At 74.5% G+C, this 57671-nt stretch carries 45 protein-coding genes, 1 tRNA gene and 1 pseudogene; 32 read left to right on the top strand and 15 right to left on the bottom strand.

From position 1 onward, the window contains the following. Positions 1-106 precede the first annotated feature (106 nt). The 8 genes from topA to ACWEPF_RS24195 all read left to right on the top strand — a co-directional run bounded on the left by topA (position 107) and on the right by ACWEPF_RS24195 (position 12983). A complete protein-coding gene (topA, locus tag ACWEPF_RS24230; protein ID WP_452174129.1) occupies positions 107-2965 on the top strand; it encodes a type I DNA topoisomerase in 2859 nt (952 codons plus the stop codon). Between the two features lie 193 nt (positions 2966-3158). Further along, positions 3159-6431, top strand: a complete 3273-nt coding sequence (gene tmk, locus ACWEPF_RS24225; protein ID WP_452174128.1) for a dTMP kinase — start codon at positions 3159-3161, stop codon at positions 6429-6431. A 199-nt stretch (positions 6432-6630) separates the two neighbouring features. Continuing rightward, complete coding sequence (locus ACWEPF_RS24220; RefSeq protein WP_452174127.1) at positions 6631-7863, top strand: DNA polymerase III subunit delta'; 1233 nt, start codon at positions 6631-6633, stop codon at positions 7861-7863. 207 nt (positions 7864-8070) lie between these two features. Continuing rightward, positions 8071-9141: a hypothetical protein gene (locus ACWEPF_RS24215; RefSeq protein ID WP_452174126.1), complete on the top strand. Its 1071-nt coding sequence runs from the start codon at positions 8071-8073 to the stop codon at positions 9139-9141. 270 nt (positions 9142-9411) lie between these two features. Continuing rightward, positions 9412-11019 (top strand): alpha/beta hydrolase, encoded by a 1608-nt coding sequence (locus ACWEPF_RS24210; RefSeq protein ID WP_452174125.1) that lies wholly within the window; start codon positions 9412-9414, stop codon positions 11017-11019. Between the two features lie 88 nt (positions 11020-11107). Next, positions 11108-11764: a leucine efflux protein LeuE gene (gene leuE / locus ACWEPF_RS24205; protein WP_452174124.1), complete on the top strand. Its 657-nt coding sequence runs from the start codon at positions 11108-11110 to the stop codon at positions 11762-11764. Between the two features lie 110 nt (positions 11765-11874). Beyond that, a tRNA-Thr gene (locus tag ACWEPF_RS24200) sits at positions 11875-11948 on the top strand. A 171-nt stretch (positions 11949-12119) separates the two neighbouring features. Continuing rightward, positions 12120-12983: a hypothetical protein gene (locus ACWEPF_RS24195; protein ID WP_452174123.1), complete on the top strand. Its 864-nt coding sequence runs from the start codon at positions 12120-12122 to the stop codon at positions 12981-12983. Between the two features lie 77 nt (positions 12984-13060). Here ACWEPF_RS24195 and ACWEPF_RS24190 read toward each other — a convergent pair whose 3' ends face one another. Beyond that, a complete protein-coding gene (locus ACWEPF_RS24190) occupies positions 13061-13921 on the bottom strand; it encodes an ABC transporter permease (protein ID WP_452174122.1) in 861 nt (286 codons plus the stop codon). Then, a complete protein-coding gene (locus tag ACWEPF_RS24185; RefSeq protein WP_452174121.1) occupies positions 13918-14871 on the bottom strand; it encodes an ABC transporter ATP-binding protein in 954 nt (317 codons plus the stop codon). The genes ACWEPF_RS24190 and ACWEPF_RS24185 overlap by 4 nt, the downstream gene beginning before the upstream one ends. Positions 14872-15136: 265 nt before the next feature. Here ACWEPF_RS24185 and ACWEPF_RS24180 point away from each other — a divergent pair, with 265 nt between their 5' ends. The 8 genes from ACWEPF_RS24180 (at position 15137) to ACWEPF_RS24145 (ending at position 29482) form a co-directional block, all read left to right on the top strand. Beyond that, positions 15137-15301, top strand: a complete 165-nt coding sequence (locus ACWEPF_RS24180; protein ID WP_345291011.1) for a hypothetical protein — start codon at positions 15137-15139, stop codon at positions 15299-15301. Between the two features lie 127 nt (positions 15302-15428). Continuing rightward, the gene (locus ACWEPF_RS24175) at positions 15429-16757 is read left to right on the top strand and encodes a cytochrome P450 (protein WP_452174120.1); all 1329 of its coding nucleotides are present in this window, start codon (positions 15429-15431) and stop codon (positions 16755-16757) included. Next, positions 16754-17605 carry an acetyl-CoA carboxylase biotin carboxyl carrier protein subunit gene (locus ACWEPF_RS24170; protein WP_452174119.1) on the top strand — a complete coding sequence of 284 codons (852 nt, stop codon included), beginning with the start codon at positions 16754-16756 and terminating at the stop codon, positions 17603-17605. The genes ACWEPF_RS24175 and ACWEPF_RS24170 overlap by 4 nt, the downstream gene beginning before the upstream one ends. Beyond that, positions 17602-20040 (top strand): ATP-binding cassette domain-containing protein, encoded by a 2439-nt coding sequence (locus tag ACWEPF_RS24165; RefSeq protein ID WP_452174118.1) that lies wholly within the window; start codon positions 17602-17604, stop codon positions 20038-20040. Before ACWEPF_RS24170 ends, ACWEPF_RS24165 begins: the two co-directional genes overlap by 4 nt. Continuing rightward, on the top strand, positions 20037-22199 hold the full coding sequence (locus ACWEPF_RS24160; RefSeq protein WP_452174117.1) for an ATP-binding cassette domain-containing protein: 2163 nt from the start codon (positions 20037-20039) through the stop codon (positions 22197-22199). Before ACWEPF_RS24165 ends, ACWEPF_RS24160 begins: the two co-directional genes overlap by 4 nt. A gap of 1 nt (position 22200) precedes the next feature. Next, positions 22201-25536: a DUF4135 domain-containing protein gene (locus tag ACWEPF_RS24155; RefSeq protein ID WP_452174116.1), complete on the top strand. Its 3336-nt coding sequence runs from the start codon at positions 22201-22203 to the stop codon at positions 25534-25536. A 34-nt stretch (positions 25537-25570) separates the two neighbouring features. Next, positions 25571-27859 carry a TOMM precursor leader peptide-binding protein gene (locus tag ACWEPF_RS24150; RefSeq protein ID WP_452174115.1) on the top strand — a complete coding sequence of 763 codons (2289 nt, stop codon included), beginning with the start codon at positions 25571-25573 and terminating at the stop codon, positions 27857-27859. Between the two features lie 132 nt (positions 27860-27991). Beyond that, complete coding sequence (locus ACWEPF_RS24145) at positions 27992-29482, top strand: SagB family peptide dehydrogenase (RefSeq protein WP_345291003.1); 1491 nt, start codon at positions 27992-27994, stop codon at positions 29480-29482. 116 nt (positions 29483-29598) lie between these two features. Here the strand turns inward: ACWEPF_RS24145 and ACWEPF_RS24140 are convergent, their stop codons facing one another. From ACWEPF_RS24140 to ACWEPF_RS24130, 3 genes are all read right to left on the bottom strand, one after another. Next, on the bottom strand, positions 29599-30270 hold the full coding sequence (locus tag ACWEPF_RS24140; protein ID WP_345291002.1) for a response regulator transcription factor: 672 nt from the start codon (positions 30268-30270) through the stop codon (positions 29599-29601). Between the two features lie 140 nt (positions 30271-30410). After that, entirely contained in the window at positions 30411-30641 is a 231-nt protein-coding gene (locus ACWEPF_RS24135) for a hypothetical protein (protein ID WP_345291001.1), read from the bottom strand. A gap of 274 nt (positions 30642-30915) precedes the next feature. After that, entirely contained in the window at positions 30916-31236 is a 321-nt protein-coding gene (locus ACWEPF_RS24130; RefSeq protein WP_452174114.1) for a hypothetical protein, read from the bottom strand. A gap of 268 nt (positions 31237-31504) precedes the next feature. Here ACWEPF_RS24130 and ACWEPF_RS24125 point away from each other — a divergent pair, with 268 nt between their 5' ends. Then, positions 31505-32509, top strand: a complete 1005-nt coding sequence (locus tag ACWEPF_RS24125; protein WP_452174113.1) for a LuxR C-terminal-related transcriptional regulator — start codon at positions 31505-31507, stop codon at positions 32507-32509. 205 nt (positions 32510-32714) lie between these two features. Here ACWEPF_RS24125 and ACWEPF_RS24120 read toward each other — a convergent pair whose 3' ends face one another. Next, on the bottom strand, positions 32715-34211 hold the full coding sequence (locus ACWEPF_RS24120) for an MFS transporter (protein WP_452174112.1): 1497 nt from the start codon (positions 34209-34211) through the stop codon (positions 32715-32717). A 106-nt stretch (positions 34212-34317) separates the two neighbouring features. Between ACWEPF_RS24120 and ACWEPF_RS24115 the strand changes: the two genes are divergently transcribed. Continuing rightward, the gene (locus ACWEPF_RS24115) at positions 34318-35286 is read left to right on the top strand and encodes a helix-turn-helix transcriptional regulator (RefSeq protein ID WP_452174111.1); all 969 of its coding nucleotides are present in this window, start codon (positions 34318-34320) and stop codon (positions 35284-35286) included. Positions 35287-35298: 12 nt separating this feature from the next. Here ACWEPF_RS24115 and ACWEPF_RS24110 read toward each other — a convergent pair whose 3' ends face one another. Beyond that, positions 35299-35865 (bottom strand): GlcG/HbpS family heme-binding protein, encoded by a 567-nt coding sequence (locus ACWEPF_RS24110; RefSeq protein WP_452174110.1) that lies wholly within the window; start codon positions 35863-35865, stop codon positions 35299-35301. A 257-nt stretch (positions 35866-36122) separates the two neighbouring features. Here ACWEPF_RS24110 and ACWEPF_RS24105 point away from each other — a divergent pair, with 257 nt between their 5' ends. The 3 genes from ACWEPF_RS24105 to ACWEPF_RS24095 all read left to right on the top strand — a co-directional run bounded on the left by ACWEPF_RS24105 (position 36123) and on the right by ACWEPF_RS24095 (position 37405). After that, positions 36123-36356, top strand: a complete 234-nt coding sequence (locus ACWEPF_RS24105) for a hypothetical protein (RefSeq protein ID WP_452174109.1) — start codon at positions 36123-36125, stop codon at positions 36354-36356. Positions 36357-36508: 152 nt separating this feature from the next. Then, positions 36509-36787: a hypothetical protein gene (locus ACWEPF_RS24100; protein WP_449797887.1), complete on the top strand. Its 279-nt coding sequence runs from the start codon at positions 36509-36511 to the stop codon at positions 36785-36787. A gap of 129 nt (positions 36788-36916) precedes the next feature. Beyond that, the gene (locus ACWEPF_RS24095; RefSeq protein WP_452174108.1) at positions 36917-37405 is read left to right on the top strand and encodes an NUDIX domain-containing protein; all 489 of its coding nucleotides are present in this window, start codon (positions 36917-36919) and stop codon (positions 37403-37405) included. Positions 37406-37469: 64 nt separating this feature from the next. Here ACWEPF_RS24095 and ACWEPF_RS24090 read toward each other — a convergent pair whose 3' ends face one another. Then, positions 37470-38165, bottom strand: a complete 696-nt coding sequence (locus ACWEPF_RS24090) for a class I SAM-dependent DNA methyltransferase (RefSeq protein ID WP_452174107.1) — start codon at positions 38163-38165, stop codon at positions 37470-37472. Between the two features lie 61 nt (positions 38166-38226). Between ACWEPF_RS24090 and ACWEPF_RS24085 the strand changes: the two genes are divergently transcribed. Continuing rightward, the gene (locus tag ACWEPF_RS24085; RefSeq protein WP_452174106.1) at positions 38227-38790 is read left to right on the top strand and encodes a GNAT family N-acetyltransferase; all 564 of its coding nucleotides are present in this window, start codon (positions 38227-38229) and stop codon (positions 38788-38790) included. 22 nt (positions 38791-38812) lie between these two features. Here the strand turns inward: ACWEPF_RS24085 and ACWEPF_RS24080 are convergent, their stop codons facing one another. Continuing rightward, a complete protein-coding gene (locus ACWEPF_RS24080) occupies positions 38813-39505 on the bottom strand; it encodes a hypothetical protein (RefSeq protein WP_452174105.1) in 693 nt (230 codons plus the stop codon). Positions 39506-39753: 248 nt separating this feature from the next. Here ACWEPF_RS24080 and ACWEPF_RS24075 point away from each other — a divergent pair, with 248 nt between their 5' ends. From ACWEPF_RS24075 to ACWEPF_RS24055, 5 genes are all read left to right on the top strand, one after another. Next, positions 39754-40560: an RNA polymerase sigma factor gene (locus tag ACWEPF_RS24075; protein ID WP_452174104.1), complete on the top strand. Its 807-nt coding sequence runs from the start codon at positions 39754-39756 to the stop codon at positions 40558-40560. After that, positions 40557-41507, top strand: a complete 951-nt coding sequence (locus tag ACWEPF_RS24070; protein WP_452174103.1) for a hypothetical protein — start codon at positions 40557-40559, stop codon at positions 41505-41507. Before ACWEPF_RS24075 ends, ACWEPF_RS24070 begins: the two co-directional genes overlap by 4 nt. 82 nt (positions 41508-41589) lie before the next feature. Further along, positions 41590-42087: a hypothetical protein gene (locus ACWEPF_RS24065; RefSeq protein WP_452174102.1), complete on the top strand. Its 498-nt coding sequence runs from the start codon at positions 41590-41592 to the stop codon at positions 42085-42087. Next, positions 42084-44267, top strand: a complete 2184-nt coding sequence (locus ACWEPF_RS24060; RefSeq protein ID WP_452174101.1) for a bifunctional polysaccharide deacetylase/glycosyltransferase family 2 protein — start codon at positions 42084-42086, stop codon at positions 44265-44267. Before ACWEPF_RS24065 ends, ACWEPF_RS24060 begins: the two co-directional genes overlap by 4 nt. Positions 44268-44297: 30 nt before the next feature. Continuing rightward, entirely contained in the window at positions 44298-45890 is a 1593-nt protein-coding gene (locus ACWEPF_RS24055; protein WP_452174100.1) for a protein kinase domain-containing protein, read from the top strand. Between the two features lie 4 nt (positions 45891-45894). Here the strand turns inward: ACWEPF_RS24055 and ACWEPF_RS24050 are convergent, their stop codons facing one another. The 4 genes from ACWEPF_RS24050 to ACWEPF_RS24035 all read right to left on the bottom strand — a co-directional run bounded on the left by ACWEPF_RS24050 (position 45895) and on the right by ACWEPF_RS24035 (position 49933). Beyond that, entirely contained in the window at positions 45895-46473 is a 579-nt protein-coding gene (locus tag ACWEPF_RS24050; protein WP_452174099.1) for a potassium channel family protein, read from the bottom strand. Beyond that, entirely contained in the window at positions 46470-47756 is a 1287-nt protein-coding gene (locus ACWEPF_RS24045; protein WP_452174098.1) for a hypothetical protein, read from the bottom strand. The genes ACWEPF_RS24050 and ACWEPF_RS24045 overlap by 4 nt, the downstream gene beginning before the upstream one ends. A 157-nt stretch (positions 47757-47913) precedes the next feature. Further along, on the bottom strand, positions 47914-48207 hold the full coding sequence (gene tatA / locus ACWEPF_RS24040; protein ID WP_452174097.1) for a Sec-independent protein translocase subunit TatA: 294 nt from the start codon (positions 48205-48207) through the stop codon (positions 47914-47916). Positions 48208-48340: 133 nt separating this feature from the next. Then, on the bottom strand, positions 48341-49933 hold the full coding sequence (locus ACWEPF_RS24035) for an MFS transporter (protein WP_452174096.1): 1593 nt from the start codon (positions 49931-49933) through the stop codon (positions 48341-48343). 85 nt (positions 49934-50018) lie between these two features. Here ACWEPF_RS24035 and ACWEPF_RS24030 point away from each other — a divergent pair, with 85 nt between their 5' ends. Further along, the gene (locus tag ACWEPF_RS24030; protein ID WP_452174095.1) at positions 50019-50585 is read left to right on the top strand and encodes a TetR/AcrR family transcriptional regulator; all 567 of its coding nucleotides are present in this window, start codon (positions 50019-50021) and stop codon (positions 50583-50585) included. A 222-nt stretch (positions 50586-50807) separates the two neighbouring features. Then, complete coding sequence (locus ACWEPF_RS24025; protein WP_345290979.1) at positions 50808-51086, top strand: hypothetical protein; 279 nt, start codon at positions 50808-50810, stop codon at positions 51084-51086. Between the two features lie 105 nt (positions 51087-51191). Here ACWEPF_RS24025 and ACWEPF_RS24020 read toward each other — a convergent pair whose 3' ends face one another. Continuing rightward, positions 51192-52349 (bottom strand): acyl-CoA dehydrogenase family protein, encoded by a 1158-nt coding sequence (locus tag ACWEPF_RS24020; RefSeq protein ID WP_345290978.1) that lies wholly within the window; start codon positions 52347-52349, stop codon positions 51192-51194. Between the two features lie 196 nt (positions 52350-52545). Between ACWEPF_RS24020 and ACWEPF_RS24015 the strand changes: the two genes are divergently transcribed. Beyond that, positions 52546-53856, top strand: a complete 1311-nt coding sequence (locus ACWEPF_RS24015; protein WP_452174094.1) for a TetR/AcrR family transcriptional regulator — start codon at positions 52546-52548, stop codon at positions 53854-53856. Here the strand turns inward: ACWEPF_RS24015 and ACWEPF_RS24010 are convergent. Further along, positions 53835-54152: a hypothetical protein gene (locus tag ACWEPF_RS24010; RefSeq protein ID WP_345290976.1), complete on the bottom strand. Its 318-nt coding sequence runs from the start codon at positions 54150-54152 to the stop codon at positions 53835-53837. The two genes, ACWEPF_RS24015 and ACWEPF_RS24010, sit on opposite strands and share 22 nt — an antisense overlap. 317 nt (positions 54153-54469) lie before the next feature. Here ACWEPF_RS24010 and ACWEPF_RS24005 point away from each other — a divergent pair, with 317 nt between their 5' ends. Beyond that, the gene (locus ACWEPF_RS24005; protein ID WP_452174093.1) at positions 54470-56416 is read left to right on the top strand and encodes an ATP-binding protein; all 1947 of its coding nucleotides are present in this window, start codon (positions 54470-54472) and stop codon (positions 56414-56416) included. Beyond that, positions 56413-57671 (top strand): annotated as a pseudogene (locus ACWEPF_RS24000) (hypothetical protein); the annotation flags it as partial. The gene ACWEPF_RS24005 and the pseudogene ACWEPF_RS24000, both read left to right, overlap by 4 nt.

The raw sequence follows: 57671 nt of genomic DNA, 5'->3' as shown, positions 1-57671 counted from the left end.
CGCGGAGCGGCAGCTCCACACGGCGGGGAGGACGGGATTTTTCGCGCTCTTCCCGGCCGCCACGCGCCGCCCAGCAGACGTTAACGACCGGGAGAGAAGAGCGAAGGTGTCCCCGAGCAGCGAGACCGCGCACGGCAAGCGACTCGTCATCGTCGAGTCGCCGGCCAAGGCCAAGACGATCAAGGGCTACCTGGGCCCCGGCTACGTCGTCGAGGCCAGCGTGGGGCACATCCGCGACCTCCCTGGCACGGCCGCCGAGGTGCCGGACAAGTACACCGGCGAGGTGCGCCGCCTCGGCGTCGACGTGGACCACGACTTCGCTCCGATCTACGTGGTGAACGCGGACAAGAAGTCGCAGGTCACCAAGCTCAAGTCGCTGCTCGCGGAGTCCGACGAGCTCTTCCTCGCCACCGATGAGGACCGCGAGGGCGAGGCCATCGCGTGGCACCTCCAGCAGGTCCTGAAGCCCAAGGTGCCGGTGCACCGGATGGTCTTCCACGAGATCACCAAGGACGCCATCCAGGAGGCCGTGCGCAACCCGCGCGAGCTGAACCAGCGCCTGGTGGACGCCCAGGAGACCCGCCGCATCCTCGACCGCCTCTACGGCTACGAGGTCTCGCCGGTGCTCTGGAAGAAGGTCATGCCGAAGCTCTCGGCTGGCCGCGTGCAATCCGTCGCCACCCGGCTGGTGGTCGAGCGCGAGCGCGAGCGGATGGCCTTCCGCACCGCCTCGTACTGGGACCTGACCGGCACCTTCGGCACCGGCCGCACCGCGGTGGACGCCGCCAACCCGGAGTCCTTCGGTGCCCGGCTCTCCCAGGTGGACGGCAAGCGGATCGCCAGCGGTCGCGACTTCGGTTCGGACGGGCAGCTGAAGGCCGCGAGCACCAACACGCTGCACCTGGACGAGACGGCCGCCCGCGCGCTGGCCGCGGCCCTGGAGCAGACCGCGTTCTCGGTCCGCAGCGTCGAGTCCAAGCCGTACCGCCGCTCGCCGTACGCGCCGTTCCGCACCACCACGCTCCAGCAGGAGGCCAGCCGCAAGCTGGGCTTCGGCGCCAAGCGCACCATGCAGGTGGCCCAGAAGCTGTACGAGAACGGCTTCATCACCTACATGCGAACCGACTCGACCACGCTCTCGGACACCGCGATCGCGGCCGCCCGGGCCCAGGTCACCCAGCTCTACGGTGCCGACTACCTGCCGGACGCCCCGCGCACCTACGCCTCCAAGGTCAAGAACGCCCAGGAGGCGCACGAGGCGATCCGCCCCTCCGGCGACCGCTTCCGCACCCCGGCCGAGACCGGTCTGAGCAGCGACGAGTTCCGGCTCTACGAGCTGATCTGGATGCGCACCGTCGCCTCCCAGATGAAGGACGCCGTCGGCCAGTCGGTGACGGTCAAGGTCGGCGGCCGGGCCGCCACCGGGCAGGACGTGGAGTTCTCCGCCTCCGGCAAGATCATCACCTTCCACGGCTTCCTCAAGGCCTACGTCGAGGGCGCCGACGACCCGAACGCCGAGCTGGACGACCGCGAGCGCCGGCTGCCCCAGGTCACCGAGGGCGACCCGCTGGCCGCCGAGCAGCTCAACCCCGAGGGCCACTCGACCAAGCCGCCGGCCCGCTACACCGAGGCCTCGCTGGTCAAGGAGCTCGAGGACCGGGAGATCGGCCGCCCGTCGACCTACGCGTCGATCATCGACACGATCATCAACCGGAAGTACGTCTTCAAGAAGGGCACCGCACTGGTTCCCTCCTTCCTGTCGTTCGCCGTGGTGAACCTGCTGGAGAAGCACTTCGGCCGGCTGGTCGACTACGACTTCACCGCCAAGATGGAGGACGACCTCGACCGGATCGCGGCCGGTGAGGCCGAGTCCGTGCCGTGGCTCAAGCGCTTCTACTTCGGCGAGGGCGAGGGTGCCGCGATCGCGGGCGGCGCGGCCGACGCGGGCAACGGCGACGGCGACCACCTCGGCGGGCTCAAGGAACTGGTCACCGACCTCGGCGCGATCGACGCCCGGGAGATCAGCTCGTTCCCGCTGAACGAGGAGATCACCCTGCGGGTCGGCCGCTACGGCCCGTACGTGGAGAAGGCCTCGCCGGTCGAGGGCGAGCCCGGCCAGCGCGCCGACATCCCCGACGAGCTGCCGCCGGACGAGCTGACCATCGAGCTGGCCGAGGAGCTGCTGGCCAAGCCCAGCGGCGACTTCGAGCTGGGCAAGGACCCGGAGTCCGGCAACATGCTGGTCGCCAAGGACGGCCGCTACGGCCCGTACGTCACCGAGATCCTGCCCGAGGGCACCCCGAAGACCGGCAAGAACGCGGTCAAGCCGCGCACCGCCTCGCTGCTCAAGACGATGTCCCTGGACACCGTCACGCTGGCCGACGCGCTGATGCTGCTCTCGCTGCCCCGGGTGGTCGGCACCGACGCCGAGGGCGTGGAGATCACCGCGCAGAACGGCCGCTACGGCCCGTACCTCAAGAAGGGGACCGACTCGCGCTCGCTGACCAGCGAGGAGCAGATGTTCACGGTCACCCTCGAGGAGGCGCTGGCGATCTACGCCCAGCCGAAGCAGCGCGGCCGCGCCGCCGCCGCGCCGCCGCTCAAGGAGCTGGGCACCGACCCGGTCAGCGAGCGACCGGTGGTGGTCAAGGACGGCCGTTTCGGAGCGTACGTGACCGACGGGGAGACCAACGCGACGCTCCGCAAGGACGACTCGGTGGAGGGCATCACCCCGGAGCGCGGCTACGAGCTGCTGGCCGAGAAGCGGGCCCGCGGGCCGGTGAAGAAGGCGGCCAAGAAGGCTCCGGCAAAGAAGGCGGCGGCCAAGAAGACCACCGCCGCCAAGAAGACCACCACAGCGAAGAAGACCGCCGCCAAGAAGACCACGGCGGCCGGGACCACGGCGAAGAAGACCGCCGCCAAGAAGGTCGCGGCGAAGAAGGCGGCGGCTCCCGAGCAGGAGTGAGCAGGACCGGGCAGGACTGAGCAGGACGCTCCACGACGAGGGCCCGCACTCCGGTGCGGGCCCTCGTCGCGTGCGGGGCGGGCGGGCTCGCTGCGGTGCCGGGTGCGAGGGGAGTGTCACAACCCTGTGATGACGGCGTTCCGGAGGGACTCGCCCCTCTTATCCGCCGGGCGGTGACCGCTACGCTGACGGTATGACGAGCGAGGAGCAGCCCAGCCCCACCAGTGCCCCCGAGCCACCGGAGATCCGTCCCGCCGGGACGCCCGGCGAGCGGGCCAGGGCGCTGCTGCGGCTGCGCCCGTACCGGAGGCTGTGGACCGCGCAGCTGATCGGCGGGGCCGGTGACCGGCTCGGGCTGATGGTGCTGGTCGGCCTGGCCTGGGTGGCCGCGCTGATCGGGGGTCAGTTCGGGCACGGGTACCGGGCGGGGGCGCTGGCCGTCGCCGCGCTGCTGGCCTCGCGGCTGCTGGCCACCGTGCTGTTCGGCGCGGCGCTGCTCGGACCGGTGCACGGTCTGGTCGCTTCGAAGCTGGACCGGCGCTGGGTGCTGTTCGGATCGGACGCCTTCCGAGCGGTCCTGATCGGGATCGCACCCTGGTGGCTCACCTGGTCGTCCGGCTCGGCGCTCTGGCTGCTGCTCGGCACCGCCTTCCTGGCCGGTGCGGCCGAGCGGGTCTGGACGGTGGCCAAGGACGCGGCCGTCCCCGGCCTGCTGCCGGTCGCCGACCCGTACGCCGTCGAGTCGGAGCAGCGGCCCTCGGCCGCCTACCTGGAGACCGTCCGCTCGGTCGACCTGCGGACCGGCTGGGCCGTGGTGCCGCTGGCGGGTGCCCTGCTGGTCGCGCTGACCCTGCTGAACAACGTCTTCGCCGCCTTCGGCTCGGACTGGCTGAGGACGCACCAGTTCACCACCGCCGGGGTGGGCGCCGCGCTGCTGCTGGCCGCCGCCGCCGTGCTGGTCTTCCTCCAGCAGCTGCCCTCCGGCGCGGCCGGAGCCCCGCGCTCCCCGCTGCAGGGCCTGCGCGCCCCGACCGACGCCACCCCCGGCCCCGCGCTGAGCAAGGGCCGGACCGGCTCCGCCCCCTACTTCACCTTCGCGGTGGCCGCCGCCTACGCCTCGATGGCCGGCGTGGCCGCGCTCGGCCTGCTCACCTCGGTCGACCACCGGGGCGGCCCGATCGGCTACGGCCTGGTGGTGCTGGCCGCGGGCCTCGCCCCCGCCGTCGGCGTCCGGATCACCCGTCCGCTGCTGCCCTCGCTCTCCCGCCGCCGGCTGCTGGCGCTGGCCCTGATCACCGAGGGCCTGGCGCTGATCCTGGCCGGGCTGGTGCTGGACTTCGTCCTGGTCCTGCTGCTCACCGTGCTGGCCGGTCTGGCCGCCGGCGTGGTGATCGGCACCGGCCGGACGCTGCTCGCCCAGGAGGTCGAGGAGGCCCGGCTGCCCAAGGTCACCGAGCACCTCCACGCGGTGCTGCGGGTGGTGGTCGGCGCCGCACTGGTGCTGATGCCGCTGGCCGCGGCCGGGTACGGCGAGATCTCGCTCGGCGAGGTCGAGCCGGGCAGCTTCACCTTCATCCACGACGGCGCCGCGCTGGCCGTCGGCTCCGCCGGCCTGCTGGTGCTGGTGCTCGCCGCCGTGGTGCTGCTGAAGACCGACGACCAGCGGGGCACCGTGCCGTTCGGCCGCGAGCTGCTGCGCTCGGTCCGGGGCGCGGACGTGGTCCCGGCCCACCGGGTGAGCGGCACCGGCTACTTCATCGCCCTGGAGGGCGGGGACGGTGCCGGCAAGTCCACGCAGGCGAACGCGCTGGCCGAGTGGATCCGCAGCAAGGGCCACGAGGTCGTGGTCACCCGCGAGCCGGGCGGTTCGCCGATCGGCCAGCGGCTGCGCGCCCTGGTGCTGGACGTCGGCAACACCGGCCTCTCGCACCGGGCCGAGGCGCTGATCTACGCGGCCGACCGGGCCGAGCACGTCGAGAACGTCATCCGCCCCGCGCTGGAGCGCGGCGCCGTGGTGATCACCGACCGGTACATGGACTCGTCCATCGCCTACCAGGGCGCGGGCCGCGACCTGGCCGCCACCGAGGTGGCCCGGATCTCCCGCTGGGCCACCGGCGGCCTGGTGCCCGACCTGACCGTGGTGCTGGACGTCGCCCCCGAGGCGGCGCGCGAGCGCTTCACCGAGGCGCTCGACCGGCTGGAGTCCGAGCCCACCGAGTTCCACGCCCGCGTGCGCGCCGGGTTCCTCGCGCTGGCCGCGGCCGACCCCGCCCGCTACCTCGTGGTGGACGGCAGCCAGCAGCCCGCCTTCGTGACGACCGCGATCCGCCACCGGCTCGACCGCGAGCTGCCGCTCTCCGAGCAGGAGAAGGCCGCCAAGCTCGAGCAGGAGCGGCTGGCCCGCGAGGAGGCCGCGCGCCGCGCCGCCGAGGAGGCCCGCCTGAAGGCCGAGGCCGAGGAGGCCGAGCGCAAGCGGCTCGAACTGCTGGAGGAGCTCCGGAAGGAGCAGGAGGAGAAGGACCGGCTGGCCCGCGAGGAGGCCGAGCGGCTCGCGGCGGAGGCGGCGGCCAAGGCCGCCGAGGAGGCGCGCCTCAAGGCGGAGGCCGAGGCGGCCCGTCAGGCCGAGGAGGCTGCGGTCCGGGCGGCGGCGGAGGCCGAACGGCGCAAGGCCGAGGAGGCGGAGCGGCAGCGGCTGGCCGCCGAGGCGGCGGCGCAGGCGGAGCTGCAGCGCCAGCGCGAGGAGCAGCGGGCCGAACAGCGGCGGCGGGCCGAGGAGGCGCTGCAGCGGGCGGAGGCGGCGCGGGTCGCCGCGGCCGCGGCTGCCGCGACGACGGCTGCGGCTGCTGCGCCGACTGCGCCGACTGCGTCGGCTGCGTCGGCTGCCGAGGCGGAGGACTCGGGGGCGGCGTCCTCGAACGAGGCGACCACCACCATGGAGCTGGCCCACCCGGGCCGGGACCGGGACCAGACCACCACCGAGCTGCGGATGCCGGCCGACGAGACGGCCGTGCTGCCGCGCGTCCCGGCGGACGAGACCGCGGTGCTGCCGCGGGTGCCGGCGGCGGGTGAGACGGCGGTCCTGCCGCGGGTCCCCGCGGACGAGACGGCCGTGCTGCCGAAGGTGGAGGGTGCCCGGACCGCCGAGCTGCCCAAGCTGCCGGCCGAGCCCGTCCGGCCTGCCAGGCCGACCGCGCCCGCTGCTCCTGCTGCTCCCGCGGACCGGGTGCCGTCCGACCTGTGGCGGGACGAGCCGGCCGCTCCGGCGGAGTCCGAGGCCGAGTCGACCCGGGAGCTGCCGCTGCCGGTGGAGGAGCCGCGGCCGCGGCCGTCCTGGGCCGAGGAGACCCCGATGGACGACCTGCCCAGCCTGACCGACAGCCTGCTCGGCTCCCGCGAGGAGTGGGCGCGCTGGGACGAGAACGGCGAGGAGCAGGACCGCGACCGCAAGGGTCGCAAGCGCAAGTAGCCGTTGGATCGATCGGAGGGGCGGGCGCGGCCGGTGGCCGGGCCCGCCCCTTCCGCGTGCCGCCGCTTCCGCGTGGCGGGGGCGGGGCACGGCGTCGACCTCTCCTGCGGTCGGCGCGGCCGTGGCGGGTGCGTCTCGGCGGCGGGCCCGTGGGTGTCCGCCGTTGCGGTTAGGCTCGGGTGGGACGAGGGAGTGCGGCGTGAGTGTGTGGGACGACCTGGTCGGCCAGGATCGGGTGGTCGAGCAGCTGACGGCGGCGGCCGTGGCGGCGCGGGCGACGGTGGCCGCCGGGCGCGCGGGTGCTGACGGAGCGTCGGAGGGTGCCCCCGTCCCGGGTGGGAACGCCTCGCTGATGACGCACGCCTGGCTGTTCACCGGCCCGCCGGGCGCCGGGCAGACCACCGCCGCGCGGGCCTTCGCGGCGGCCCTCCAGTGCACCAGCCCGGACCTCGAGCTCGGCGGCGTTCCGGGCTGCGGTTTCTGCGACGGCTGCCACACGGTGCTGTCCGGAAGCCACGCCGACGTGAAGTACGTCCGCACCGACGGCCTGTCGATCGGTGTCGGCGACATGCGCGACCTGGTGCTGCGCGCCGCCAGCTACCCGACCGGCGGCCGCTGGTCGGTGATCCTGGTGGACGCCGCGCACCGGCTGACCGAGGCGGCGGCCAACGCGCTGCTGAAGGGCGTGGAGGAGCCCTCCCCGCGCACCGTGTGGCTGCTCTGCGCCCCCTCGGTGCAGGACGTGCTGCCCACCATCCGTTCGCGCTGCCGCCTGCTGGTGCTGCGCACCCCGGCCGCCGAGGCGGTGGCCGACATGCTGGTCCGCCGGGACGGGGTCGAGCCGGAGGCGGCGCGGCTGGCGGCGCTGGCCGGGCAGGGGGACATCGAGCGCTCCCGCCGCCTGGCCGTGGACGAGCAGGCCCGGGCCCGTCGCCTGGACGTGCTGAAGATCCCGCTGGAGGTCGCCGACATCGGAGGCTGCCTGGCCGCCGCCCAGCGGCTGGTGGACACCGCCAAGGCGGACGCCGAGGCGCTGGCGGAGACTCAGGACGCCAAGGAGACGGGCGATCTGAGGGCGGCTTACGGGGCGGTCGAGGGCAGCCGCGCGCCGCGCGGGATGGCGGGCGCCGTCAAGGAGCTGGAGAAGCGCCAGAAGAGCCGGGCCACCAGGACCCGGCGCGAGACGCTCGGCGTCGCCCTGCTGGACCTGCTCGGCTTCTACCGGGACGTGCTGGCGCTCCAGCTCGGCTCCACCGGCGCGCTGTCCAACGAGGACCAGCGCCAGGCGCTCGGCCGGGTCGCGGGCGCCGGGAGCGCGGAGAACACGCTGCGCCGGATCGAGGCCGTGCTGGCCTGCCGCCGCGCCCTGGACCGGAACGTCGACCCGCTGCTGGCGGTCGAGGCGATGACGGTCGCCCTCCGGGCGGGCTGAGCAGCACCGCTGCGCGACCCCGTGGAGCTGGAGCCGGGGCTGGGGCTCCGACTGGCAGCGGCGGTCGGTTGCCGCCGTACGGCGGTGAGTTGACGAAACATCACCTCCTCCCTTCGAGTGAATCGCGGACCCGCCCCGGGAGCCGTCCCGCCGCCCGCCGCTGCGCCCGGCACGCTGTGCACCGAGAACCGAGAGGTGGTGCGCCGCATGCCCAGACCGTTCCTCGTCGTACCGCTGGTGGTGGCCCTGGTCGCCGGGTTCCTGCTGGGCCGGGCCGCGCTGGTCCGCTGGCGCGACCTGAAGGCGGCCCAGACCTACGAACTGACCGCCGAGCAGCGGCCGTTGCTGGTCAGGGCCGGCGGCGCGGTACTGTGCGGGATGTGCGTGACCGCGCTCACCGTCGCGGTCGTCCTGGACGGCCGTGGCGTCCGTCCGGCGCAGGCCGTCGCGGTGGTCGCGGCCGAGCGGCCCGCCGCGCCGCCGGTGCAGCCGTCCCCCTCCGGGGCCGAACTCCCGCCCGTGGTGACGCGGTTCGAGCTGATCGGCAGGCCTGCGGGCGGTGAACTGATGGAGGGTGAGGTGGCCGGACCGGACGGCCGCCCCCGGACGGTCAGGGTCTGGCTGCCGGACCGCTACCGCGCCGAGCCGCAGGCCCGCTTCCCGGTCGTGGTGCTGCACGCGGGCACCACCGGCCGGACCGCCGACGCCGAACTCCCCGACGTCTTCGAGGGCGTCGCCTCCGCCGTGAAGCTGGGCCGCTCCCGCCCGTTCGTGCTGGTCGCCCCGGCGGCCCCAGCCGGCACCGGCCACCCGTGCGAACTGGTCGCCGCCGCCCCGCAGGCCATCGCCGACGACCAGGCGCTGCGGACGGCCGTCGGCGCCGCCTTCCGCACCCTGCCGCCCGGCCCCGGCGGCTGGGGCGTGCTGGGCGTCGAGGGCGGCGCGGCCTGCGCGGCCGCCGCCGGACTGGCCCGCCCCGACCTGTACGGGGCGGCCGCCGCCGTCTCCGGCCGGTACGACGGCGCCGCGCTGGCGGTCGCCGCGGCCGAGGCGCCGGAGGGGAGCGCGGCGAAGCTGTTGCTGGCCGCGGCCAAGGACGACGCGGAGGGGCTGGGCGCGGCGCGCGGGTTGCAGAAGGCACTGAAGGAGGGTCAGGGGCGGGCCGCCAAGGCCAACGTCCGGCTCTCCGACGCGGTCCGGGACTTCGCCCCCGACCGCGAGCGGCTCCGGCTGGTCCGGGTGGCGGTCCAGTACCTGGCCGAGAACCTGACGCGCTGACGGCCGCGGCACCCGCCGCACCCGCCACGCCCGCCGCACCTGTGCATCCAGCGGCCCCGACGGCCCCGGCCGCCGTACCGGCGACAGCAGAGCTGCGGGCCCCGGCGGTGGTGGCGACGGCGGCGGTGGCGGAGCGGAGCACTTGCACCGGCGGGCTCGAAAGCGAGTTCGGGGCGCGCGGCGACGCCCGTGCGCCGGAGCGCGGGCGTGCCGATCACCGGGCGCTAGGCTCGGGGCGTCCGACCCCCTCTGCCGAGAGAAGACGCCCCGATGCGCGCAGTCCGGCCCGTCCGCCTCGTGCCCGCCCTGCTCGCCGCCGCGCTGCTGGTGGGCGGTTGCACCTCGGGCCGGTCCGACAGCCCCACCTCGTCCACGCCGCCGTCCTCGGACGCCGCCTCGGGCGCCTCGGCCTCCCGGAGCGCCGGTGCCACCCCGCTCCAGCCGCTCCCGGAGGGCACCCCGGCCGCGCTGGCCCCGTACTACGCCCAGAAGCTCTCCTGGCAGCCCTGCGACGGCGAGTTCGAGTGCGCCACCTTCAAGGTCCCGCTCGACTACGCCGCCCCGTCCGGCGGCGATCTCACCCTCGCCGCCGCCCGCAAGCCCGCCACCACCCGTCCCGGTGGCCGGGCCAAGCTCGGCTCGCTGCTGCTCAACCCGGGGGGCCCCGGCGCCTCCGCCGTCGACTACGTGGAGGCGGTGGCCAAGGGCTACGACGCCGAGGTCCGCGCCGGGTACGACCTGGTCGGCCTGGACCCGCGTGGCGTCGGCCGCTCCCGGCCGGTGACCTGCCTGAGCGGCCCGCGGATGGACGCGTACACCGCCGTCGACATCACCCCTGACGACCAGTCGGAGATCGACGCCCTGGTGGCCTCCGACAAGGAGTTCGCCGAGGGGTGCAAGCAGAACGCGGGCGCCGTGCTCGGTCACGTCTCCACGGTCGAGTCGGCCCGCGACCTGGACGTGCTGCGCGCCCTGGTCGGCGACGAGAAGATCAGCTACCTCGGCAAGTCCTACGGCACCTTCCTCGGCGCCACCTACGCCGGCCTCTACCCCGCCAAGGTCGGCCGGATGGTGCTGGACGGCGCGATGGACCCGGCGCTCGACGCCGTCGCCGGCAACCGGACCCAGGCGGCCGGCTTCGAGACCGCCTGGTCCGCCTTCGCCAAGGACTGCGCCAAGCACGGCGGGGAGTGCGCGCTCGGCGACACCGAACAGAAGGCCGGCGAGCAGCTGCTCGCCCTCTTCAAGCAGCTCGACGGCGCCCCGCTGCCCACCTCCGACCCCGCCCGGAAGCTGACGGAGGCCCAGGCCACCACCGGCGTGATCCACGCGATGTACGCCGAGTTCCTCTGGCCCCAGCTGCGCACCGTGCTCACCTCCGCCAAGGCCGGCGACGGCACCGGTCTGCTCAAGCTCTCCGACCAGTACTACGAGCGCGAGTCCGACGGCAGCTACCCGAACCTCATGTACGCCAACATGGCCGTCAACTGCCTCGACCTCCCCGCCCCCTTCGCCTCGCCCGCCGAGGCCGCCGCCGCCGTCCCGGACTTCGAGAAGGCCTCCGCCCACTTCGGCCGTGACATGGCCTGGATGGCCCTGGCCTGCGCCTACTGGCCGGTCCCCGCCACCGGCGCCCCGCACACCATCGCCGCCGCCGGCTCCGCCCCGATCGTCGTGGTCGGCACCACCCGCGACCCGGCGACCCCCTACGCCTGGGCCCAGTCCCTCGCCGACCAGCTCGACTCCGGCCGCCTCCTCACCTACGACGGCGACGGCCACACCGCCTACGGCCGCCGCAACACCTGCGTGGACGGCGCGGTCAACCGCTACCTCCTCGGTGGCGACGCCCCGGCCGACGGCACCCGCTGCGCGAAGTAGCTCACACCGGGCGGAAAGTGGCTTCGGCGCCCGGGCGGTCCGTATGTACGATGACCGCCCCTACCCCTGCCCGCCCAAGGAGTGCTCCGTGCTCGGAGTCAACGACCTGGCGACGTACGTGCTCGGCGCCCTGGTCATCGTCCTGCTGCCCGGCCCCAACTCGCTCTACGTCCTGTCCGTCGCCGCCCGCAAGGGCATACGCACCGGCTACCAGGCCGCCGCCGGCGTCTTCATCGGCGACTTCACCCTGATCAGCCTCACCGCCCTCGGCGCCTCCTCCCTCCTGGAGGCCAACCCGGCCGTCTTCGCCGTGGTGAAGTTCGGCGGCGCGGCCTACCTGCTCTGGATCGGCTTCGGCATGCTCCGCGCCGCCCGCCAGCTCTGGCGCGAGCGGCACGCCGTCCCCGCCGCCGAGTCCACCGACGAGGCCCCGCAGGCCGACACCGAGCGCCCGTTCCGCCGCGCCCTGGTGATCAGCCTGCTCAACCCCAAGGCCATCCTCTTCCTGCTCTCCTTCTTCACCCAGTTCGTCGACCCGACCTACGGCGCGCCGATCCTCTCCTTCTCCCTCCTCGGCGGCGTCCTCCAGACCTTCAGCGTCCTGTACCTCTCCCTCCTGATCTTCGCGGGCACCACCCTCGCCACCGCCTTCCGCCGCCGCAAGCGCCTCTCCGCCACCCTCACCACCGGCGTCGCCGCCCTCTTCGCCGGCTTCGCCGCCAAGCTCGCGGTCTCCTCGGCCTGACCCCCGGCCCGGCCTCCGTGCCTGCCGGAAAGTCGGTACGGAGCACGAGTGCGCAGCGTGTAGACTGGCCCGCGTTGCCGAAGGCGTGTTCACACACCCCACGCAACGGTGCCGCCTTAGCTCAGTTGGCCAGAGCAACGCACTCGTAATGCGTAGGTCATGGGTTCGAATCCCATAGGCGGCTCCGGAGTCGAAGAGGCCCGGTCAGGGAAACCTGACCGGGCCTCTTCTGTTGTGCCCGGAGCCCGGATTCACCCGTGCGGGCGGCGACGGGGGTGGGTGGGGGCGGATAGCTTCGTGGGCGAACTGCGGGTGGCGAGCCGTGCTGCCCGTGACGTCGTCGAGGGAGAGGCCCGTGAGGGTTCCCGTGGTGGTGGCTGCTGTGGTGGTTGCGGCTGCGCTCGTTCCGGTGGGTGCGCAGGCGGCGCCGGCGGACGGGCCGCCGTACGTGCGTGATCTGGCGGTGTCGGTGGCGGCGCCGGAGCCGTCGGCGCCGGGGGAGGTGGCGCCGTTCACGGTGGTGGTGTGCAACCAGGGGAGCGAGGCGCCGCAGGAGGATGCGGTGCTGGTGGTGAACGGGCCGCCCGGGGAGGGGATGGAGCTGACCTCGGAGAGCTTCGGGGTGGTGGACGGCGGGTGGAACTGGATCAAGTTCGAGCTGGGGAAGGGGCTCTACCCGCACGACTGCACGCACGTGAAGCTGCGGGCCCGGACGCTGGCCGGGATGGACGGGTCGAGGACCTTCGACGGCGGTACGGCGGAGGTGAGTTGGGCGGCGGACCAGGACCAGTCGGACAACTCGGCGACGTGGAGTTCGGTGATCACCGCGCCGGTGACGGGTGCGTTCCTGGCGCTGAGCAAGCAGCCGCTGCCGACCGCGCCGGGCGGGACGGCGGAGTTCCAGGTGGAGGAGAGCAACCTCGGCCCGTCGGTGGACTACCCGTGGCGGGGCCGGGTGGTGGCCCAACTGCCGCCCGGGTCGCGGTTCGTGCCCACGGCCGAGGGGAGCCAGTGCGAGATCTCGGTGGACGGCACGACCGCCGTCTGTCCGAACGACATCGTCAGCAACACCTGGCGGTCGGCGAAGCGGGACTTCGCGGTGAAGGTGGGCGAGGGCTGCGAGCCCGGGAGCACGGTGCGGGCGGTGGTGACCTACGAGGCGCCGGCGAACCCGCCGCCGCACCGGTCCGTGCTGAACGTGGACATCCCGGTGAAGTGAGGGGATGAAACGCTGAAGGCGGGCCCGGACCGAGGTGGACTCGGCGGGCTCGCCCAGCGGCGGCACATGACGACGGGTCAGCCGTGGCGGGGCTCCCAGCGGAAGAGGCGGCGGGCGAGGACGGTGGCGCCGGCGGTCCAGGCGGCGGCGATCAGCAGGGACGTGGCGGCGTGCTGCCAGCCGTGCACCAGGTCGAGTTCGGGGAGGGCGGCGCCGCTCCAGGACTCGTGGCCGAAGCCGCGGCCGAACCAGGCGGTGCGCAGGGTCTCCACCACGGGGGCGAGCGGGAGGTTGTGGGCGGGGTCCTGGAGCCAGCTGGGCATGGAGCTGAGCGGGGCGACCACGCCGCTGGCGAACATGCAGATCAGCAGGACGGGGGTGGCGACCATCGGGGCGGACTCGGCGCTGGGGGTGATGCCGGACAGCGCCACCGCCAGGATCGCGAAGAGCAGGAACCCGAGGGTCAGGGTGAGCAGGAAGAGCAGCGGGTCGGCGGGCAGCGGGGCGCCGAACCAGAGCACCGCAGTGCCGCCGAGAACCAGCACCTGGAGCAGGACGACGGCGGCGGCCGCGCCGAACTGCCCGGCGAAGATGGCGGTCGGCGGGACTTCGGTGCCGCGCAGCCGCTTGAGCACCAGGTCGTCGCGGCGGGCGACGATGCCGTTCAGCAGGTTGATGAACGTGGTCACCAGGGCGAAGCCGATGAAGCCGATGGTGCTGTAGGCGGCGGCGTTCACCCCGCCGATCTCGCGCTCGCGGAGCGGGGCGGCGATCACCAGGTTGAGCAGGACCGGCAGCAGGAAGCCGATGAAGGTGGAGCGCCGGTTGCGCCAGAACACCCGCCAGGAGAGCAGGAACTGGCCACGGGCGTAGGCGGGCCAGGTGAGCTCGCGGACGGCGGGGGCGGAGCGGGTCAGGGGAGTGGTCAGGGTGCTCATCGGGTCTCCGCCTTGTCGTGAGCCTTGTCGTGGGCCAGCTGCAGGAAGACGTCCTCCAGGGAGGCGTTGCGCGCCTCGATGCCGTCCAGCTCGACGCCCAGGCCGGCGGCCCAGCCGTGCAGGGCGGCCAGGGCGGGGGCGGTCTTGGCGACGGTGTAGACCACGGTGCCCTCGTCGAGGGTGGGCGACTCGCCCAGCACGGTGGGGAGTTGGGCGGGCAGCACGCCGGCGGGCAGCGGGAAGGTGACCCGGGTGCCCTGGCCGGAGAGCACCTCGTCGACGGTGCCGACGGCCGCGAGTTGGCCGCGGTCCATGATGGCCACCCGGTCGGCCAACTGCTGGGCCTCCTCCAGGTAGTGGGTGGTCAGCAGGACGGTGGTGCCGGCCGCGCGGAGCTCCTTGACCAGGCGCCAGGTGGTGCGCCGGGCCTCCGGGTCCATGCCGGTGGTGGGTTCGTCGAGGAAGAGCACCTCAGGGGTGTTCAGCACGGCCAGGGCGAGGTCGAGCCGTCGCCTTTCGCCGCCGGAGAGTTGGGAGACCCGGATGCCGGCCCGCTCGGTGAGGGCGACCCGGTCGAGCACCTCGGTGGTGGGCCGGGCGCCGGAGATGAAGGTGCGCCAGGAGTCGACGGTCTCCTTGACGGTCAACTCCTTGAAGAAGCCGCCCTCCTGGAGCATCACGCCGGTGCGCCTGCGCACCTGGGCGCCCTGGGTCCAGGGGTCGAGGCCGAGCACCCGGACGGTGCCGGCGCTCGGGGCGCGGTACCCCTCCAGTACCTCCATGGTGGTGGTCTTGCCGGCGCCGTTGGTCCCCAGCAGGGCGAACAGCTCGCCCCGTGCGACGGTGAAGGAGACTCCCCGTACGGCTTCGTAGTCCCCGTAGCTGCTGCGCAGACCGTGTACCTCCACGGCCGCCTCCCCGGTATTCCCCGGGCCTGTGGTGAGTGTCATGGGACATAGGGTGAACCGGCCTGCCCCTATAAGGCAAGTGCACGACATAACCGCAGGTCAGAGGGTATGCAAAATGTCATGGGTGCAAGTGTGGCATTTTCGACGGATGGGTTTCTTACATTCCCTACTGATGTTCGAGCGGCGGCCGGGTGCATAGTTTCCTCATCGCCGAGAACGAGCCGGAGAAAAAGACCGGAAAGCGAATCGGCGGAAAGGGTGACCGGCCCCGACGGGGCAGGCCCCACGACCCAAGAGGGAGCTTCACATGGCTGAGAACACCACCCCCGCGAACGACCAGTTCGACATCGAGATCGAGGAGCTGGACAGCGTCAACGCCGGCGTCTCCGTCTCCTCCCTGGCCTGCGCGGCCTGCCCGGTCTCGAGCTTCAGCTCGATCTCCAACGCCGCCGCCGAGGTTGCGGCCGAGTAATTCGGGACCTGTGCCGCGGTGAGTCCGCCCTCGGGCGGAGTCACCGCGGCACCCTCGTCTCTTCCCCCGTCTTCCCGCCCACAGACACGAATTGACCGACGAACAGCAGTGAAGGAGAAGCCGGGTCATGGAGAACCTCCGGCAAGAGCTGACGCGGTTCATCCAGGAACCCGCCGCTCAGCAGGACCCGCCCGCGCTCTACCGTCGACTGCTGGCCGAGGAGCCGGTGCTGGATCTCGGACGGGTGCACGTGGTGTCGGGCTACCAGGAGATCGTCACCGTACTGATGCACCCCGGCACGGCGGTCGATCCGACCACCGTCGGTCTGCCGAGCGCCGGTTCGACCGCGCTGGCGCGGATCGTCAACCGGATGCTCCCGATGCGCGACGGCGCCGACCACACGCGGTTGAAGCGCCTCGCCACCACCGCCTTCTCCGCCCGCCGCCTGGAGCAGATGCGCGAGCGGATCGAGAGCACGGCCGCCCGGATGCTCGAACCCCTGCTCGCCGCAGGTGAGTTCGACGTGGTCGCCGACCTCGCCGTCCCGCTGCCGGTGGCCGTCTCCTGCGCCATCCTGGACATCCCCGACTCCGAGCAGGAGCGCGTGGTCGGCTGGGCCGGCCTGGTCGCCCGCTCGCTGCTGGACGACTTCGGCGGCCAGGGCGCCTCGGCGGACGCCGTCACGATCGCCGAACTCGACGCGGAGTTCGAGGAGTTCCGCGCCTACGTCGAGGAGCTGTGCGCCGCACGCGCCGCCGCTCCGGGCGACGACCTGATCAGCCGTCTCACCGTCGCCCGCGCCGAGGGCAAGCTCGACGACGAGGACCTGCTCGCCTTCGTGGTGATGCTGCTCGCCAACGGGCTGGAGACGCTCACCTCCGGACTGGCGCTGGCCGTCTGGCAGTTGCTGCGTGACCCGGAGCTCGCCGAACTGATCCGGAACCGGCCCGAGCGGGCCGAAGCGGTGTTCGACGAGGCCCAGCGGCTCGGCAGCCCCGTGCGCGCCAGTGCGCGCGCCCTCACCCACGACGTGACCCTCGGCGACACCGTGATCCCGGCCGGCCGGGTCGCCCTGCTGCTCTACGCGGCCGCCAACCGGGACCCGCGCCGCTTCGCCGCCCCGGACGCCTTCGACCCGGACCGGGCCGAGACCCGTCACCTGGCCTTCGGCCACGGTCCGCACCACTGCCTGGGCGCCCCGCTCTCCCTGATGGCCGGTGCCGCCGTGCTGCGCGGCCTGGCCGAGGCGGGGCGCACGCAGGAGCTGAGCACCCCGCTGACGGAGGAGACCGTGCGCTGGAGCACCCAGTTCGTCTTCGGCGGCATGCGCGAACTGCCGTTGCTCTGCGTCCCCGTGGCGCGGCCCGAGCCGCAGCCGGAGCAGGAGCCGCAACTGGAGCCGCAGCCGGAGTCCGAGGAGTCCGCGGCCGCGCTGGTGGGGGCGGTGCGGTCATGAGCCTCACGACGACCGACGCGTCCGCACGCACCACCGAGACCGCGGAGGAGGAGCGGAACGGCCGGGCCGTGGCCGCCGCCCCCGCCCAGGAGTCCACCGCCGTCGCGGCCGCCCGGGCCGCCGCCGTCCTGGAGCCCGGGCTGGACCGCCCGGTGGGACTGGTCGGTGCCCGGCTGCGGGCCGCCGCCGCGGCGCTGCTGCTGGTGGTCGGCGCGGGCGGCAGCTGGCTGGCCTTCGGCACGCTGCCGCACACGCTCGCGCTCCCGGCCCTGCTGGCCCACGGCGCGGCCCCGGAGACCGTCCGGGCCGAGCAGGCGGGCGCGCTGCTCGCCTACCAGGTCAGCCCCGGGGCCGCCGTGACGCAGGGTCAGACCCTGGCGCTGCTGCGGACGCCGGCGGGCGAGGAGCTCGCCGTCCGGGCCCCGCAGGCTGGCACCGTCACCGCGCTGCTCTCCACCCCCGGTGCCACGCTCGCCCCGGGCGCTGCCGTCGCCGCCCTGGACGCGGCGCAACTGCCGGACACCGTGCGACTGTTCGCCACCTCGCTGCGGGAGGCCGGGGAGCTGGTGCCCGGCCGGACGGTGCTGGTCCCGGTGCCGGGCGGGGGTACCGTGCAGGCCACCATCACCGAGGTGGACCCGCTGCCGGTCCGCGCCGAGACGCTGGACGGGGCGTTCTCCGTACCGCTGCCCGGTGTGCCCTCCGGCGCGGCCCCGGTCTGGACGGCCCGGGCCCAACTGCCGCCCGACACCACCCGGCTGCGCGGCCCGGTGCCGCTGACGGTCTCGGTCGACCTGGGTGCCCGGCACCCGTACGAGGCCGTGTTCGGGACGGGGGCCGGCCGGTGAGCCTCGACGTCCGGGAGGCGGCGCCGTCGCCCGCCCCCGAGCGCCCGAAGACGCCGAAGCCGGAGCAGGCCGAGGGCAAGAGGGCCAGGAAGGCCGACAAGCCCCGCCGCTACCTGCGCACCCCCGTGGTGCCGCAGATGGAGGAGCAGGACTGCGGCGCGGCCTGCCTGGCCGTGGTGCTGGGCGCGCTCGGCCGCCGGGTGACGCTCCAGGAGGCCTCGCGCTCCTGCGGGGTGAGCCGGGACGGCGTCAGTGCGGCCGCGGTCGCCCGGGCGGCCGGCCGGTACGGCGTGATCGCCAAGGGCCGCCGGATCGTCCGCACCGAGGAGAGGCTGCAGGGCCTGGAGGCCCTCCAGGTCCCGTCGATGGTCCTGGTCACCGGCCCGCACTTCGCGATCTACGAGGGCGTCAAGCGCGGCCGGGTGCACGTCAACGACCCGTCGATGGGCTCCTACTCGGCCACTCCGGCCGAGTTCTGGGACTCGTTCTCCGGGATCGCGGTCGGCTTCGAGCCGGGCCCGGACTTCGAGCCCGGCGGGCAGCGCTTCCCGCTGCTGCGGGCCCTGGGCGGCCGGATGCGGGCCTTCGCGGCCCCGCTGCTGCTGGCGGTGCTGCTCTCGGTCGCGCTGGCGGTGCCGGGGGTGGTCGCGGCCTTCCTGCTGCGGGCGTACCTGCGCTCGGTGGTGCTGGGGGGCATGGAGTCCTGGGCGGTGCCGCTGGCGCTCGCCTCGGCCGCTGTGGCCGGCACCGTGGTGCTCGGCACCTGGCTCCAGCAGACGTTGGTCAACCGGGTGTTGGAGGCGATGGCGGCCCGGGCGTCGTCCGGCTTCCTGTGGCGGCTGATCCGGCTGCCCGGCTCCTTCTTCCACCGGCGCCAGCTGGGCGGCCTGGTGACCCGGGTCCAGATGAACGACGGTCTGGCGATGCTGCTCTCGCACCGGGTGGCCTCGGCCTCGGCCCAACTGGCCGCCGCCGCCGTCCACCTGGGGGCGCTGGTCTGGCTGGAGCCTCGGCTGGCCGTGGTGCCGGTGGTGGTCGCCGGGCTGGACCTGCTGGCCCTACGGGTCGCCGACCGGCGGCGCGGCGGGCTGGTGCACCGGCTGCACGCCGAGCAGCACAAGCGCGACGGGGTGGCCTTCGCCGGTGTGTCGGCGATCGAGACGCTCAAGGCCGAGGGCGCGGAGGACTCCTTCTTCCGCTCCTGGGCGGGCTGGCAGGCCCGGGCCATGGAGACCGGCCAGAAGGTCACCACCGTGGTGATCGTGCCGCTCTCGCTGCCCGGCGCGTTCAACGCGGCGGCCACCGCCACCGTGGTGGTGGCCGGCACCTCGATGCTGCTGGGCGGCTCGCTCTCGATCGGCACGCTGCTGGCCTTCCTGCTCCTGCTCAACGGATTCCTCGGCCCGGTCGGCCAGTTGGTCAACGCGGCCTCGGAGCTCACCATGGCCCGGGCGCAGAACGCGCTGCTGGAGGACGTCGAGAGCAGCGAGCCCGATCCGTACCTGACCCCGGTGCTGGACGCGCCGGCCGAGCCGGGCCCGCGCCTGAGCGGTGAACTGGAGCTGCGTGACGTCGAGTTCGGCTACGACCCGAACCGGCCGCCCACCCTGGCGGGGATCTCGCTGCACATCCGCCAGGGGGAGTGGGTCGCGGTGGTCGGCGGCAGCGGCAGCGGCAAGTCCACGATGGCCAGGCTGGCCGCCGGGGTGCTGCGGCCGTGGTCCGGCCAGGTACTGCTGGACGGCAGGCCCAGGGACGACTGGCACCGGGCCGTGGTGACCGGTCAGGTGGCGTACGTGGAGCAGCAGTTGAGGCTCTTCGAGGGCACCGTCCGGGAGAACCTGACGCTCTGGAACCCGGCCGCCGACGAGGACGCCCTGCGCCGCGCGCTGGAGGACGCCGAGGTCGCCGACCTGGTCGCCCGCCGGGGCGGCTTGGACGCCGGGCGGATCGACGAGGACGCCCGCAACCTCTCCGGCGGCGAGCGCCAGCGGCTCGAACTGGCCCGCGCGCTCGCCCTGGACCCGGCCCTGCTGGTGCTGGACGAGGCCACCTCCGCGCTGGACGCGCACACCGAGGCGGCGGTCAACGAGCACCTGCGGCGGCGCGGCACCACCTGCCTGGTGCTGGCGCACCGGCTGAGCACCATCCAGGCCGCCGACCGGGTGGTCGTGCTGGCCGGCGGACGGATCGTCCAGCAGGGCACCCCCGCCGAACTCGCCGCCGTCCCCGGCCCCTACCAGACCCTGCTCACCGAAAAGGCCCGGCGCACCGGGACCCATGAGCCGTCCGAAGGCACCGCGCTCAGCGAGAAGGCCCGGCGCACCGGGACCCATGAGCCGTCCGAAGCCATCGCGCCCACCGAGAAGGCCCGGCACACCGGGACCCATGGGCGACCCGCCGGATCCGAGATCCCGAAGGAGGAGAAGTCATGACCGCCACGGCCACCGCCGAAGCCAACCGGGCCGCGCTCGCCGCCACCGTCGGCGTGCTGCACCCCGGCCGTGGCGGACGACAGACCCGTCCGCAGAACCTCACCCACCCGGCCGAGCAGGCGCACGCCGTGCTCGTCGCGCTCGGGGCGCTCCCCGCAGACGCCGAACTCCCTTCCACGGTACGGAGCTCCCGCGACCCGCTGACCGCGCTGCTGCGGTCGGCCGGGCTGCGGTACCGGCCGGTGACCCTGCCCACGGCCGAGGACGGCCACGGCGACCCGGCCGGTACGGCCGGGCCGATGGTCGGCTTCGCGGCCGAGGACGGCCGCCCGGTCGCCCTGGTGCCGCGGCCGGCCGGCGGCCACCGCCACCACGACCCGGCCGGGGCGTCCGCCCCGGTCGCGCTGCAGGAACGGGCGCTGCTGCTCTACCTGCCGCTTCCCGCAGGAGACTTGGGGCCGGCGGACCTGGCCCGTTTCGTCCTGCGGGTGCCCGGCGCCCGCCGCGACCTGGGACGGCTGACCGCAGCCGGCCTGGGGGCGGCGATGCTCGGGCTGATCGTGCCGCTGAGCGCCGGTGTCCTGATGCCGGAGCTCATGGCGGCCGACCGGCACCCCGTCCGCTGGCTGGCCCTGCTGCTGGGGTCGGCCGTCCTGGCGGCCTGGCTGCTGGTGATCGTCCGGAACACCGCCGCCGTGCGGTTGACCGGGCGGGTGCAGAGCGCGTTGGAACCGGCCGTCTGGGACCGTCTGCTCGGTCACGACGCCCGGTTCTTCCGCGACTTCAGCACCGGAGACCTGGTCCACCGCGCCAATGCGGTGGCCCAGGCCCGGGCCGCGCTGTCCGAAGTCCTGGTCAGCGCCGTCCTGGGGGCGGTGTTCGCCACCTCGGGGCTCACGGTCCTGATGCTGGTGGACGCCTGGCTCGGCGGGCTGCTGCTGCTCGCCGTCCTGGCGGTGACCGGGCTGCTGCTGTTGCTCGGTCGCCGCCGCCAACGCCACGAGAGTGCCGTCTTCGAACTGCACGGCAAGCTGAACGGCGTGCTGTACGGGCTGCTGCTCGGCATCGACAAGATCCAGACGGCCGGCCGGGAGATCCAGGCCTTCGCCCGCTGGGCGGTGCCGTTCGCCGCCCAGAAGCGGGCCGACGCGGACGCCCAGCGGGCCGACGCCGCGGCCGCCGCACTCACCGCAGGGCTCCAACCGCTGCTGCTGGCGGTCCTGTTGGCGGGTGCGGTGCTCGACGGGAACACCCTGCCGGGCCACCTGATGGCCGCCGGCGTGGCGGCCGGCCAGGTCGCCGCGGCGCTCGGCCAGGTCACCCACGCGGCGGCCAGTGCCTACGGGATCGCCCCGGTGCTGGACCGGATCCGGCCGATCCTGGCCGAGGTCCGGGCCTCGGACGGGGCACGGGAGTTGAACGATCCCGGCGAGCTGCGTGGGGCGGTTTCGCTGGACCGGGTCACCTTCCGTTACCCGGGCACGGCCGCCCCGGTGCTGCACGAGGTCTCGCTGCACGCCGGGCCCGGCGAGATGGTCGCCGTGGTCGGCCCGTCCGGGGCCGGCAAGTCCACCCTGGTGCGACTGCTGCTCGGCTTCGAGACGCCCGAGTCCGGCACCGTCCGCTACGACGGGCAGGACCTGGCCGGGCTGGACGCGCGGCTGGTCCGGCGCCAACTCGGCGCGGTGCTCCAGCACGGCCGGATGCTGCGCGGCTCGCTGCTGGAGAACCTGGCCGGCAGCGATCCGGACGTGACCGAGGACCGGATCTGGGAGGCCGCCGAACTGGCCGGGATCGCCCAGGAGTTGCGAGCCCTTCCGCTCGGTCTCGGCACCCGGGTCGGGGAGGATGCCGCGGGCTTCTCCGGGGGCCAGGTGCAGCGCCTGCTGCTGGCCCGCGCGCTGGTCCGCCGGCCCGCCGTCCTGCTGCTGGACGAGGCCACCTCCGCGCTGGACAACGCGACCCAGCTGCGGGTCGCCGAGGCCGTCGCGGGCCTGGACCGCACCCGGCTGGTGATCGCCCACCGGCTCAGCACCATCCGCACCGCCGACCGGATCCACGTCCTCTCCGGGGGCAGGGTCACGGCCTCCGGCACCTACGACGAACTACTAGGCCACGACCCGCTGTTCACCCGACTCGCCCGACTCCAGGAGATGTGAGATGCCGCTCGACCTGCAGACCTGGCTCCCCGTCGACGGTGCCTCCGCCCCGACCACCGACGCCGACGCCCTCGCCGATACCGACACCCACGACGAGCCGGGAGCGCTGCTCCCCGGCCCCGCCCGCGGCGACGAACGGCTGCGCGCCGTGGTGGCCGCCGCCGCCTCCTTCCCGGAGCGGGCCGAGGCCCGCGCCGACGGCTCCACGCTCTTCGCCCCCGACCCGGACGAGGACCGCCGGGGCCGCACCTCCGCGGTGGACACCTGGCTGCGCCGGGCGGCCGGCGAGCGTGGCGGCGCCGGGGCGCTGCTGGACCACCTGGCCGAGACCGGCCGCCCGCTCGGCGACGGCCTGCGCCCGGTGGTGCTCGCCGATCCGGCCAAGCTGCCGGACTGGGCACTGGCGCTGGCGGTCTTCCTGCGCACCCTCCCGGTCTCCCCGGCCCCCGAGACCTCCGCGCCCGGAGCGCTCACCGCCGCCTTCGCCGCGGCCGCCGACGCCCTGCTGCCGCACTCGGGCGGCGCCGTCCTGGGCGTCCCGGTCACCGAGGCGGCCCGCGCCGACCTGGCCGGCACCCTGACGGCCCGTCTGGTCGAGGCCTGCAAGCTGGCCTTCTGCCACGAGCAGCAGACCGCCACCGGCCGCCCGCGCGCCACCGACTGGGACGAGGTCGGCGGCCTGGACACCTCGCAGGAGGGCTGGCTGGCCCGGCTGGAGCGGCTGCCCGGACTGGCCTTCCTGGTCGGCACCGTCTGCCGCCAGTGGCAGCACGTGCAGGCCGAGATGTTCGCCCGGCTGGCGGCCGACCGCGCGCTGCTGGTCGAGCGGATGTGGGACGGCGAGGACCCGGGCGCGCTGGCCAAGGTGCGCGGCGAGGCCGGCGACCGGCACGCCGGCGGCCGCTCGGTCGCGCTGCTGTACTTCGAGTCCGGCGCGGCCGTGGTCTACAAGCCGAAGGACATGCGGCACGTCTCGGCGTACCTGGAGCTCTCGGCCCGGCTGAACCGCGAGCTCTCGCTCGACCTGCCGCTGCGCACCGTGCTGATCCGCAGCGACCGCGGCGACGACGGCCACGCCGCCTCGCTGACCGCCGACTGCGAGAGCGACTACGGCTGGGAGCAGCTCGTCCCGCACCGCCCGGTGGCGGACGAGGGCGGCTTCGGCCGGTTCTACCGGCGCCTCGGCATGACGATCCGTCTGGTCCAGCTGCTGGAGGGCCGCGACCTGTGGGCCGACAACCTGCAGGCCGACGGCGAGTACCCGACGATGATCGACCTGGAGTGCCTGCTCTACCCGCGGGTGCAGACCCCGCCGAGCATCAGCGCGGACCAGCACGGCCTGCTGGACGCGCTGGAGTCGACCGTGGTGCGCACCGCCATGGCCTTCCAGCCGTGGACCCCGGCCAAGCACTCCGCCACCCTGGACATCGGCTGCCTGTCCCGGATCGGCAGCCTGGAGGTCACCCCCGGGGTGGCCGCCCTGCCGCTGCCGCCGTACCGCCCGGTGCGGGTGGACGAGAGCGGGGCCACCGTCACCGCCGACCCGTGGCAGTACACCGAGGAGGTGACCGAGGGCTACCGCGAGATGCACCGGGCGCTGTACGCGCTGCGTGGTGAACTCGCGGACGCCGATGGCCCGTTGGCCGGGTTCCGGGGCATCTGGGTGCGCTACATCTGGCGGCACACCTGGGACGGCTACAAGATCATCCGTGCCTCCACCAGCCCGCTCGCCCTGGACAGCGGCGCGACCCGCGAGACGGTGATCGCCGGCGCCCTCCAGGGAGCCATCACCGCGCTGGCCGGCGACCCGGGCCGCGGCGACCTGCTGGAGGTGGTGCTCGCCGAGCTGGACTCCTTCCGCCAGCTGGACATCCCGTTCTTCCGCTCGCTGACCTCCTCCTCGTCCGCCTACACCGCCGACGGCCGGGAGATCCCGGGCCACTTCCGCTCCACCGGCTGGCAGCGCCTCCAGGACCGGGTCGCCGAGCTGGAGGGCTTCGACCTGGAGGCCCACCTCGCGGTGCTCACCGGCTGCGTGGACTCGGCCCGCTCGGGCACCCTGCTGCCCGTCCCGGTGGTGCCGCGCTCGGTGCGGGCCCGCATCCCCGGCAACACCGAACTGCTGGACCACGCCGTGGAGATCGGTGACCAGCTGCTGGCCGACCAGGTCCGCGCGGACCGGCAGGGCGCCGGCTGGCTCGGCCAGAGCTGGTACCCGGGCAGCGGCCTGCGCCAGGTCGAGGTGCTCGGCCCGGACCTGGTCAGCGGCACCGCGGGCATCGGCGTCCTGTTCGCCGAGCTCTGGGCCGCCACCGGCGAGCCGCGGTTCCACCGCGCCGCCCACCAGACCATGGCCACCGCCGCCCGCCTGATCGACCCCGAGGCGCCCCGGGCCTTCGCCTTCGCCTCCGACAACCGGCTGGCCGGCGGCGCGCCCGTCCCCGGCGGCTTCTCCGGCCCCGGTGCGCTGATCCACGCCCTGGCCCGGGTCGGCACCCTGCTCGGCGAGCCCGGACTGATCGCCTCCGCCCAGGCCCTGGTGCCCGGCGCGGTCGGCGTCGCCACCCCGGTCGCCGCCCGCCCCGGCCGTCCCGTCCGGCTGCCCAACCCGGACGCGCCGCTCGGCAGCGCCGGTCTGCTGCTCAACCTGCTGCGGCTGCGCCGGGTCACCGGCCCGGGCCACGCGCCCACCGACGACGGCATCCGCACGCTGGCGGCCACCGCCCTGGAGCAGCTCGGTGCCGAGCTGCCCGAGGGCGAAGCGACCGACGACAACGGCTTCCTCGACCTGGTGCCCTCCGGCCCCGACTCGATCGCCGCCGCCCTGGCCCGCACGGTGGCCGAGGCGCCCGGCCTGCTCGCCAACGCCGAGGCGGTCCGCGAGCGGCTGCGCGGCCACCGCTTCGCCACCGCCACCCGGGCCGGCCGGCTGGCCTGCCTGGACGCCGCCGTGGCGCTCGGCTCCGGCATCGTCGACCCGGCCGAACTCTCCGCCCTCACCCCGCCGGTGAGCGCCCGGCAGATCGCCGGCCGCTCCACCCGCGACCTGGTCGCCACCGCCGGCGAGGCGCTCAGCGCCGCCGAGGCCGGCTTGCTGCACACCGTCCCGGACCCGCTGGACTCGCTGCTTCCGGGCCCGTTCTACGACGGCAGGGAGGCCGCCGCTCTGCTGGTCGGCGAGCTGATCGCCCGTCACGAGGCGACCGGCAGCTGGTACCCGGACCGGGCCGCCGCCGACCGGATCAACGTCGGCGTCCTGGACGGCTCGGCCGGCGTGGCCCTGCTGCTGCTGCGCCTGCTGGACCCGGCCACCGCCCCGCTCGCCACCCTCCGCTGACCCGCCGACCGCGTACGAGAACCGAGGGACCGTCATGTCCGACATCACCGCGGCCGACACCACGGCGGCCGAGCCCGCGATCGGCTTCAAGCACCACTACACCCCGTACGTCGTGGACGGCGAGGCCGTCTACCTGGTCTCCGAGCGAGGCGTCTCGGTGGTGGACGGCGGCCTGGCCCAGGCCCTCGCCCCGCTGCTGGACGGCACCCGCACCGCGGAGCAGATCGGCGAGGCGCTGCGCGGCACCGTGCCCGCCGAGAAGGTCAGGCTCGCCGTCGACCGGCTGCGCGAGCGCGGCTACCTGGCCGACAGCGGCCCGGTCCGCGAGCCCGCCGAGGCCGCCTACTTCGAGATGGCCGGCTTGGACGGCGCCACCGCGAGCGCCGCGCTGCGCTCGGCCCGGGCCCGGGTCGAGGTCTACGGCGAGCTGGACCCGGAGCCCTTCCTGGCCGCACTGGCCGGGGCCGGGGTGACGGTCGACCAGGACGCCGAGTTCACCATCGCGCTGACCGAGGACTACCTGCACCCCGGCCTGGCCGAGCGGGACCGGGAGGCCCGGGAGAGCGGCCGCCCGTGGCTGCTGGCCCGTCCGGTCGGCTCGATCCTCTGGGTCGGTCCGGTCTTCGTCCCCGGTCCGGCGGACCGGGAGGGCACCACCGGCTGCTGGGAGTGCCTCTCGCACCGCCTCTCCGCCAACCGCCAGTCGCTCAGCTACCTGCAGCACCGCCTGGGCCAGGACACCCCGATCTCCACGGCCGGCGCCCGCCTCGCGCCCTCGCTCGGCACCGGCGTCCAGCTGGCCGCCCTGGAGGCCGCCAAGTGGCTGGCCGGGGTCCGCCCCGCCGAGCCGGTGGTGCTCACCCTGGACACCGTGCTGCTGGAGACCGAGCGGCACCGGCTGATCCGCCGCCCGCAGTGCGCGGCCTGCGGTGACGAAGGGCTGGTCGCCAAGCGCCAGTCGGAGCCGGTCCGGTTCGAGAGCCGGCCGAAGGCCTTCACCGCCGACGGCGGCCACCGCTCCGCCTCGCCGGAGGACATGCTGGAGAAGTACACGCCCCAACTCTCGCCCGTCAGCGGCGTGGTGACCTCGCTGGTGCCGGCCGGGCGGACGCCCACCGGGCTGCGGGTCTACATCTCCGGGCAGAACCTCTCCCGCCGCAGCGGCGACCTGAAGCAACTGCGCACCGGCCTGCGGTCGGTGAGCTGCGGCAAGGGCCGCACCGACGTGCAGGCCCGGGCCAGCGCGCTCGGCGAGGCGATGGAGCGCTACTCGGGCGTCTTCCAGGGCGACGAGGCCCGCCGCCGGGCCAGCTACGCCGAGCTCGGCGACGCCGCGGTCCACCCGGCGCACTCGCTGCTCTACAGCGAGCGGCAGTACGCCGAGCGGGAGAGCTGGAACGACCAGCCCTCGATGTTCAACACCGTCCCCGAACGGTTCCGCGAGGACGACCAGTTGGAGTGGTCCCCCGCCTGGTCGCTGACCGAGCAGCGGACCCGCTGGCTGCCCACTATGTCGCTGTACTACGGCTACCGGCACCGCGACGGCTTCTTCGCGGCAGGGGACTCCAACGGCTGCGCGGCCGGCACCTCCTTCGAGGACGCCACCCTGCAGGGCTTCCTGGAGCTGGTGGAGCGGGACGCGGTCGCACTCTGGTGGTACAACCGGGTGCAGCGCCCGGCCATCGACCTGGACGCCTTCGGTGACCCGTACATCGGCCAACTCCGGGAGATCTACCGGGGGTTGAACCGTGAGATCTGGGCGCTCGACCTGACCTCCGACTTCGGGATCCCGGTGGTCGGGGCGTTCTCCCGGCGGACCGACAAGCCGGCCGAGGACATCCTGATCGCCTTCGGCGCCCACCTGGACCCGCACATCGCGCTCACCCGCGCGCTCACCGAGATGAACCAGTTCCTCGGCCCGGTGGCCGGGGACGAGAACGGCCACGTCAGCTACGCGGGCGCCGACCGCGAGCAGAAGCAGTGGTGGCTCACCGCCACCGTGGCCAACCAGCCCTACCTGCTGCCCGACCCGGCCGCCGAGGCGGCGGGCCCGGACCGCTGGGAGCCGCTGGCCGGCGCCGACCTGGCCGAGGACCTGGCCCTGGTCCAACGCCTGGTCGAGGAACGGGGCATGGAGTTCCTGGTGCTCGACCAGACCCGCCCGGACATCGGCCTTCCGGTGGCCAAGGTGATCGTCCCCGGGATGCGGCACTTCTGGGCGAGGTTCGCGCCCGGCCGGCTGTACGACGTGCCGGTGGCGCTGGGCTGGCTCGACGCGCCCACCCCGGAGGAGGACCTCAACCCGATCCCGATCTTCATCTGATCCACCCGCCCGGCCGCCGCCACGATCCACGCGGCGGCGGCCAGGGCTGGTCGTCCGGACCCTTCCGTGCGGCCGCCGGAGCCGTCCGGCGGGGCCCGAACGACCAGCCCAGACCCGGAAAGAGGTTCAACCATGACCGTGACCGAACAGCTTCCACCCGACCTCGCCGCCGAGGGCGGGGCGCCGCGGACGCTGCTGCGGCTGCGCCCCGAGGTGGAGGTCACCGCCCAAGGCGACGACCTGGAGCTCAGCCACCCGTGGGGCCGGCAGCGCGTGCACGCGCTCGGCGCCGACACCGTCCAGCGGCTCGCCGCACTCACCCGGGACCACCTCGACGTCGGTGAACTCGCCGACGGCGGAAGGCTCTACCACCTGCTGAGCCGGTTCCCCTACCTGGTCTCCACCACCCTCGCCGACCCGCTCGGCGAGCCGATGGCGACCGCCGTCCCGATCGCCCGGGCCGCCGGACTCCCCGGTCTGGTCCGCGCCCCCGCCTCGGTGGTGCTGTCCCGCTTCGCGTACCTGCGGCGGCTGCCGGAGGAGCACGCCGGGGCCTGCGTGCTGGAGTCGCCGATGGCACCGTTCCGCCTGACGCTGCACCAGCCCGCGGCGGGCGCCTTCGTGGCGGCCGTCACCGCCAACCGCTCGGTGGCCGAGGCGGCCCTGCTGGCCGGGATCAGCCAGCCGGCCGGACAGGCACTGGCCGGACTGCTCGCGGGCGCCGGCTTCCTGGACGACGGGGCGACCGGCGAGCCGCCGCTCTGGGACTTCCACGACCTGCTGTTCCACGCCCGCAGCCGCCCGGGGCGGCACGACTACCCGAGCGGCGGCGTCTTCGCCCACCCCGAGGTGGAGCAGCTCCCGGCGCTGCCGGGTGTCGGCGCCCGGGAGGACGGCACCGGGATCGACCTGCCGGTGCCGGACTGGGACGAGGTGCTGGCCCGCGACCCGGCGCTCAGCGAGGTGCTGGAGGGCCGCCGGTCGGTCCGCAGCTACGCCGATACCCCGGTCACCCTGGCCCAGTTGGGCGAGCTGCTGTACCGGGTGGCCCGGGTCCGCCGGATCATCCCGGGCGACCCGTCCGACCCGCACGGCTACGACATCGTGGACCGGCCCTACCCGGCCGGCGGCTCCACCGGTGAACTCGAGGTCTACCTCTCGGTGGTGCGCTGCGACGGACTGGTGCCAGGCGTCTACCGCTACGACGCGGCGGCCCACCGGCTGAGGCCGCGGCCGTTCTCCGGCCCGGCCGACGAGTCGGCCTTCCGCGAACTGATGACGGCGGCCTGGCGGGCCACCGGCTGCACGGTGGACCCGCAGGTGCTGCTCACCGTCACCTCGCGGTTCGGCCGGCTCTCCTGGAAGTACAGCCAGATCGCCTACGCGCTGACCCTCAAGCACGTCGGCGTGGTCTACCAGACGCTGTACCTGGTGGCGACGGCGATGGGCCTGGCCCCCTGCGGCCTCGGCTCCGGCGACACCGACGCGGCGGCCCGGGCGCTCGGCCTGGACTGGACGGCCGAGTCCTCGGTCGGCGAGTTCCTGATCGGCAGCCGCCCGGCGGACGTGCCGCGCACCGCGCACGGCTTCCACGACATCGTGTCGACCTCGCGCGGAGAGTGACGCACCGTCAGGCCCCGTAGGTCCATTTTTTCGCAGCAAAGACGTCCGGACATGCCGATGCCCCGCCGTGGAGTGGCGGGGCAGCGGCATGTCCGTGGGTGTTTCCGGGGTCGGCCCTAGAGCCAGCCGTTCTCGCGGGCGATCCGGATCGCGTCGCAGCGGTTGCGGCCGTGGGTCTTGGCGATCGCGGCCGAGACGTAGTTGCGCACCGTGCCGGGGGAGAGCGACAGGGTGGCGGCGACCTCCGAGATGGTCGCCCCCTCGGCCACGTGGCCCAGCACCGTGAGCTCGCGCGGGGTGAGCGGGACGGCGGCCGGCCGGACCACCTCCGCGAGCAGCCGGGGATCGTAGACCCGTCCGCCGGTGGCGAGTTCGCGGACCGCGGAGATCAGCGCACCCGGCGGCACGTCCTTGAGCAGGATCCCCGCCACCCCGTCGGCGACCGCCCGCTGGAGGTCGGAGGAGCGCGGCACCGCGATCAGGAGCAGGACGGCGGTGTCGGGGGAGCGGTCGCGGATCAGGGCGGCCGTGGCGGGGCCGCCCGGGCCCGGCAGGTCCAGGTCGAGGACCGCGACGGTGGGCCTGGTCCTGGCGGCCTCGGCGGCGGCCTCCTCGGCGGTGTTCGCCTCGGCGACCACGGCGAGGTCGGCCTCCCGGTCGAGCAGGGCTCCCAGTCCCGAGCGGAACAGGTGGTGCCCGTCGGCGAGCAGGACGTTCACGTTGGTGGTCCCGGGGGTGCGGTCCGGGGCCGAGCGGTACGGCGGTTGGTCCAGCAGAGGGGTGATCATCCGGCTACCTCGGTGACAGGGGAGTCTCGGGTGGACAGGCGGACTGACGCACGGTCAGACGGTCTGGCTGGTGGAGCTGGTCGAGCTGGTCGAGCGGGTGGAGCCGTTGGAGCGGGTGGAGCGCTGGTCAGTGGTGCTGCTCACCCCCAGCCCCAGGTGCCCTGGGTGCCGGTGGGGATCGGAGCCGGGGTGGTGGTCGAGGCGGGGGCGGGCTGGCCGGTGGTGACGTTGTTGGCCGTGTCGGCCGGCGCGCCGTCGGCCGTCAGGACGACGGCGGCCGGGGCGGTGTCGGCCAGCTGGAGGGCGGCCGTGCCGGTCAGGATGCTGAAACCCAGGGCGACAATCGTGATGAAACGGACCTTCTGCGTCATGGGTGTGCCCAAACCTCTCGCGTTCGACTTGAACCCCGGGCTGCTTCCGGAGATCGAAGGGTGCGGCTGACGTTCCCACCGGGCCCCCTGGGGGGCTGCTGTCCCGGTTTCCGGTCCGTCGTTCTTGCCGACACCATGAGATTGGCCGCCCGGGGTGGTCCCTGTCAGCACCCGGAGCTGGCACCAGAGTGCCGTGACACCCTGAGGCCAGCTCGGGCCGGTTGGTGCCAGGGCCGTTGAACCCGGGCTGACCTGCGGGAACGCCCGATCGGGGTCAGGGGAGGCTGGGCAGCTCGTACAGGCCGAGGGCGAGCCGGGAGTCGGCCTCGCAGTGCAGAAGGTGCCACCCGCTCAGCACGCTGTCCGGGGTGGTCAGTTGCTGCCAGGCCTCGCGCAGCCCGTCCTCGGCGTCCAGCAGGCTGCCGGCCACCACGAAGGCCACCGCGTCCACCGCCTGCGGCGTCACCCGGATCCGCGCGTGGCTGAGCCGGGCCGGGCCCCGGAAGCCGTGCTCCAGGCCGTCCCGTACGACCGGTGCCGCCGGAGGGCAGGCCACGGGCCCGCTCGTCTCCAGGTGGGCGCGAATCGCGTACACACTCATAGCCTGGGGCACCGTCGGCCCGCCGACCGGCAGTTGGCGGTGGCATTTCCCCGCCTGGCACCAACATGTCGCGGTCCGCGCGGACGCCGTCGTCTTCACGGTTCATCCATCGGATCGCCGCGATTGTCCGGAAGACTGTTCTAAGTTCCGTCAAGTGACGCTACGCTGACCGCCTGTCAGTATCGGTGAACGGGCACGCCGGTCCGATGTCCGGTCCCGCGGGGGAGGGTGTGATGTGCTCCGACCTTCTGGTGAGGGAACGTTGACCGAGTCCCGGCCGATCGGGCTCGACCCGTTCGGCGAAGCGGTGTACCGGACGATGCTGCTCCACCCGGAGTTGGACACCCAGGGCATCGCCGTCCGGCTGGAGGCCCCCGAGGCCGAAGTCAAGGCGGCACTCGACCACTTGGCGGACCTGGCACTCACCAGACCCACCGGTGCCGAGGACCGCTGGCGGGCCGTCAACCCGGAGCTCGGCCTGGCCACCCTGCTCGCGCTCCAGGAGGCCGAGGCGGCCCGCCGCCAACAGGAGATCGAACGCAGCCGGGCCACCATGGCCGGCCTGATCGCCGAGTACGCGAGCGTGCGCACGCCCACCAGCCAGACCGGCGTCGAGCTGATCTCCGACCTCGGCGAGGTCCGCGGCCGGCTCGTCCAACTCGCCTCCGACGCCACCGTGGAGGTGCTCGCCCTGGCCCCCGGCGGCCCGCAGCCGCCCCAGGTGATGGAGGCCAGCCGGGCGCTCGACCAGGAGACCCTGGAGCGCGGCGTCCGGATGCGCACCATCTACCAGGACAGCGTGCGCAACGACCCGGCCACCGTGCAGTACGCCCGCTGGCTGCACGGGCTGGGCGGGGCCGTGCGCACCACCCCCACCCTGCCGCTGCGGATGATCCTGGTCGACAACGCCACCGCCATCGTCCCGATCGACCCGGAGGACGCGCGCAAGGGGGCCGTGCTGCTGCACAGCCCCGGGGTGATCGCCGCGCTGCGCGCGCTCTTCGAGCAACTCTGGGACCAGGCACGAGTGCTGGGCGAAACGGTTCAGCGCGACCCGCACGGGCTCACCGCCCAGGAACGCGAACTCCTCCGCCTGCTCGCCGAGGGCCTCACCGACGAACGGGCCGGCCAGCGGCTCGGCGTCTCGCTGCGCACCGTCCGCCGCATGATGGCCGACCTGATGGTCCGCGTCGACGCCCGCAGCCGCTTCCAGGCCGGCATCCACGTCGCCGCCCTCGGCTGGCTCGGCGAACCCACCCCCCGCTGACGCCTCTGGACGTGGTCACACCGGGGGCGCGAGGAACTGCGCGCATCGGAAGACGAGAACCCGTGTGCCGGGTACGGACATCCACTTGCAAGTGAACATCCGCACCCGGCACGTGGGTCACATCCTCCCGCCGCGCGCCCACGCGGCGGAGCCGCACATCAGCAGAGCCCCGCGCCCCGGCCTCACCAGCCGGTGCGCCCCGGCGTCAGCCTCGCGCGTGGACCCGCCGGGGGAGGGCGAAGACCAGCGCGAAGACCAGCAGCAGACCGGCCGCGACCCACCAGAGGGCGTGCTGGAAGGCGTCCACGAAGACCGGCCCCATGGCCTGGACGGCCGGGTCGGCCGCGTCGACCACCCGGAAGAAGGCCACCGAGGAGAGCCCGAGGCCGAGCGCGAAGCCCAACTGCTGGGTGGTGTTGACGATTCCGGAGGCCGAGCCGGAGTGCTCGCGCGGCACCTCGGAGAGCACCAGGTCGGTCAGCGGGGCCACGATCAGCCCCATGCCGAGGCCCATCACCACCAGCGGGAGCGCCATCTGCCAAGGGGCGATGGCCAGTCCGTACCGGGCGGCCTCGGCGAGGTAGAGCAGGGTGCCGGCCGCCATCACCAGCGCGCCCGCCTGCAGGACCTTGCGGCCGAACCGCGGCACCAGTACCTGGACCGAGATCCCGGCCGCCACCGACACCGCCACCGAGAACGGCACGCCGCTCAGGCCGGCCTTCAACGCACTCCAGCCCAGGCCGAGTTGCAGGTAGAGGGTCCAGACCAGGAAGAAGATGCCGGTGGCCAGCCCGAAGGAGAGCTGGACGCCGATCCCGCCCGCGAAGCTGCGCACCCGGAACAGCGCCAGCTCCACCAACGGCGAGCCGTCCCGGCGGGTCTTGGCCTTCTCGTACGCCACGAACAGCGCCAGCACCGGGACGCTCAGGCCCATCGAGACGAAGCCCCAGAGCGGCCAGCCGGCCTCCCGGCCGTGGGTGAGCGGGTAGAGCAGCATCAGCAGGCCGACGGCGCCGATCACCATGCCGACCAGGTCCAGCTTGAGCGCCTTCGGAGCGCGGGACTCGTCGACGTACTTCAGGCCCATCAGCAGGCCGGCCACCCCGATCGGCAGGTTGACCAGGAAGATCGGCCGCCAGCCGAGGCCGAACAGGTCCCACTCCGTCAGCAGGGCGCCCAGCAGCGGGCCGAGCACCGCGCCCATCCCGACCATCGCGCCGAACATCCCGAAGACCTTGCCGCGCTCCTCGGCGGGGAAGGAGACGTGGATGATCGAGAGCACCTGGGGCACCATCAGTGCGGCCGTGGCGCCCTGCAGCACCCGGGCGGCGACCAGGACGTCGGGGCTCCAGGCCAGGCCGCACAGGGCCGAGGCCAGGGTGAAGCCGGTGATGCCCAGCAGGAAGAGCCGCTTGCGGCCGTGGATGTCGCCGAGGCGCCCGCCGGTGATCAGGCCGACCGCGAAGGCCAGTGCGTACCCGGCGGTGATCCACTGGAGCGCGCCGAAGCCCGCGCCCAGGTCCTGCTGGATGCTCGGCATGGCGATGTTCACGATGGTGACGTCGACCAGGTCCATCAGGCTGGCCGTCATCACCACCGCCAGCGCCAGCCAGCGCCTGCGGTCGGGTGCGACGGGAGGCGTCCCGGCGGCATCGGCGGGCGGCGCCGCGAGGACGGCACCGGTGTCGGTGGCGGATGGCATGGTGGGGACTCCTTCGGCAGGGACGCCGCGCGTCGGCTGGGAACGCTCCGAAGGTAGTGGCCATCTAGGTCAGATCCTGGCCGCTTGGTCCGCCATGCTGGATCCCATGACGGACACCCCGGCGAGGCTGCTGAGCCTGCTCTCCCTCCTCCAGACCCCGCGCGAATGGCCCGGCAGCGAGCTGGCCGACCGCCTGCGGGTCAGCCCGCGCACCATCCGCCGCGACATCGAGCGGCTGCGCGAGCTCGGCTACCCGGTGGAGGCCACCAAGGGCGCGATCGGCGGCTACCGGCTGGTGGCCGGGGCCGCGATGCCGCCGCTGCTGCTGGACGACGAGGAGGCGGTGGCCATCGCGGTCGGCCTGCGGGCCGCCGCCGGGCAGGCGGTGGAGGGCATCGAGGAGGCCTCGGTACGGGCGCTGGCCAAGCTGGTCCAGGTGCTGCCCGCCCGGCTCAGGCACCGGGTCGGCTCGCTCAACGCGGCCACCGTGCCGATGGTCGGGTCCGGTCCGCGGGTCGACCCCGAGGTGCTCACCGTGCTGGCCGCGGCCGCCTCCGGCCGGGAGCGGCTGCGCTTCGGCTACCGGGCGGGGGACGGCGCCGAGACCAGGCGGCTGGTCGAGCCGCACCGCCTGGTGGCCGCCGGGCGGCGCTGGTACCTGGTCGCCTTCGACAACGAGCGGGACGACTGGCGGATCTTCCGGGTCGACCGGGTGAGCGGGCCCCAGCTCACCGGTGCCCGCTCGGCTCCCAGGGAGCTGCCCGCCGAGGACGCGGGCGAGTACGTCCGGGCCCGGCTGCACGCCCGCCCCCGGACCTACGAGGCGGTGGCCGTGCTGCACGCCCCGCCGGAGCGGGTCCGCGAACGCCTCGGCATGGCGGAGGACGAGCTGACCGCGCTGGACGGCGGACGCACCCTGCTGCGCACCCGGTCCGACTCGCTGGAGTGGATCGGGATCCGGCTGGCCACCCTGGGCTGCGAGTTCGAGGTCCGCGAGCCGGCCGAACTCGTCGACCACCTACGCGAACTGGCCGCCCGCGCGCTGCGGGCGGCCGAGGTGTCCGAGTCCGGCTGAGGGCGGGTCAGATCACTTGCCCAGCGCGGCGACACCGGCCTGGGCGAACTTCTCGTCCAGGTCGCCGGAGGGCGCACCGGCCACGCCGATGCCCGCGATCGGGGCGCCCTTGTCGGCGACGGGGGCGCCACCGCCGAGGAAGAGGGTGCCCGGGATGTCCTTCAGGTTCGGGGCCTGGGCGAGACGCTTGGCCAGCTCCGAGGTCGGGGCGTTCCAGGAGACGGCGGTGAACGCCTTGCGCTCGGCCGACTCGTAGGACTGCGGGCCGGCGCCGTCGCCGCGCAGGGTGACCACGGTGTTGCCGTTGCGGTCGACGACCGCGACGGAGACCCGCTGGTTCTCCTTCTTCGCGGCGTCCAGCGCGGCCTGGGCGGCCTTGGTGGCGGCCTCGACGGTCAGGTGGGTGCTGGTGAAGGTGTCGTTCTTCTTCACGTCGGCGGCCTGCACGGCCTGGGTGGCCTGGGTGCTGTCGCTCTTCGGCGCGGCGGTCGCGGAGAGCGCGCCGACGGTGCCGGCCCCGGCCAGCGCGAGGACGGCGGCACCGGTCAGGACGCGGACCCGAACAGTCTTCTTCTGCATGCCACTTGCTCCACTCAGGATCTGGGGGAACCACCGGCTCCCGCTCTCACCATCGATCCTCGCCCCGGAACCGCCCCCTCCCCGTCGACGCCCCGGCCGACCCGGGGGTCATCCGATCGGCTGACCCCCCACCACCCACCCGGCCTCCGGGGGACACGCCGCCGGGCGGGCGAGGGTACGCACCGGCGCCGCGCCGGGCGGATACTTCTAGAGGCCCCTGGGCCTCAACGGCCCTTCGAACCAGCAGGGACGGAGCCATGCGCGAGAACCCCGAGAATCCCGAGTTCCCCGAGGACTACGACGACTTCGAGGCGGAGGCGGCGCCGGTCGTCCAGGAGGCGGTGGACGCCGAGCGCGACGCCGCCGACCACCTGGGGGACGACTACGAGCAGCTGCGGGAGCGCCGGGCGCTCGGCCACGAGGACGCGGACGACGCGGACGCGGCGGAGCAGAGCCGGGTGGTCGACCTGGACGAGGAGGAGTACCGCTGACGGCCCGCGGTACGGACGGCGGTACGGCCTGGGGTACGGCCGACGACAAGTGGTCATAACGGGTCGGAAGGTTAGAATCCGGGCATAACAGCCTGGCGCACGGATCGCCGCGCACACCGGCGGGGCGACCGTTCGCCGAACGGAGGTCGACGATGACCAAGCGATCCACGGGCTCGATGACCAAGCTCCGCACCGGCATGCAGGAGATGCTCCAGCGCCGGTCCATGACCGCCGATCCCGGCATGCGACCGCCGGTCACGGGCGGTGGCCCGATGGCCGGCGGCACGTCCGCCCCGCACTTCGGGGACACCGCCTTCAGCCACGGCGGGCGCCGCTCCTTCGCCGCCCCGGCGATGGCCTCCGGCCCGGCCCACCACGCCGAGCTGCCCGGCCACCGGCACCGGGGAGCGGAGAAGCACTCGGCCCACTGATCCCGGCCCACGCGACGGCGCGGGGGCGGCACCCGGCAGGACCGGGTGCCGCCCCCGCGCCGTTCCGCTCCCCGCGCGGCGGCCCCGTGGCGGTAGGGTCCGAGCGGACCCCACGACTGAAGGAGCGTCATGCCGGAGGAGCTCAAGCCCCGCGAGGAGTGGCTGGCCTCGCTGCCCAGGTCCTACACGGGGTCGGGCTGTCTGCTCACCGACCCGGACGGGCGGGTGCTGATCGTCAAGGCCGGGTACCGGGAGCACTGGCAGTTCCCCGGTGGCACCGTCGACCGCGGTGAGGACGGAGCCCGCTGCGCCGCGCGCGAGCTGGAGGAGGAGACCGGGATCGTCCGGGAGGCGGGACCGCTGCTCGTGGTGGCCTGGACCCACCCCTCGGAGGAGCTCGACCACCCGGCCGTGCACTTCCTCTTCGACCTGGGCACCATCGCCGCCGACACCCCGGTCGTGCTGCCCGAGGGCGAACTGGACGACTGGCGGTGGGCGCCGGTCGAGGAGGCCCTCGAACTGCTCGGCCCCAGCCGCTCGGCGCGGCTGGCCGGCGCCCTGGCGGCCCGTGCGGACGGCCGCACGCGCATCGTGACCAGCCCCGAATCCGGCTTCTGACGCAGGAGTCCACCAGGACCCCGGGAGTCCACAGGGCCCCCGGGGGGCTCCGGGGCCCCTGCGGTCACTTGCGGAACACGTACGCCGCCGAGACCGGGACGCCGAGGTGCTTGGCCCACTTGGGCTTGAGGGCGGTCCACCGCTCCTCCACCACGGCCTCCCGCATCTCGGCCAGCTGCCAGCCCTCGCCCAGCGCGGCGGTCAGGTGGTCGCTGACCAGGTGCAGGTGGGTGTCGATGGCCAGGTCGGTGCCCTCGGCGGTGGTGAAGTGGGTGGGCATTCCGGCGCTCATGATGAACTGCGGGTGCAGGCCGACCAGGACGCAGAGCCCGCCCGGGGAGGCCAGCCGGTACGCCTCCCGGTAGAGCGGGGCCAGCTCCGGCAGGTGCTCGTCCACCAGCGAGGAGATCACCAGCCCGTACTGCCCCTCGGGCAGCCCGGTCTTCGCCAAGTCCCCCTCCAGCAGCACCCGGTGGGCGCCCCGGGTCCGTGCCCTGTCCAGCATCTCGGGCGTCAGGTCCACCCCGTCCACCGCGCCCACCCCGCGGGCCCGCAGCCAGGCTCCGGTCCGCCCCGTCCCGCACCCGAGGTCGGCGGCCTGTTCCACCTGGGCCCAGCGGGGGGCGGAGAGACTGTCCAGTACCGCGAGGTCCATCAGGTCCTCGACCGTGTCCTCGTAGCTCGTCACCCACTGGCCGTATCCGGTCCGGACGTCCACGGTCGGGTAGTGCCGGGTGTCAAAGTTCGCGAATTCCACCATACTTCGCAGTGTTCACGACCCGGCGGCGGAGCTGCCAGCGATTTTCCCGAAGGGCTCGACGGTGCAGCTGCTGACCTTCCCCGAGGCCCGGGTGCCGGCCGAACTGCGGTCGCAGGTATGGCGGTTGCAGGAGGCCGCCTGGCCCAGCGGCGGGGCCGACCCGGGCACGAGCCACGATCCGGCGCTCGCCCCGGAGAGCCTGCTGCTGGTGGCGGACGGCCGGGTGCTGGCCGCGCTGGACCTGCTCGGCAAGGAGATCGACCACGACGGCGCCCGGTACCGCGCCCGCGGGCTGAGCTGCGTGGTGACCGACCCGGCGGAGCGCGGCCGGGGTCACGGCGGGCGGCTGGTGCGGGCCGCGCTGGAGGTGGTCCGGGGGAGCGGGGCGGACCTCGGGGTGTTCAGCTGCGACCGGCCGCTGCTCGGCTTCTACCGGGCGGCCGGATGGCGGGAGTTGGCCGGTGCGGTGCTGGTCGGCGGGACCCCGCAGGACCCGTTCCCGACCGACCGGCCCGGCTTCGACAAGGTGGTGATGGCCGACCTGTGCACCGGGCGGGCCCGCGCGGCGTCCTGGGAGCACCGCCGGATCGGGCTCCATCCGGGCACGGTGGACCGCCTCTGGTGAGGCGACACGTGGTGACGTTCCGTCAGAACAGCCACAGCTCCCGGCCGAGCGAGTCGGTGCAGCGGACCTGGACGAAGCGGTCGTCGCCGGCCGCGAGGAAGCCTCCGGCCACCCCGGCCAGCACCTCGCGGGCCACCGGGTCGGAGCGGCTCCAGGCCCCGGTCAGGACCAGGGTCTTGCCGTCCAGCTCGGCGCGCTGGATGCGGGCCACGGCGGCGGACAGCAGCGCCGCGTTCACCTCGTCCAGCTCGGCGGCGGACAGGTACGTCTCACCCGTCCCGGGCCCGCCCTCAGCGGCCGCCAGCCGGCGGCGCAGCTCGGGCAGCCCGTAGTGGCGGACGGCGGCGATCGAGTCCTCCACCGCGACCAGCCAGCGCGGCCCGGGGCTGATCTCCCAGCAGACCTCGTCGTCCACCGGCATCAGCTCGCCGATCCGGGCGTGCCAGAGCTCGGAGCCGTCCGGCGCCGACGGGTCCGGCGGCCCGACCGGCAGCGGGCGGTCCCGTTCGGCGTCCGGCTTGGCGCTCAGCGCGAGGTCGACGGTGTAGCGCAGCGCGTGGCCGTCCGCGTCGAGCACCCGGACCCCCAGTACGGCCCAGTGCAGCGGGGCGGGGAGGACGAAGACCTGCCGCTGGTCCGTCAGGCCCATCGCCCGCAGGGCGGGCGCCAGGTGGTAGCGCATCCCTTCGGCGAAGAGTTCACGGGCAGCCGTCATCGCAGGTCCTCGGGGGTGGGGGGTGTGGTTCGTGCACTGTCAAAGCTAGGCGTCGGGGCCGCCCCGGGGCTGCGGGCGAACGGCGTCGGCCGACGGGCCTTAGGTCCCGCCGGCGCGGGCCGTTCCTCCCGGTGCCGCTGACGCCCCCGTCACGGCGGGACCGGAGCGGCCGCCCGCTCCTCCCGGCGGCCGGACCGGAGCGGCCGAACCGGTCCGGCACCGGCCCCGGATGGCGCATGATGTGGCGGGTGCACAGCTCCCACCCCCGACCCGGCGGCCCTCCGCCCGACCTCGCCGAGGCCGTACTGGCGGCGCAGGACGGCGACGAGGAGGCGTTCCGGCTGCTCTTCCGGACGGTCCAGCCCGGCCTGCTGCGCTACCTGCGGGTGCTGGTCGGCGGCGGCCCGGAGGACGCGGAGGACATCGCCTCCGAGACCTGGCTCCAGATCGCCCGCGACCTGCGCGGCTTCCGCGGCGACTCCGACGGCTTCCGGGGCTGGGCGGCGACCATCGCCCGGCACCGGGCCATGGACCACCTGCGCCGGGTCCGCAGACGGCCGATCGCCGACCTCCCGGAGGAGTACCTCGCCGAGCTGGCCGCCGCCGAGGACACCGCGGGCAGCGCCGTCTCGGCGGTCTCCACCGCCGACGCGCTGGCCATGATCGCCGAGCTGCCGCCGGACCAGGCCGAGGCGGTGCTGCTCCGGGTGGTGCTCGGCCTGGACGCGCCCGGCGCCGCCGCGGTGCTCGGCAAGCGGGCCGGCACCGTCCGGATGGCCGCCCACCGCGGCCTGCGCCGGCTGGCCAAGCGCCTGGAGGGCGACGGCCCGGCCGGCGGCCCCGCCGAGGGCTTCCCGGCCCAGCGCCGCACGCCCGTGGAACCGCCCCGCACCCGCCCCGCCGCCGAGCAGCCGCCGCCGCCCCGGAAGGGCCGTCCGCCGCGCCGGCTCGGCCGCGCGGGCCGCTCCGCGCCGGAGCCCGGAACGGGATCCGGGAAAACCTTTCCGCCGGGTGTGACACCCGAGCAGGCCGTGACGCTGAAGGACATGAGATGAGCACCAACCGATCCCGACGGATCGACCGCGACACCGCCGAGCAGTTGCTCGCCGGTGCCTCGGGCGCCCGCGCGACCGGTCCGGAGCGCCTCGCCGACCGCACGGCCCCGCCGGGCCACGCGGAGCTGGCCGGGCTGCTCGCCTCCGCGGCTGCCCCCGAAGCCGGCGGTGGTGAGCAGCCCGGCGAGCAGGCGGCGCTGGCGGCCTTCCGGGCGGTGCGCACCGACCCGTCCACCGCGACCACCGCCCGGAGAACGACCGTGAGCACCACCGTCCGCGTGCGGGCCTTCAGCGCGAAGGCCCTGCTGACCGCCTGCGCGGCCACCGCGCTGGGCGGCGTCGCGGTGGCGGCCGGCACCGGCGGTCTGCCGCACATCCCGGGCCTGCCCGGCGGCGGCCAGGCGGCGCACGCCCCCGCCACGCCCTCGGCCTCCGGCTCCGCGGGCACCGGTGCGCGCACCGGCACTTCCCCCTCCCACCACGAACCGCAGGGCTTCGGCGTCTCGCACGCGGCCACCGCGCCGCCGTCCGGCTCGGCCGCACCGTCGGCGATCGCCCCCGCCCCCGCCTCCCCGGGCACCGACCAGCGGGCCGAGCTCTGCCACCAGTTGGCCGTGGCGCTGGACGCGGGCGGCAAGCGCGTCCTCCTGCTGGCCGAGCCGCGGTTCGCCCCGCTGCTGGCCGCCGCCGGCGGTGCCGACGGGGTGGCGGCGTACTGCGCGGCGCCCGCCGCCGACCAGGACGGCAAGGCCTCCTCCCACGGGCCCGAGCTCCCCGCACTCCCCTCGGCCACCGCCTCCTCCGGCGGCCGCAAGGCGACCGAGAAGCCGGCCGAGAAGCCCGGCGGCAAGCCGACGGACAAGACCTCCGAGAAGCCCACCGCCAAGCAGGACGGCACCCCCGAGGAGCAGAGGACCGCGGGGCAGCCGGAACAGACCCGCCGGTGACCCGAAGACGCCGCGCCGCCGGTGCGCGGGTCGGTCCTTCCGGCACCCGACCCCAGCCCCCGCACCAGGACAGGACCCGCAGGTGACCACCAGCCCCCGGACCAGGGCCGCCCGCCGGGCCGTCCCGCCGCCCGACGAACCGGTCTTCGTGGACGCCTCCGGCCGCCGCCAGCGACTGGTCCGCCGCGCCGGCCGACTGCTCGTCATACCCGCGGTCGGCTACCTCGCCCTGCTGCTCAGCAGCCTGCTCGGCGGCCCGTCCGTGGACGCGCCGTTCCTGCCCCAGCAGCACGCCGAGCGCCCGCCCGCCCCGGCCGTGCCCGCCGCCCCGGCGGGCGGCACCACGTCTGACGGTCCGTCGGCCCCGGTCTCCGCCCAGTCGGCCACCCGCACCGGCCAGGCGGTCCTCCCCGCCCGCCCCGCCCGCACCACCGAGGCCCCGTCCGCGACCCACTCCGCGACGGACCAGCCCTCCGCCCCGGTCACCACCCCGACCGCGGGCCCGGGCAACTCCGGCAACACCCCCGGCCACGGCCGCCCCAGCACCGCCCCGAGCCGGAAGCCGAGCAAGACCCCGTGACCACCACCCGCACCGCTCCCACCCCCGGCCACCGCTCCCGGCGCCGCAACGGCAAGGGCCGCGGCCGCCGCGCGGCGGTCCGTCAGGTCCCGCTGCGCACCCACTGGCTGCTGCTGACCACCCTGGTGCTCACCCTCACCGCCGCGCTGCTGCTCCAGGGCTGGACCCACCAGCTGTACGGCGGCACCCCCGACGGCGCGGCCACCGCGAAGGGCGACGGCGGCTCCGTGCCCGCCGCGGTCCGGGACGGCGGCCCGGTGATCGACGGCGGCGCGGCGCCGCCCCGCTCGGCCCGGCCGGCCGACCGGACGGTGGCGCTCACCTTCGACGACGGCCCCGATCCGGTCTGGACCCCGCAGATCCTGGACGTGCTCCGCCGCCACCAGGTGGACGCCACCTTCTTCGTGGTCGGCTCCCAGGTGGCCGCCCACCCCGAGCTGGCCCGGCGGATCGTCGCCGAGGGCCACGAGCTCGGCGTGCACACCTTCACCCACGCCGATCTGGCCGCCGTCCCCGAGTGGCGGCGCTCGCTGGAGCTGAGCCAGAGTCAGCTGGCGCTGGCCGGCGCGGTCAGCCGGACCAGCTCGCTGCTGCGGCCCCCGTACTCCTCCTCGGCCGCCGCGCTCACCGACGCCGACTGGGAGGCCGTCCGGAAGGCGGGGCAGGACGGCTACCTCGCCGTGCTCACCACCCTGGACAGCGGCGACTGGCGCCGTCCGGGCGTGGACCGGATCGTGGCCGACGCCACCCCGCGCGGCACGGCCGGCGAGATCGTGCTGATGCACGACGCGGGCGGCGACCGCAGTCAGACGGTGGCCGCCCTGGACCGGCTGATCCCCGAACTCCAGGCCCGCGGCTACCGGTTCGCCCCGGTCGGCGACGCGCTCGGCCTGCCCCGCCCGATGGCCCCGGCCCCGGCCGGGGACCACTGGCGCGGCCTGGCCCTGCTCGGCGCCCTGACAGCCAGTGAGTGGGTGCTCCGGGTGCTGGGCTGGCTGCTGTTCGCTGCGGGCGCGGTCAGCGTGCTGCGCGCGGTCGCGGTGGTGGTGGCGGCCCGGCGGCACAAGCGGCTGCGCGGCCGCCGCCCGTGGGGCCCGCCGGTGACCGAGCCGGTCACCGTGATCGTCCCCGCCTACAACGAGGTGGCGGGCATCGAGGCGGCCGTCCGCTCGCTGCTGGCCTCCGACCACCCGGTGGAGGTGATCGTGGTGGACGACGGCTCCACCGACGGCACCGCCGACCTGGTCGAGTCGCTGCGGCTGCCGTACGTCCGGGTGATCCGGCAGCAGAACGCGGGGAAGCCGGCCGCCCTCAACGCCGGTATCGCCGCCGCGAGTTGCGAGCTGCTGGTGATGGTGGACGGCGACACCGTGTTCGAGCCCGACGCCGTCCGGATGCTGGTGCAGCCCTTCGCGGACCGCCGGGTCGGCGCCGTCTCCGGCAACGCCAAGGTGGTCAACCGCGGTGGCCTGCTGGGGCGTTGGCAGCACATCGAGTACGTGGTGGGCTTCAACCTGGACCGCCGCCTGTTCGACCTGGCCGAGTGCATGCCGACCGTGCCGGGGGCGGTGGGCGCCTTCCGCCGCTCGGCCCTGCTGCGCCTCGGCGGCGTCGGCGAGTCCACCCTGGCCGAGGACACCGACCTCACCATGGGCCTGTGCCGGGCCGGTTGGCGCGTCGTCTACGAGGAGCGGGCCCGCGCCTGGACGGAGGCCCCGGCCTCGCTCGGCGCGCTCTGGCGCCAGCGCTACCGCTGGTGCTACGGCACCCTCCAGGCGATGTGGAAGCACCGCGGTGCGCTGGCCCAGCGCGGCCAGGCCGGGAAGCTCGGCCGCCGCGGCCTCGGCTACCTGCTGCTCTTCCAGGTGCTGCTGCCGCTGCTGGCCCCGGTGGTGGACGTGTTCGCGCTGTACGGCCTGGTCTTCCTCGACCCGGGCCGCATCCTCGGGCTCTGGGCAGCCTTCCTGGCGCTCCAGTTCGCGATGGGCGCCTACGCCTTCCGCCTGGACGGCGAGCGGCTCGGCCCGCTCTGGACGCTCCCGCTCCAGCAGTTCGTCTACCGGCAGCTGATGTACCTGGTGGTGATCCAGTCCGTCTGCACCGCCCTGGCCGGATCCCGGCTGCGCTGGCAGCGGATGCAGCGGTACGGCAGCCTCCAGGTGCCCCCGGCGGGCGGCTGACCCCTGCCGGACAACCGCTATGGTGCACGGGTGCGCGGCCACCGGGCCGAGGCGACCGGGCGGCGCGGAAGGGGAGTGGTCGGGGTGATCGGCCGGATACTGAACGGGCGTTACGAGCTGGGCGAGGTCCTCGGCGTCGGCGGCATGGCCACCGTGCACCGCGGGCACGACCACCAGCTCGGCCGTCCGGTCGCGGTGAAGCTGCTCAACGGCGGCCTGGCCGACGACCCCCGGTTCGCCGAGCGCTTCGCCCAGGAGGCCCAGAACGCCGCCCGCCTGGTGCACCCGAGGATCGTCACGGTCTTCGACTCCGGGGTGGACCAGGGCTCGCCGTACATCGTCATGGAGCTGGTCCACGGCCAGACGCTGGGCCGGCTGATCGCCGACACCACCTGGCTCCCGGTGGAGCGCGCGGTCGGCATCGCGGCCGCGGTCTGCGAGGCCCTGGAGGTCGCGCACGCGGCCGGGCTGGTGCACCGGGACATCAAGCCGGGCAACATCATGATCACCCACGACGGCGGGGTGAAGGTGGTGGACTTCGGGATCGCCCGGGCCGGCTCCTCCGGCGCCCAGCTCACCCAGGCCGCCCAGGTGCTCGGCACCGCCTCCTACCTCTCCCCGGAGCAGGCCACCGCGAGCCCGCTGGACGGCCGCTCCGACCTCTACTCGCTCGGCTGCGTGCTCACCGAGATGCTCACCGGGGCGCCCCCGTTCGGCGGTGACAACTCGGTGGCCATCGCCTACCAGCACGTCGGCGCCCACCCCGCCCCGCCCTCCTACCGCCGCCCCGGACTCAGCCCGGCCCTGGACGCGGTGGTGCTCCGGCTGCTCGCCAAGAACCCGGCCGACCGCCCGGCCGACGCCGCCACCGCCCGGGCCGAGCTGCTCTCCGCCGTCCCGCTGCACGGCCCGGCCGACCGCACCAGCGAACTGCTCGCGGCCACCCAGGTGATCCCCCCGGTCACGGCGGTGCCCGGCCAGGTCCCGTACGGCGGCGCCCAGCAGGCGACCTCGGTCATGCCCCCGGTGCCGCACCAGGCCGGCTTCCCGGCCCAGCCGTACGGCGCCCAGCCCTACGGCGCCCAGCAGCAGTACGACGCCCAGCCCTACGAGCCGTACGAGGAGCCGCCAGCCCGGCGGCGCAACCCGCTGCTCTACGCGGGTGCCGGGGTCGCCGCGATCGCCGCGGCGGCGGTGGTCGTGGTGCTCACGGCGGGCGGCCCGGGCAAGGGCGCCCCCAAGGCGGCCCCGAGCCCGACCGCGCCCGCCTCGGCCTCCGCCAGCCCCTCGCCCACCCCGAGCCCGACCCCTTCGGCCAAGCCCAGCCCGAGCACCAAGCCCTCGCCGAGCGCCAAGCCCGGCCCGGGCACCGCGCTGTCCGCGCTGCGCGCCGCCGTGGCCCAGAGCGAGTTCGACCGGGACCGGGACAGGCAGCAGGACCTGCTGGAACGCCTGGACGAGGCCGCGGACGCCCTGAACGACCGCCAGACGGACGACGCCGCGCGCTCGCTGAGGGACGCTCAGAAGCTGGTCCGCGACCTGGGCAAGCGGCACGCCATCGACACCGAGACCAGTGTGCTCTGGCAGGCCAAGATCGGCGCCGTCCTGGCCCTGGTCGGCTGATCGCTCAGGCCCCCTCGTGCCGCTGGTTCCGGTGGCGGCGCCCCCGGCCCGGCTCCTCGGCCCGCGCCTCGGCCCGCTCGGCCAGCCGCTCGTGCAGGCGGCGGCTGACGGTGGTGGCCCCGGCGGTCAGGAAGACCAGGGTGTAGAGGATCTGCAGCATCACCACCACCCGGGCCGACTGCCCGGACGGGGTGACGTCGCCGAAGCCGACCGTGGCGAGGGTGACCACGGTGAAGTAGAGCGCGTCGATCCGGGTCGTCAGCCCGGTGAACTCGTGCGCCAGCGCGTAGTACGTGGAGGCGAAGACCACCAGGGTCAGCGCGCTGAGCAGCAGGATCGCCATCGCCGGGCGGCCTGGCAGGCCGAGGTACTCGCGGCGGATCTCCCGGAGCAGGTACCCGGCCAGCACGGTCAGCGCCCCGGCGAAGGTCAGCCAGCTGGGCACCGGGTGGTGCGGGCCGAAGGCGCCGAGCGGCACGGTGAAGTAGGCCACCAGCAGCGCCGCGGCCCCGCCCGCCCCGAACAGCCAGCCCACCCGGTCGACCCGGTGCCCGGAGCCGTCGTCCTCCTCCGACCCCGTCACGGTGCGGCCGCTTCGCCCGGCCGTTCGCCCGGCCGCTCGTCCAGCAGTTCCAGCACCGCCAGCCCGCCCAGCAGGGCGAAGCCGGTCCAGAAGACCACCATCCCGGTCGGGTAGCTCCAGAACACCAGCACCAGCGCGGCGGCCGCCACCCCCGTCCACCCCAGCCAGGCCTTGTACCGGTGGACGAAGCGCCCCACCGGACCGAGCCGCAGCCCGGCCCGCGCTGCGGTGGTCCGGACGGCGCCGAAGCCGGCCGCCCAGAGCCGCCGTACGGTCCCGGCCCACCGCCCCGCCCCGGTCAGCCAGGCGCCGAGCGCGACCAGCACGCCGAGCGCGACCACCGCCCGCACGGTGGTCCGCAGGTAGTGCACCAGGGCGTCGAAGACGGCCGCGGCGGCGTCCTGGCTCACCCCGGCCGGGAGCCGGTCCAGGTAGAACGCCCGGCCGACGGCGAGGCCCAGCCCGAGCAGCGCCGCCCCGCCGGCCACCAGCAGCGCGGCGGTGACCAGGGCCCGGCGCCGCCGCCCGGCCAGCAGCACGCCGCCCGCCGCGATCAGCACGGTGAGCACCGGCAGCCAGAAACCGGCCAGGTCGAGCAGCCGGAAGGCGGTCCGCGCCTTGGGGATGGCGTCCGACTGCACCAGGACGTAGTCGGTGTGCACCTCGGGGATCTTCGAGGCCACCCCGAGGCCCTGGGCGACCAGCCGGTTCTTCACCTGGTCGATCAGCGGGGCGAGGTCCAGCGTCACGGTGTCGCCCTGGACCTCGACGGCGCCGCCGCCCTCCCCGGTGAGCAGTCGGTCCACGGCGGCGTGCGCGTTCCGGTTGACGGTCACCCAGACGGTGGCGAAGGCGTCGCTGTCCACCACCTTCTCGACCTGGCCGTGGACGAATCCGGTCAGGCCGTTGGTGAGGGTGGAGCCCAGGGCGCCGAGCGCCTTGTCGAGCAGCGGCCGGTCGGCGGGGGCGACCTGCTCCAGCAGGGTGTCGACCGGCAGGTACTTCATCACTTCGGCGGTCACCCGGTCGGTCACGGCGGCCCGGATCGCCGGGTCCTCGGCCAGCGGCGCCATGGTGGCCACGTACCGGTCGGTGTCGCCGACCTCGGCCCTGGTCCAGGCGGCCACCACGCTCAGCGGGGTGAGCACGGCGGCCAGCAGGACCAGCAGGACGGCGAAGGCGGACCTGACGCGGTGCCGGCGGGGCGGTGCCTGCCGCTCCTCCAGCAGGGCGAGCCGACGTCGCAGCTCCTCGACCTCGGTGGAGCCGGTCGGGTCGGCCATCCGTACCTCCTGCGGTGTGGATCGGTGCACACCAGGAGATAACAGAACTTTTCCGACAGCCAGTCAGACCGCGGCCGGACACGGCAAAGCACCGGGCCGCCGGTCCGTCCCCGAGGGGAGGACCGGCGGCCCGGTGCGGACCGGCCGTGGTGGCGGGTCAGGCCTTGTTCTGCTGGCCGCTCGGCTCGGCGGCCTTGGTGATGACGGTCGGCTCGACCGCCTGGCGGGGCTGCTCGGTGGCGGTGCTCTGCGCCGTGCCGCCCGCCGGGGCGGCCGGGGTGCCGGCGGCCTGGGCGTCGTCCTCGCGCAGGGCCTTGGTCTCGGCCTTCAGGATGCGCATCGACTTGCCGAGGCCGCGCGCCATCTCGGGCAGCTTCTTCGAACCGAAAAGCAGGATGACCACAGCCAGCACCACGAGAAGGTGCCAGGGCTCCAGACCGTTGCGCAGCATCCCTGACCACCGGTCCCTTCGGATTACTCGCTGTTTCATGGGTCGGGCGAACTTGCCCCACCTCGGCCAGTATGCATGGCCCGCCCGGCCGACGTATACAGCGGTCCTGAAACATCGGGCGAAAACCAGGTGTTCACGTGAGCGTTGCCCGCCCAGTGGTCTGGACCAGCTCCGGCTGCCCGGCCGAGGGCTCGGCGGCCTCGTCCGCCGGGGCGGGAACGGGCAGGTCACCCAGCATGCGGTGGGCCAGGAACGCCCCGAGCAGCATGGTGACCAGGCCCACCGCGGCGGCCAGGTGCATGCCGTCGGCGAAGGCGTCCCGGGCGGCCGTGAGCAGCTGCCCGCCGAGCTCGCCCGGCAGCTGCGCCGCCACCGTGACCGCCCCGCCCAGGGTGTCCTGGGCCACCGCCGCGAGCTCGGCCGGCAGGCCGTTCGGCAGGCCGCCGTCCAGCCGGGCGGAGTAGACCGCCGCGCCGGCCGCGCCGAGCAGCGCGATCCCCAGCGAGGCGCCCAGCTCGGTGGCGGTCTCCGAGACCGCCGAGGCGGCGCCGGCCTGCTCGGGCGGTGCGGCCGAGACCACCAGCTCGGCGGTGAGCATCATCGCGGCCACCGTCCCGGCGGCCAGCACCCCGGCCGCCACCAGGATCAGCGCCAGCGGGGAGTCAGGACGGACCTGCGTCATCAGGGCGAACCCGGCGGCGGCGATCACCAGACCACCCGTCAGCCGCACTCCCGGCCGGACCTTCCCGGCCAGTGCCCCGGAGGCCCCGGCGGTGACGAAGACCCCGACGCTGGGCAGCAGTGCCCACAGCGAGGCGGTCAACGGGGCCATCCCGCGCACCAGTTGGAGGTACTGCGAGGTGTAGAGAGTGAAGCCCATCATGGCCAGCATGGTGAGGGTGTTGACCACCACCGCGCCGGAGAAGGTGCGGTTGCGGAACAGCGCCGGGTCGACCAGCGGCGTGGCCGCCGTCCGCAGCCGCCGCACCAGCGCCCCGCCGAGCAGCACCCCGGCGGCCAGGGCCGCCGCGGCCCCGGTGCTCCAGCCGTCCACCGCGAAGTGCTTGATCCCGTAGACGGTGGGAAGTACGGAGGCGACCGCGAGCAGTGCGCCGGCCAGGTCGAAGCGGCCGGGCTGCGGGCTGCGGTACTCGGGCAGCAGGAACGGGGCGGTCAGCAGCACCAGCGCCATCACCGGGAGGGCGGGCAGGAAGACGGCGCTCCAGGTGAAGTGCTCTAGCAGCAGCCCGCCGACCACCGGTCCCAGGGTGGCCCCGGCCATGGTCGCGGCGCCCCACGCGCCCATCGCGGCCGTGCGCTGCCTGGGGTCGTGGAACATGTTGCGGATCAGCGCCAGGGTCGAGGGCATCAGCGTCGCCCCGGTCACCCCGAGCAGGGCGCGGGCCGCGATCAGCTGCCCGGCGCCGTCCGCGGTGGCGGCCAGCACGGAGGCGGCGGCGAAGCCGAGCGCCCCGGCCATCAGCAGGCGGCGGCGGCCGATCCGGTCGCCCAGCGCGCCCATCGGGATGAGCAGCCCGGCCAGCAGGAACGAGTAGATGTCCATGATCCAGAGCTGCTCGGTGGCGCTGGGCCGCAGCTCGGTGCTGATGAAGGGGACGGCGAAGAACAGGATCCCCATGTCCGTGGCGATCACGAGGGTCGGCAGGAGCAGGACGGCGAGGCCCGTCCATTCGCGGCGGCCGGCGAGGCCGTGGGTTGTGGTCACGAGAAGAACCGTACGGGCGTGTCAGACAAATGTCTAGTACGGATGTGCAAGACATCCGTCTCGCCCGCGGCGTACGCTTCCGGGCATGGGAAATCGTGAGGACCTGCTCGACGGCGCCAAGCGCTGCCTGTCAGAGAAGGGCTACAGCCGCACCACCGCACGGGACATCGCCACGGCGGCGGGCGTCAGCCTGGCCGCGATCGGCTACCACTTCGGTTCGAAGGAGGCGCTGCTCAACCAGGCGATGATGGAGGCCATCGGCGGCTGGGGCGACGCCGTCGACGCGGCCACGGCCGGTGTCGGGGGCACGCCGCGGGAGCGGTTCGTCGCCGTCTGGGACGGGATCCGGTCGACCATGGTCGAGTACCACGGGCTCTGGGCGGCGCAGTTCGAGGTGATCGCGCGGATGGACGACCTGCCCGACATCCGGGAGCAGTTCGCCAAGGTCCAGCGGCTGGCCCGGCTGGAGATCGCCCACATGGTCAGCGGCGAACGCGCCCCCGAGAGCGAGGACGAGGTGCTCCTCGGCGCCTTCTACCAGGCCCTCCTCGCCGGCACCGTCACCCAGTGGCTCGTCGACCCGGCCCAGTCCCTGACGGGCGAACAGATGCTGCGCGCCCTGGACCTCTCGGCCGGCCGCGTCCTGGGGTGAAACCCCCGGGGGCGCGAGGAACTGCGCGAGTGCGGAAGGCGGCCCAGCGCCAGATCGGGGCACGTCAGCCAGTTGCACGTGCTGCCGTTCCCCGGCGCGCCCCGCGGCGGAGCCGCACATCGGCAGAGCCCCGCGCCCCCGGCATCACCACCTACGTCCCTCGCGCCCCCGCTGGAGCAGTCCGGCGTGCACCCTGGCGGGCCCTCGCCGAAGGTGGGTGGCATGGCGACGTATCAGAAGTTCATCGGCGGGTTCGAGGTCAACCGGGGCCTGCTGGCCACCGGGGTGGTGCTGACCGGGGTGGGTGCGCTGGTCGGCCTCGCGGGTACCGCGATGGTCGGGGCGGCGCTGCTCTCGGCCGGCCGCGGCTGGGTCCGGCAGCTGGAGACCCCGCCGGGCGAGATGGCCCAGCGCACCTTCCAGCACGCCCGGGCGGCCTCGATGGCGGGCTGGGACGCCTGGCGCGCGGAGCACCCGCAGCACCCGGGGCAGCACAACTGACGGACGGAACACGAGGATTGGGCAGCGGGCCGATGGGGGAGCGGCCCGCTGCCGCACGTCCGGCGGCGGATCGTGGGGGATGCCGCCGGGCGTGGTCGGGGGGACCTACAGGCCGAGCGACTTGGCGACGATGGTCCGCATGACCTCGCTGGTGCCGCCGTAGATCCGGAAGACCCGGTTGTCGGTGTAGAGCCGGGCGATCGGGTACTCCAGGATGTAGCCGTAACCGCCGTGCAGCTGCAGGCACTTGTCGATCACCTGGGAGGCCGACTCGGTGCAGAACAGCTTGGTCGCGGCGGCGTCGGCCACCGTCAGCTGCCCGTTCTGGTAGAGCTCCAGCGCCCGGTCCACCATGGACTCCTGGGCCAGCACCTGCGCCTGACAGTCCGCCAGGCTGAACTTGGTGTTCTGGAACTCGGCCACCGCCTGGCCGAACACCTTGCGGTCCTTGACGTAACTCACCGCGAAGCGAACCGCCGCCGCAGAGGAGGCGTACGCGCCGACCGCGATGGCCAGCCGCTCCTGGACCAGGTTGTGGGTCAGGTAGGCGAAGGCCTTGCCCTCCTCGCCGAGCAGGTCGCCCACCGGCACCTTCACGTCGGTGAAGGAGAGTTCGGCGGTGTCGGAGGTGCGCAGGCCGATCTTCTTCAGCTTGCGGCCGACGGCGTAGCCCTCCGAGGTGGTGTCCACGCAGAGGATGGAGAGCCCGGCCCGGCGGTCGGCCGGGTCGTACGGGCTGGTGCGGCAGATGACCAGCACCAGGTCGGCGAGCACGCCGCCGGTGATGAAGGTCTTGGCGCCGTTCAGGACGTAGTGGGTGCCGTCCTCGGAGAGCCTGGCGGTGGTGGCGATGCCCGCGAGGTCGGAGCCGGCGCCCGGCTCGGTCATCGCGATGGCGGTCATGATGTCGCCGGAGACGAAGCCCGGCAGCCAGCGCTGCTTCTGCTCCTCGGTGGCGTACTCCAGCAGGTAGGGCAGCACCAGGCCGGTGTGCACGCCCGAGGAGCCGAAGGTGACGCCGGCCCGGGCGCACTCCTCGCTGACCACGGCCTGGTACTTGAAGCCGGTCTGGCCCGCGCCGCCGTACTCCTCCGGGACCTCGATGCCGTAGACGCCGAGCGCGCCGAGCTTGCGGTAGAAGTCGCGGGGCGGGTGGCCCTCGTTCTCCCAGCTCTCGTAGACCGGCACGACCTCCTTGGCGATGAAGTCCCGGATGGTCTCCCGGAAGGCCTCGTGGTCCTCGTCGAACACGGTGCGGCGCACGGCGGCGCTCCCTTCGTGGCGGCCCGGAGGCGGCTCTGATCGCGGCTCAAGTTAATCGGCGGTAGCTTCCGGTGTCCAGCACTTCCTGATCCCGTCCGTCCCGTGTTCGGGCTTCGGACGGACCGTCAAGTGAATCGTTGCTACCCTGGCCGGGCGGTTTCGCGGAGTGCTCGGGTGCGGTCGGCAGGGGGCGAGGGTGGCGACGAGGCGGCCGCCGGGGCGGAAGGCGCAGATCCTGGGCGTCGCGGGGGAGCGGTTCCACCGGGACGGGTACCACCGGGTCTCGATGGCGGAGCTGGCGGGGGAGTTGGGCATCACCGCCCCCGCGCTCTACCGGCACGTGCCGGGCAAGCCCGAGCTGCTCCGCCAGGTCCTGGACTCGCACCTCCGCGCCCTCCGCGAGGCGGTCCGGGCCGGCTCCTCCGCGCCGACCGAGCTCAACCCGCCTGGCGGGACGGCCGCGGTCGAGAGCGTTGACGAGGCAGGAGCGGTGCCCGGCGGGCCGTCCGCCCTGGCTGCCGCCCTGGCCCCGGCCGCGATCGACCACCGGGCACTGGGCACGCTCTGGCAGCGGGACGCCCGGCTGCTGCCGCCGGCCCAACGGGCCCTGCTGCGTCGCGAGTTGCGCGCCGAGGTGGCGGCCATGGCCACCACCCTCCGCCGCTCACGGCCCGAACTGACGCTCCCGGACGCCGAGTTGCTCTGCTGGTCGGCGCTCTCCGCGCTCGGCGGGCTGTCGAACCACAGCTTCGTGCTGCCCCGGCGGCGGTTCGAGCGACTGCTCGGCGAGCTGACCACCGCGGTGCTGTCGACGCCGCTGCCGTCGTCGTCGTCCAGGCCGTGCTCCGTCGCGGCGGACGGCCCGCCGCCCCCGGGCTCCCGCCGGGAGGAGTTGCTGACCGCCGCCGTCGTGCTGTTCCACCGGTACGGCTTCGACAACGTGACCACGGACCGGCTCGGCGCGGCCGTCGGCATCGCCGGGCCGAGCGTCTACAAGCACTTCGGCACCAAGGCCGAACTGCTGGCCGCGGCCCTGGAGCGCTGCCGGGAGCGGCTGCGGCAGGAGGTGTCGGCGCCGATGGCGGCGGCGGGCGGCCCGGCGGCGGCGCTCGCGGCCGGGCTCGGGGCGTACGTGGACTTCGCACGCCGGCACGGCGACCACCTGGGCGCGATGGTCAGCGAGACGGAGCGGCTGGCCGCGCCGGACCGGCGGGCGGCGGTCGCCTTCCGCCGCGAGTTCCTGCGCACGTGGGTGGAGTTGCTCCGGCGGGTCCGGCCGCAGTACGGCCCGGCCGAGGCCCGGATCAGGGTGCACGCGATGTTCGCGCTGGTCAACGACGGGGTGCGGGGCGGCTGGGCCAGGCCCGACCTGACGCAGTGTCTGACCGATCTCGCCGCAGCAGTGTCGGGCCTGACCGCCCTGGACATGGAGCAGGGGCGGGCCCGGCCGGGCCCGCCCCTGCGGGGTCACCACGACGAGGTGGGTCAGTACAGCACGAACGGGTAGTACACCGAGTGCGTGAACGCGCCGTTGCCCTGGATCACGCCGATGCCGCCGGAGTTGCCGGCCACCCCGGCGCTGTTGTTCTGGTTCGCCGCGCCGGAGCCGGTCGCGGCCTGCTGGGTCGCGTTCCCGTTGCCGTTGACGCTGCCGACGATGTTGCCCGAGCCGGTGTTGCTCACCACGCTGCTGTTGGAGCCGTACGCGGCGCCGGCGCCGTTGTCCGCGTGGGCGGTGCCGGCTCCGAGGAGCAGAATGGCGCCGAGGGCGGTGACGGTGGCGGCTGCGCGAATTCGGGACACGGTGGTCTCCCTGCTAACTGGTGCGAATGTGGCGCGTTCGGGGTGGCCGCCCCGTAACGTGCCGGTGCCTGACGTCGCGTGACCAGCATTCCCCAGTCGGCCGATTGACTTCAATGGCCGCCCGGCCGGTTCGCCCGAACGAGTAACGGGCGAGTCACGGACGTGGGGGGCGGCAAATGTCGAAGGGGGTCACTCCGGTTGATTTCCCCCCTCCTGACCTGCGGTTCCGTCGCCGACTCGGCGGCGAACTCGGGGCCAGGTAACGGTAAAGCGAAAAGCCTGGTAGGTGGATTGTCCGACTGGCAGACTTGGGCCTCATGTCGGAAGACCTTGAGCCCGGTCGGCAGCCGGAACGGAATCTGCGCACGACCGAGGTGGACCTGGGGGGACTGGTCGGGGTCCTGGCCACCCATCTCTACTCCACCCCATTGGTGGCCCTTCGCGAACTCGTCCAGAACGCCCATGATTCGCACACCCGCAGGAGTTTGGAGGCGCCGGGCAGCACCGTCGGCGCGGTGATCCGGGTGGGGGCCGATCCGGCCCGGCGGACGATCCGGATCGAGGACTCCGGGGCGGGTCTGACCGAACCGGAGATCCACGCCTACCTCGCCACCGTGGGCAGTGGATACACCAGACTTCTAAGGGAATTGACGGGTAGTCAGGAACTGATCGGCGCATTCGGCCTCGGCTTCCTCTCGGCCTTCTCGATCGCCGACGAGGTCACCGTCACCACCACCTCGCACCGCGAGCCCGGGGTCGGCCACCGCTACTCCAGCAGGGGCGGTGAGCAGTACGCCGTCGAGCCGGTGGGGCCGCGGGCCGCCCCGGGCACCCTGGTGGAGCTGCTGCTCAAGCCCGAACACGCCGCCCTGGCCGACGAGTACACCCTGCGCGAGGTGCTCACCCGGTACTGCGTACTGCTGCCGGTCCCCGTCCTGGTCGGCGACGACCCGAACCCGGTGAACGACCTCCCGGTCCCCTGGCGACCGGAACGGGCCCTGCCCGACGGGGAGTCGGAGACGGCCCGGCTGCACTTCGCGGCCGGCTTCGGCCGCCGCTTCCCGCCGCTCGCCACCCTGCCGGTCACCCCGGTGGACGGCGCGAGCGACGCCGTCGGCCTGCTCTGGGTGCAGGACGGCGGCAGCTACGGCTCCACCGACAACCGCGAACTCGCGGTCTACCTGCGCGGCATGCTGCTGACCGAGGACGCCCGGGACCTGCTGCCCACCTGGGCGGGCTTCATCGGCGGCGTGATCGAGTCCGACCTGCTCACCCCGACCGCCAGCCGGGAGGACCTGCAGCGCGACGGGCACTACCGCGCGCTCCAGCAGGTGCTCGCCGACGCCATCGTGGACGGCCTGTACGAGACCGCCCGGCTCCACCCCGCCGTCTGGCGGCGGATCCTGACCCGGCACGGCCAGGAGCTGCTCGGCGCCGCGCTCTGCGACGAGCGCCTCTTCACCCTGCTCGCCGACGACGTGCCCGTGCCCACCTCCCAGGGCGAACTGACCGCCGGCGCGATGCGGGCCGCCGGGGACGGTGCGGTGCACGTGGCGCTCGGCTCCGAGGGCGGCTTCGAGGAGATGCTCTACCGGGCCATGCAGGTGCCGATCGCCCGGGGCGACCGGTACGCGGTGCTGCCCTTCCTGCGTCGCTACGCCCGCCAGCGCGAGTGCCGGCTGGTCGAGCTGGGCGGCGAGAGCGGCAATCGCGAGCTCTTCCGCGATCCCGAACGGCCTTTGGCGGCCGAGGAGTTCGGCTGGCTGACGGCAGCCCTGACGGATCCCGGCGAGCAGCTGGTCCCGGCCCGGTTCGACCCGCCGGGGCTGCCCCTGGTGCTGGTGCCGGACCGCGAGGCGGAGCTGAAGGCGCGGCTGGAGGGCGAGCAGGCCGAGAGCCGCATCCCCTCCGCCGCGCTCCGGCTGGCCCGGGCCTTCACCGGCCGCACCGACGGCGGTGTCCGGGCCCGGCTCTACCTCAACCTCTCCGCCCCGTCCGTCCGTCAGCTGCTGACCGCCTACCGCGCCGGGCACACCGGCAGTGCCACGGCGGCCGGGCTGCTCCGCTCGCTCAAGGTCATCATGGCGGCGGCCTCCGGCTCGTCCGCCGGCGACCTCACCGCCGCGCTCGGCGGCATCGGCACGGCAGTGGCGGCACTCACCGCCGAGGTGTCGCCCGCCGAGGTGCCGCACGCCACGGTCGCCGATGTCCCGGCCACCGATGTCCCGGCCACCGATGCCCCGGTCGAGGGGGAGGACGCATGACCACCGACATCTGGGCCTGGGTGCACGACAGCCACGCCCGGCTGGTGGAGGCCGGTCACCACCGGCTGGCCACCGCGCTGGCGGAGATCGCCGGCCACGCCGTCGAGGGCCGCAACGAGCAGCTGGACGCGGTCTTCCCGGAGGCGCTGGCCTCGGCCCGGGCGCTCGGCCTGCCCTGGGTGGAGGTCTTCCTGCGGCACTGGCGGCTGCAGAACCTGCTGAACAAGCGTCACCAGGGCGAGGCCGCCCTGGCCGAGGCGGTCTCCCTGCTGGAGTTCGCCCACCGCCCGGAGACCGAGGGGTGCCCGCAGGCGGTCTGCGCCGTCCAGGACTTCACCATCTGCCACGCCAACATCGACGGCCCCGGCTACGTCCCCGAGCGGCTGGCGGTGCTGGAGGAGGCGCTCGCGCGGGTGGAGCCGGCCCGGGCCTGCTTCGACTGCCTCTCCCGGGAGTACGCCGACACCCTGGAGGACGGCGGCCGCCCGGAGGAGGCGCTGGCCCACCTGGACCGGGCCCAGGCCCGCATCCTGGCGGCGGGCGAGCAGGTCTCGCTGGCCTTCGGGCACGGCCGCGCCTCCGCGCTGCACCGCCTCGGCCGCCACCAGGAGGCCCTGGAGGCCTACCGGCTGGCCGAGTTGGCGCAGGTGGCGGCCCGCCGCCGGCTGGACGAGGACGACCGCCGCAAGCTGGCGGTGGGCCGGGCGCTGGAGTTCGCGGCGCTCGGCCGCCGCGAGGAGGCGCTGGGCCAGCTCCCGGACGTGGAGGAGGCGGAGGCCTACGCCGACATCCGGCTGCGCTGGGCGGCGGCGGTCGAGCTGCTGGCCGGTGCCGGGGGCTACCCGAACGACACCGAGCTGGGTGTCCGGCTGGCCCACTGGGTCGGCTACCTGGACGCGGCCGGTTCGCACCGCCCCTGCCTGGACCTGCTGCTGATCGCCGGGCGGCTGGCCGTGGCGCGCGGCGCCCGGGAGGTGGCCCGGACCCTGGCGGCCACCGGCGGGCGCAAGCTCGCCCACCTGCGCAGCCCGGCCGGGGTGTCCCGGCAGCTGGCCGCCCTGCGGACCGCCGCCGACGCCCTGCCGCCCGCCGAACTCCCGGTGCCGGTGCGCGAGGTGAAGCGCTGGATGGCCGAGCACCCGGGCGAGGTGCCCCCCGAGCGGGCCGCCGACCTGCTGGCGGCCGCCCACGCCGCCGACCCGCGGGGCGGCCACCTGCCCGCCCTGGCCGGCGCGCTCGGCGCACTCGGCCACGC

Source organism: Kitasatospora sp. NPDC004289, assembly GCF_053602875.1.
The sequence above is the reverse complement of the archived record's forward strand: the minus strand, read 5'-3'. Positions and strand labels throughout refer to the sequence as shown.

Coding starts and splice junctions, on each gene's coding strand:
- tmk (WP_452174128.1), top strand. CDS start 3,159: ATGACGAGCGAGGAGCAGCCCAGCCCCACCAGTGCCCCCGAGCCACCG.
- ACWEPF_RS24215 (WP_452174126.1), top strand. CDS start 8,071: ATGCCCAGACCGTTCCTCGTCGTACCGCTGGTGGTGGCCCTGGTCGCC.
- ACWEPF_RS24210 (WP_452174125.1), top strand. CDS start 9,412: ATGCGCGCAGTCCGGCCCGTCCGCCTCGTGCCCGCCCTGCTCGCCGCC.
- ACWEPF_RS24190 (WP_452174122.1), bottom strand. CDS start 13,921: ATGAGCACCCTGACCACTCCCCTGACCCGCTCCGCCCCCGCCGTCCGC.
- ACWEPF_RS24185 (WP_452174121.1), bottom strand. CDS start 14,871: ATGACACTCACCACAGGCCCGGGGAATACCGGGGAGGCGGCCGTGGAG.
- ACWEPF_RS24180 (WP_345291011.1), top strand. CDS start 15,137: ATGGCTGAGAACACCACCCCCGCGAACGACCAGTTCGACATCGAGATC.
- ACWEPF_RS24175 (WP_452174120.1), top strand. CDS start 15,429: ATGGAGAACCTCCGGCAAGAGCTGACGCGGTTCATCCAGGAACCCGCC.
- ACWEPF_RS24170 (WP_452174119.1), top strand. CDS start 16,754: ATGAGCCTCACGACGACCGACGCGTCCGCACGCACCACCGAGACCGCG.
- ACWEPF_RS24160 (WP_452174117.1), top strand. CDS start 20,037: ATGACCGCCACGGCCACCGCCGAAGCCAACCGGGCCGCGCTCGCCGCC.
- ACWEPF_RS24155 (WP_452174116.1), top strand. CDS start 22,201: ATGCCGCTCGACCTGCAGACCTGGCTCCCCGTCGACGGTGCCTCCGCC.
- ACWEPF_RS24150 (WP_452174115.1), top strand. CDS start 25,571: ATGTCCGACATCACCGCGGCCGACACCACGGCGGCCGAGCCCGCGATC.
- ACWEPF_RS24145 (WP_345291003.1), top strand. CDS start 27,992: ATGACCGTGACCGAACAGCTTCCACCCGACCTCGCCGCCGAGGGCGGG.
- ACWEPF_RS24140 (WP_345291002.1), bottom strand. CDS start 30,270: ATGATCACCCCTCTGCTGGACCAACCGCCGTACCGCTCGGCCCCGGAC.
- ACWEPF_RS24135 (WP_345291001.1), bottom strand. CDS start 30,641: ATGACGCAGAAGGTCCGTTTCATCACGATTGTCGCCCTGGGTTTCAGC.
- ACWEPF_RS24120 (WP_452174112.1), bottom strand. CDS start 34,211: ATGCCATCCGCCACCGACACCGGTGCCGTCCTCGCGGCGCCGCCCGCC.
- ACWEPF_RS24115 (WP_452174111.1), top strand. CDS start 34,318: ATGACGGACACCCCGGCGAGGCTGCTGAGCCTGCTCTCCCTCCTCCAG.
- ACWEPF_RS24110 (WP_452174110.1), bottom strand. CDS start 35,865: ATGCAGAAGAAGACTGTTCGGGTCCGCGTCCTGACCGGTGCCGCCGTC.
- ACWEPF_RS24105 (WP_452174109.1), top strand. CDS start 36,123: ATGCGCGAGAACCCCGAGAATCCCGAGTTCCCCGAGGACTACGACGAC.
- ACWEPF_RS24100 (WP_449797887.1), top strand. CDS start 36,509: ATGACCAAGCGATCCACGGGCTCGATGACCAAGCTCCGCACCGGCATG.
- ACWEPF_RS24095 (WP_452174108.1), top strand. CDS start 36,917: ATGCCGGAGGAGCTCAAGCCCCGCGAGGAGTGGCTGGCCTCGCTGCCC.
- ACWEPF_RS24090 (WP_452174107.1), bottom strand. CDS start 38,165: ATGGTGGAATTCGCGAACTTTGACACCCGGCACTACCCGACCGTGGAC.
- ACWEPF_RS24080 (WP_452174105.1), bottom strand. CDS start 39,505: ATGACGGCTGCCCGTGAACTCTTCGCCGAAGGGATGCGCTACCACCTG.
- ACWEPF_RS24070 (WP_452174103.1), top strand. CDS start 40,557: ATGAGCACCAACCGATCCCGACGGATCGACCGCGACACCGCCGAGCAG.
- ACWEPF_RS24045 (WP_452174098.1), bottom strand. CDS start 47,756: ATGGCCGACCCGACCGGCTCCACCGAGGTCGAGGAGCTGCGACGTCGG.
- tatA (WP_452174097.1), bottom strand. CDS start 48,207: ATGCTGCGCAACGGTCTGGAGCCCTGGCACCTTCTCGTGGTGCTGGCT.
- ACWEPF_RS24030 (WP_452174095.1), top strand. CDS start 50,019: ATGGGAAATCGTGAGGACCTGCTCGACGGCGCCAAGCGCTGCCTGTCA.
- ACWEPF_RS24025 (WP_345290979.1), top strand. CDS start 50,808: ATGGCGACGTATCAGAAGTTCATCGGCGGGTTCGAGGTCAACCGGGGC.
- ACWEPF_RS24005 (WP_452174093.1), top strand. CDS start 54,470: ATGTCGGAAGACCTTGAGCCCGGTCGGCAGCCGGAACGGAATCTGCGC.